Origin of the sequence: Fervidobacterium islandicum (assembly GCF_000767275.3) — a bacterium.
Taxonomy (GTDB): Bacteria; Thermotogota; Thermotogae; order Thermotogales; family Fervidobacteriaceae; genus Fervidobacterium; species Fervidobacterium islandicum.
Genome location: NZ_CP014334.2, coordinates 57,672 through 115,342 on the forward strand (window position 1 = coordinate 57,672; position 57,671 = coordinate 115,342).

General features: G+C 42.9%; 55 protein-coding genes (2 of these 55 cut by a window edge). 46 read left to right on the top strand and 9 right to left on the bottom strand.

The window, feature by feature from the left end; all coding sequences use genetic code 11:
- The 25 genes from NA23_RS00240 to NA23_RS00360 all read left to right on the top strand — a co-directional run.
- Nucleotides 1–98 carry the final stretch of a peptidyl-prolyl cis-trans isomerase gene (locus tag NA23_RS00240; RefSeq protein WP_033191538.1) on the top strand. 886 nt of this gene lie to the left of the window's left edge, so only the last 98 of its 984 coding nucleotides appear in the window; its start codon lies off the left edge, out of view; the stop codon is at nucleotides 96–98.
- A gap of 44 nt (nucleotides 99–142) precedes the next feature.
- On the top strand, nucleotides 143–1,216 hold the full coding sequence (locus NA23_RS00245) for a potassium channel family protein (RefSeq protein ID WP_052107123.1): 1,074 nt from the start codon (nucleotides 143–145) through the stop codon (nucleotides 1,214–1,216).
- A 33-nt stretch (nucleotides 1,217–1,249) separates the two neighbouring features.
- Nucleotides 1,250–2,323 (top strand): S-methyl-5-thioribose-1-phosphate isomerase, encoded by a 1,074-nt coding sequence (mtnA, locus tag NA23_RS00250; protein WP_033191537.1) that lies wholly within the window; start codon nucleotides 1,250–1,252, stop codon nucleotides 2,321–2,323.
- A 43-nt stretch (nucleotides 2,324–2,366) separates the two neighbouring features.
- On the top strand, nucleotides 2,367–3,647 hold the full coding sequence (gene serS, locus NA23_RS00255) for a serine--tRNA ligase (protein WP_033191536.1): 1,281 nt from the start codon (nucleotides 2,367–2,369) through the stop codon (nucleotides 3,645–3,647).
- A gap of 35 nt (nucleotides 3,648–3,682) precedes the next feature.
- Nucleotides 3,683–5,572, top strand: a complete 1,890-nt coding sequence (dxs, locus tag NA23_RS00260; protein ID WP_052107122.1) for a 1-deoxy-D-xylulose-5-phosphate synthase — start codon at nucleotides 3,683–3,685, stop codon at nucleotides 5,570–5,572.
- A complete protein-coding gene (locus tag NA23_RS00265) occupies nucleotides 5,569–5,898 on the top strand; it encodes an Asp23/Gls24 family envelope stress response protein (protein WP_033191535.1) in 330 nt (109 codons plus the stop codon). The genes dxs and NA23_RS00265 overlap by 4 nt, the downstream gene beginning before the upstream one ends.
- Before the next feature lie 17 nt (nucleotides 5,899–5,915).
- Complete coding sequence (locus NA23_RS00270) at nucleotides 5,916–7,529, top strand: DAK2 domain-containing protein (RefSeq protein WP_407918646.1); 1,614 nt, start codon at nucleotides 5,916–5,918, stop codon at nucleotides 7,527–7,529.
- 39 nt (nucleotides 7,530–7,568) lie between these two features.
- The gene (locus NA23_RS00275; protein ID WP_033191534.1) at nucleotides 7,569–8,018 is read left to right on the top strand and encodes a SoxR reducing system RseC family protein; all 450 of its coding nucleotides are present in this window, start codon (nucleotides 7,569–7,571) and stop codon (nucleotides 8,016–8,018) included.
- Nucleotides 8,019–8,060: 42 nt separating this feature from the next.
- Complete coding sequence (locus NA23_RS00280; protein WP_033191533.1) at nucleotides 8,061–8,846, top strand: alpha/beta hydrolase; 786 nt, start codon at nucleotides 8,061–8,063, stop codon at nucleotides 8,844–8,846.
- Between the two features lie 18 nt (nucleotides 8,847–8,864).
- Nucleotides 8,865–9,398, top strand: a complete 534-nt coding sequence (gene fliW, locus NA23_RS00285) for a flagellar assembly protein FliW (protein WP_052107121.1) — start codon at nucleotides 8,865–8,867, stop codon at nucleotides 9,396–9,398.
- Nucleotides 9,398–9,643: a carbon storage regulator CsrA gene (gene csrA / locus NA23_RS00290; RefSeq protein WP_033191532.1), complete on the top strand. Its 246-nt coding sequence runs from the start codon at nucleotides 9,398–9,400 to the stop codon at nucleotides 9,641–9,643. Before fliW ends, csrA begins: the two co-directional genes overlap by 1 nt.
- Complete coding sequence (gene gatC / locus NA23_RS00295) at nucleotides 9,627–9,911, top strand: Asp-tRNA(Asn)/Glu-tRNA(Gln) amidotransferase subunit GatC (RefSeq protein WP_033191531.1); 285 nt, start codon at nucleotides 9,627–9,629, stop codon at nucleotides 9,909–9,911. Before csrA ends, gatC begins: the two co-directional genes overlap by 17 nt.
- Nucleotides 9,853–10,266 carry a YraN family protein gene (locus tag NA23_RS00300; protein ID WP_052107120.1) on the top strand — a complete coding sequence of 138 codons (414 nt, stop codon included), beginning with the start codon at nucleotides 9,853–9,855 and terminating at the stop codon, nucleotides 10,264–10,266. The genes gatC and NA23_RS00300 overlap by 59 nt, the downstream gene beginning before the upstream one ends.
- Nucleotides 10,263–10,706 carry an SsrA-binding protein SmpB gene (gene smpB, locus NA23_RS00305; RefSeq protein ID WP_033191530.1) on the top strand — a complete coding sequence of 148 codons (444 nt, stop codon included), beginning with the start codon at nucleotides 10,263–10,265 and terminating at the stop codon, nucleotides 10,704–10,706. Before NA23_RS00300 ends, smpB begins: the two co-directional genes overlap by 4 nt.
- A gap of 29 nt (nucleotides 10,707–10,735) precedes the next feature.
- Nucleotides 10,736–11,485, top strand: a complete 750-nt coding sequence (gene deoC / locus NA23_RS00310) for a deoxyribose-phosphate aldolase (RefSeq protein WP_033191529.1) — start codon at nucleotides 10,736–10,738, stop codon at nucleotides 11,483–11,485.
- A gap of 77 nt (nucleotides 11,486–11,562) precedes the next feature.
- Complete coding sequence (glgD, locus tag NA23_RS00315) at nucleotides 11,563–12,678, top strand: glucose-1-phosphate adenylyltransferase subunit GlgD (RefSeq protein WP_033191528.1); 1,116 nt, start codon at nucleotides 11,563–11,565, stop codon at nucleotides 12,676–12,678.
- Nucleotides 12,679–12,719: 41 nt separating this feature from the next.
- Nucleotides 12,720–13,967, top strand: coding sequence for a glucose-1-phosphate adenylyltransferase (locus NA23_RS00320; protein WP_033191527.1), 1,248 nt, complete (start codon nucleotides 12,720–12,722; stop codon nucleotides 13,965–13,967).
- A 34-nt stretch (nucleotides 13,968–14,001) separates the two neighbouring features.
- The gene (locus NA23_RS00325) at nucleotides 14,002–14,988 is read left to right on the top strand and encodes a DUF4899 domain-containing protein (RefSeq protein WP_033191526.1); all 987 of its coding nucleotides are present in this window, start codon (nucleotides 14,002–14,004) and stop codon (nucleotides 14,986–14,988) included.
- A 48-nt stretch (nucleotides 14,989–15,036) separates the two neighbouring features.
- Nucleotides 15,037–16,017: a 2-C-methyl-D-erythritol 2,4-cyclodiphosphate synthase gene (locus NA23_RS00330; protein ID WP_033191525.1), complete on the top strand. Its 981-nt coding sequence runs from the start codon at nucleotides 15,037–15,039 to the stop codon at nucleotides 16,015–16,017.
- A 40-nt stretch (nucleotides 16,018–16,057) separates the two neighbouring features.
- Entirely contained in the window at nucleotides 16,058–16,612 is a 555-nt protein-coding gene (gene frr, locus NA23_RS00335) for a ribosome recycling factor (protein ID WP_033191524.1), read from the top strand.
- On the top strand, nucleotides 16,612–17,328 hold the full coding sequence (gene uppS, locus NA23_RS00340; RefSeq protein WP_033191523.1) for a polyprenyl diphosphate synthase: 717 nt from the start codon (nucleotides 16,612–16,614) through the stop codon (nucleotides 17,326–17,328). The genes frr and uppS overlap by 1 nt, the downstream gene beginning before the upstream one ends.
- Before the next feature lies 1 nt (nucleotide 17,329).
- Nucleotides 17,330–18,190 (top strand): phosphatidate cytidylyltransferase, encoded by an 861-nt coding sequence (locus NA23_RS00345; RefSeq protein WP_203225719.1) that lies wholly within the window; start codon nucleotides 17,330–17,332, stop codon nucleotides 18,188–18,190.
- Between the two features lie 37 nt (nucleotides 18,191–18,227).
- Entirely contained in the window at nucleotides 18,228–20,831 is a 2,604-nt protein-coding gene (alaS, locus tag NA23_RS00350; RefSeq protein ID WP_033191522.1) for an alanine--tRNA ligase, read from the top strand.
- Nucleotides 20,831–21,844, top strand: coding sequence for a rod shape-determining protein (gene mreB / locus NA23_RS00355; protein WP_033191521.1), 1,014 nt, complete (start codon nucleotides 20,831–20,833; stop codon nucleotides 21,842–21,844). The genes alaS and mreB overlap by 1 nt, the downstream gene beginning before the upstream one ends.
- A gap of 86 nt (nucleotides 21,845–21,930) precedes the next feature.
- Nucleotides 21,931–22,482, top strand: coding sequence for a hypothetical protein (locus NA23_RS00360; RefSeq protein WP_249477084.1), 552 nt, complete (start codon nucleotides 21,931–21,933; stop codon nucleotides 22,480–22,482).
- A gap of 48 nt (nucleotides 22,483–22,530) precedes the next feature.
- Here the strand turns inward: NA23_RS00360 and NA23_RS00365 are convergent, their stop codons facing one another.
- Nucleotides 22,531–23,460, bottom strand: coding sequence for a DDE-type integrase/transposase/recombinase (locus NA23_RS00365; RefSeq protein WP_249477086.1), 930 nt, complete (start codon nucleotides 23,458–23,460; stop codon nucleotides 22,531–22,533).
- Between the two features lie 128 nt (nucleotides 23,461–23,588).
- On the opposite strand from NA23_RS00365, the gene NA23_RS00370 reads away from it, so the two are divergent.
- The 3 genes from NA23_RS00370 (at nucleotide 23,589) to NA23_RS00380 (ending at nucleotide 27,381) form a co-directional block, all read left to right on the top strand.
- Entirely contained in the window at nucleotides 23,589–24,188 is a 600-nt protein-coding gene (locus NA23_RS00370; protein ID WP_033191519.1) for a diguanylate cyclase domain-containing protein, read from the top strand.
- Nucleotides 24,189–24,229: 41 nt separating this feature from the next.
- Nucleotides 24,230–25,501, top strand: a complete 1,272-nt coding sequence (gene murA / locus NA23_RS00375; protein WP_033191518.1) for a UDP-N-acetylglucosamine 1-carboxyvinyltransferase — start codon at nucleotides 24,230–24,232, stop codon at nucleotides 25,499–25,501.
- Nucleotides 25,502–25,605: 104 nt separating this feature from the next.
- Nucleotides 25,606–27,381: a nucleoside-diphosphate sugar epimerase/dehydratase gene (locus NA23_RS00380; RefSeq protein WP_249477089.1), complete on the top strand. Its 1,776-nt coding sequence runs from the start codon at nucleotides 25,606–25,608 to the stop codon at nucleotides 27,379–27,381.
- Nucleotides 27,382–27,417: 36 nt separating this feature from the next.
- On the opposite strand, the gene NA23_RS00385 is transcribed toward NA23_RS00380, so the two are convergent.
- Nucleotides 27,418–28,299, bottom strand: coding sequence for an Hsp33 family molecular chaperone HslO (locus tag NA23_RS00385; protein ID WP_033191517.1), 882 nt, complete (start codon nucleotides 28,297–28,299; stop codon nucleotides 27,418–27,420).
- A gap of 180 nt (nucleotides 28,300–28,479) precedes the next feature.
- On the opposite strand from NA23_RS00385, the gene NA23_RS00390 reads away from it, so the two are divergent.
- The 6 genes from NA23_RS00390 (at nucleotide 28,480) to NA23_RS00415 (ending at nucleotide 35,937) form a co-directional block, all read left to right on the top strand.
- Nucleotides 28,480–29,088 carry a hypothetical protein gene (locus NA23_RS00390; protein WP_084383992.1) on the top strand — a complete coding sequence of 203 codons (609 nt, stop codon included), beginning with the start codon at nucleotides 28,480–28,482 and terminating at the stop codon, nucleotides 29,086–29,088.
- On the top strand, nucleotides 29,069–30,586 hold the full coding sequence (locus NA23_RS00395) for a capsule assembly Wzi family protein (protein WP_033191516.1): 1,518 nt from the start codon (nucleotides 29,069–29,071) through the stop codon (nucleotides 30,584–30,586). The genes NA23_RS00390 and NA23_RS00395 overlap by 20 nt, the downstream gene beginning before the upstream one ends.
- 201 nt (nucleotides 30,587–30,787) lie before the next feature.
- Complete coding sequence (locus NA23_RS00400; protein WP_033191515.1) at nucleotides 30,788–31,510, top strand: response regulator transcription factor; 723 nt, start codon at nucleotides 30,788–30,790, stop codon at nucleotides 31,508–31,510.
- Between the two features lie 4 nt (nucleotides 31,511–31,514).
- Nucleotides 31,515–32,807, top strand: a complete 1,293-nt coding sequence (locus tag NA23_RS00405) for a sensor histidine kinase (protein ID WP_033191514.1) — start codon at nucleotides 31,515–31,517, stop codon at nucleotides 32,805–32,807.
- A 51-nt stretch (nucleotides 32,808–32,858) separates the two neighbouring features.
- On the top strand, nucleotides 32,859–34,163 hold the full coding sequence (locus tag NA23_RS00410; RefSeq protein WP_033191513.1) for a pyrimidine-nucleoside phosphorylase: 1,305 nt from the start codon (nucleotides 32,859–32,861) through the stop codon (nucleotides 34,161–34,163).
- Between the two features lie 196 nt (nucleotides 34,164–34,359).
- Nucleotides 34,360–35,937, top strand: a complete 1,578-nt coding sequence (locus NA23_RS00415) for a phosphodiester glycosidase family protein (RefSeq protein ID WP_033191512.1) — start codon at nucleotides 34,360–34,362, stop codon at nucleotides 35,935–35,937.
- 30 nt (nucleotides 35,938–35,967) lie between these two features.
- On the opposite strand, the gene NA23_RS00420 is transcribed toward NA23_RS00415, so the two are convergent.
- The 7 genes from NA23_RS00420 to NA23_RS00450 all read right to left on the bottom strand — a co-directional run bounded on the left by NA23_RS00420 (nucleotide 35,968) and on the right by NA23_RS00450 (nucleotide 43,485).
- Complete coding sequence (locus NA23_RS00420; RefSeq protein WP_052107119.1) at nucleotides 35,968–36,450, bottom strand: RNase H family protein; 483 nt, start codon at nucleotides 36,448–36,450, stop codon at nucleotides 35,968–35,970.
- Nucleotides 36,447–37,505 carry an AI-2E family transporter gene (locus NA23_RS00425; protein ID WP_052107118.1) on the bottom strand — a complete coding sequence of 353 codons (1,059 nt, stop codon included), beginning with the start codon at nucleotides 37,503–37,505 and terminating at the stop codon, nucleotides 36,447–36,449. Before NA23_RS00425 ends, NA23_RS00420 begins: the two co-directional genes overlap by 4 nt.
- Nucleotides 37,489–37,902: a methylglyoxal synthase gene (locus tag NA23_RS00430; protein WP_033191511.1), complete on the bottom strand. Its 414-nt coding sequence runs from the start codon at nucleotides 37,900–37,902 to the stop codon at nucleotides 37,489–37,491. The genes NA23_RS00425 and NA23_RS00430 overlap by 17 nt, the downstream gene beginning before the upstream one ends.
- 20 nt (nucleotides 37,903–37,922) lie before the next feature.
- Entirely contained in the window at nucleotides 37,923–38,861 is a 939-nt protein-coding gene (locus NA23_RS00435) for a radical SAM protein (protein ID WP_033192538.1), read from the bottom strand.
- A 71-nt stretch (nucleotides 38,862–38,932) separates the two neighbouring features.
- Nucleotides 38,933–39,727, bottom strand: coding sequence for an NAD(P)/FAD-dependent oxidoreductase (locus NA23_RS00440; RefSeq protein ID WP_033191510.1), 795 nt, complete (start codon nucleotides 39,725–39,727; stop codon nucleotides 38,933–38,935).
- 103 nt (nucleotides 39,728–39,830) lie between these two features.
- Entirely contained in the window at nucleotides 39,831–42,026 is a 2,196-nt protein-coding gene (locus tag NA23_RS00445) for a fibronectin type III domain-containing protein (RefSeq protein ID WP_033191509.1), read from the bottom strand.
- A gap of 160 nt (nucleotides 42,027–42,186) precedes the next feature.
- Complete coding sequence (locus tag NA23_RS00450; protein WP_033191508.1) at nucleotides 42,187–43,485, bottom strand: nucleotide sugar dehydrogenase; 1,299 nt, start codon at nucleotides 43,483–43,485, stop codon at nucleotides 42,187–42,189.
- Nucleotides 43,486–43,821: 336 nt separating this feature from the next.
- Here NA23_RS00450 and rplU point away from each other — a divergent pair, with 336 nt between their 5' ends.
- From rplU to NA23_RS00510, 12 genes are all read left to right on the top strand, one after another.
- A complete protein-coding gene (gene rplU / locus NA23_RS00455; RefSeq protein WP_033191507.1) occupies nucleotides 43,822–44,139 on the top strand; it encodes a 50S ribosomal protein L21 in 318 nt (105 codons plus the stop codon).
- A 13-nt stretch (nucleotides 44,140–44,152) separates the two neighbouring features.
- Entirely contained in the window at nucleotides 44,153–44,464 is a 312-nt protein-coding gene (locus NA23_RS00460) for a ribosomal-processing cysteine protease Prp (protein ID WP_033191506.1), read from the top strand.
- The gene (rpmA, locus tag NA23_RS00465) at nucleotides 44,454–44,720 is read left to right on the top strand and encodes a 50S ribosomal protein L27 (protein WP_033191505.1); all 267 of its coding nucleotides are present in this window, start codon (nucleotides 44,454–44,456) and stop codon (nucleotides 44,718–44,720) included. The genes NA23_RS00460 and rpmA overlap by 11 nt, the downstream gene beginning before the upstream one ends.
- A 40-nt stretch (nucleotides 44,721–44,760) precedes the next feature.
- A complete protein-coding gene (locus tag NA23_RS00470) occupies nucleotides 44,761–45,288 on the top strand; it encodes an ECF transporter S component (protein ID WP_033191504.1) in 528 nt (175 codons plus the stop codon).
- 44 nt (nucleotides 45,289–45,332) lie between these two features.
- Nucleotides 45,333–45,776: a 50S ribosomal protein L13 gene (rplM, locus tag NA23_RS00475; protein WP_033191503.1), complete on the top strand. Its 444-nt coding sequence runs from the start codon at nucleotides 45,333–45,335 to the stop codon at nucleotides 45,774–45,776.
- 15 nt (nucleotides 45,777–45,791) lie between these two features.
- The gene (gene rpsI, locus NA23_RS00480; protein WP_014450727.1) at nucleotides 45,792–46,190 is read left to right on the top strand and encodes a 30S ribosomal protein S9; all 399 of its coding nucleotides are present in this window, start codon (nucleotides 45,792–45,794) and stop codon (nucleotides 46,188–46,190) included.
- 157 nt (nucleotides 46,191–46,347) lie between these two features.
- Nucleotides 46,348–48,066, top strand: coding sequence for a DNA primase (gene dnaG / locus NA23_RS00485; RefSeq protein WP_033191502.1), 1,719 nt, complete (start codon nucleotides 46,348–46,350; stop codon nucleotides 48,064–48,066).
- Nucleotides 48,067–48,105: 39 nt separating this feature from the next.
- Entirely contained in the window at nucleotides 48,106–49,221 is a 1,116-nt protein-coding gene (gene rpoD, locus NA23_RS00490; protein WP_033191501.1) for an RNA polymerase sigma factor RpoD, read from the top strand.
- A 23-nt stretch (nucleotides 49,222–49,244) separates the two neighbouring features.
- Complete coding sequence (locus tag NA23_RS00495) at nucleotides 49,245–51,890, top strand: ABC transporter permease (protein WP_052107117.1); 2,646 nt, start codon at nucleotides 49,245–49,247, stop codon at nucleotides 51,888–51,890.
- A gap of 87 nt (nucleotides 51,891–51,977) precedes the next feature.
- Complete coding sequence (locus NA23_RS00500; protein ID WP_033191500.1) at nucleotides 51,978–55,199, top strand: polysaccharide biosynthesis/export family protein; 3,222 nt, start codon at nucleotides 51,978–51,980, stop codon at nucleotides 55,197–55,199.
- A gap of 45 nt (nucleotides 55,200–55,244) precedes the next feature.
- The gene (locus NA23_RS00505) at nucleotides 55,245–57,266 is read left to right on the top strand and encodes a GumC family protein (RefSeq protein ID WP_033191499.1); all 2,022 of its coding nucleotides are present in this window, start codon (nucleotides 55,245–55,247) and stop codon (nucleotides 57,264–57,266) included.
- 132 nt (nucleotides 57,267–57,398) lie between these two features.
- A protein-coding gene (locus tag NA23_RS00510) for a sugar transferase (protein ID WP_014450733.1) crosses the window boundary here: on the top strand, nucleotides 57,399–57,671 show its start. It continues 963 nt past the right edge of the window; only the first 273 of its 1,236 coding nucleotides appear in the window; it begins with the start codon at nucleotides 57,399–57,401; the stop codon falls past the right edge of the window.

A 57,671-nucleotide genomic window follows, 5' to 3' on the forward strand; every position in this document is an offset into this window, starting at 1 on the left:
AACAAGAGGAAGCCACAAAGAAGGTTCTGGCTGATTTCGATGAGTTCAAGAAGACCTCGAAAGTAGAAATCAGGTACAAGAGCAATTTGATAAAGTAAAGCAAAACAGGCGAAAGTGCTCCAGATAGAAAGGCAAGAAAGCAATGCCGAACAAATCGAAGAAGCACAAGAAACACTTGAACAAGACTTTTCAGTTCCTAGAGCGTAACATCGTCCAACGATTGAAAAAGGCACTGCTCAGTATAACGGCCGTTTTCGTTGTTGGAACTTTATATTACTGGATTTTTGAAGGTTTTTCCTTTATTGATGCGCTTTTTTTCGTGGGCATCACCATATCGACAGTTGGATACGGGATACACAAAGAACTCTCGGTTTTTGGAAAGTTCTTCACATTGGCACTTATACTTGCTGGCTTGTCCATAGTCTTGTACAACGTATCCTATGTCACAGCACTGCTTGTGGAAGGTGATTTACTTCGCTTATTGAGGCAGCGGAGAGTAGAAAGAAAGGTGTCAAGGATGAAAGATCATATCATCGTTGTTGGAGTGGGGAAAATTGGTACGGAAGTTATAACCCAACTTCGCAGACTCAATGAACCCGTTGTGGCAATTGATAGCGTCATATCTGAGGAAGAATTAAAAAAGAAGCTACCTGCGAACGCGAGTGAAGTTGTGTTTGTAAGAGGTGATGCCACAAACGAGGATACCTTGCTGCGTGCCGGCATAAAACAAGCACGGGCGCTTATAACCACATTGCCCAGCGATGCGCTGAACGTCTTTGTTTCGTTAACTGCAAAGAACTTGAACCATGATATATACATCATTTCGAACATCAGTGACTTATCTAATCTCACCAAATTTATCTATGCAGGTGTTGACCATCCGATAGCCACGGCGGAAATAGCGGGTCTGAAGATGGTAGAAGCTATAGGTTTTCTGAGGAAAAAAGAGAACATAGTTGACGTACTCAACATCTTAGATCGAACGTTCCAGGTGGAGATACTCGATATTACTAATACAAAACTTTCAGGCAAGAAGATTTCAGAGCTCAGACTTAAAGAAAAGTACAACGTTTATATAGTAGCCATAATTAGAGGCGACGAGTTTATATTGGGACCTTCAAAAGACGAAGTCTTAACAAAAGAGAGCAAGATTGTTCTCTTCGGTGAAGAGAGCGGACTGGCTAAGTTCAGAGATGACTTCTTGAACGGGAAATGACCTATGAAAATATAAAGTGGGAGGGAGCACGTGATGAAGTCAAAAGCTCAAACAAAAGTTTTAAAAACCATGACTCTGGAATGGACAGGTGACGCCTTGATACTCATTGACCAGCGAAGACTTCCCTTTGAAGAAGTCTACGTGACCTGTGCAGACTACCGTGCCGTTGCACTTGCGATAAAAGAAATGGTTGTTCGAGGAGCTCCCGCAATAGGTGCAACCGCGGCGTTCGGGTATGTTTTGGGAGCAAAGGAAATAACAAGAAAGACTTACAACTACGAACAGGCCATGATGCAACTTAAAAACGTAAAAGAGACACTGGCAAGAACAAGACCAACTGCTGTCAATCTCTTCTGGGCACTCGACAGGATGGAACGCAGAGCTGTTGAGCATGGGAAATTTGAAGGACTCGTTAAGGCGTTGGAAGAAGAGGCTCTTAAGATAGCAATTGAAGACATAGAAACGAACAAAGCCATAGGCAGGCATGGTGCTCAACTTCTTGAGGATGGCTTTACGGTGCTAACTCACTGCAACGCAGGTGCACTTGCAACGGTAGATTACGGTACAGCACTTGGCGTCTTGAGAGCGGCAAAAGAACAGGGAAAGCGCATAAAAGTTTACGCTGATGAGACAAGACCGTACTTGCAGGGCGCAAGACTGACCGCTTGGGAACTCATGAAGGATGGATTCGAAGTTACGGTGATCAGTGATAACATGGCGGGCTGGGTTATGAAACAAGGAAAAATCAACGCAGTTATCGTCGGTGCCGACAGGATCGCTGCGAATGGTGATGTTGCGAATAAGATAGGAACTTACATGGTAGCGGTGCTCGCGAAAAGACACGGCATACCGTTCTACGTCGCAGCTCCAACAAGCACGATCGATATGTCTATAAGAAGTGGTGCAGAGATACCAATCGAAGAAAGATCACACGAGGAAGTTGCTACCTGCGGTGGAAAGAGGATAGTACCGAACAACGTCAACATATACAACCCGGCATTTGATGTTACCGACAACGAACTCGTGACAGCGATCATAACGGAAAAAGGCGTTGTCTATCCCCCATTCGAGGAGAACTTGAAAAAGCTCTTTGAAGAAAGCAAATGAGGATTGTCCTGCTTGTTATTATAAAACTGAGGAGTGTGAAGATATGATAGACCTTAAATTATTGAGGAAAAATCCAGAGATATTCTACGAAGCACTGAAAAAACGTAATTACTCTACAGAAATCTTGGATAAAATCGTTGAGCTTGACAGAGAGTGGAGAAACTACGTCAACATAGTAAATAACTTGAAGGCAAAGAGAAACGAACTCTCCAAAATGGTTGCAAAACTCAAGGCAGAAGGCAAGAGCGAAGAGGCGAATGAGGTAATCACAGAGAGCAAAAAACTCGGTGATGAAATCGCTCAGTACGAAGCGAAAGAGAAAGAGCTTGAAGATCAGATGTACAACCTTGCACTGTACATACCTAACGTTCCCCACGAAAGCGTTCCGGTTGGCAGAGATGAGACCGAAAACGTTGAAGTTCGAAGATGGGGCGAACCGAGGAAATTCGATTTTGAACCAAAAGCGCACTGGGATCTCGGACCGGAACTGGGCATGCTCGATTTCGATAGGGGTGCCAAGTTGAGTGGTTCAAGGTTCACTGTGATGTTTGGAGAAATAGCGAAACTCGAGCGCGCACTTGCACAGTTCATGCTGGACACTCATACACAAAACGGTTATATCGAAGTCAACGTACCACATCTGGTGAAAAGAGAAACGATAACGGCAACGGGCCAGCTTCCCAAGTTTGCCGAAGAACTTTACACCTGTGAAAAGGATGATTTGTTCCTCATCCCAACGGCCGAGGTTTCTCTTGCGGCACTCCACATCGACGAAATACTTGAGGAAAATCAACTCCCGATAAGGTACACCGCATTTACACCGTGCTACAGGCGTGAAGCTGGAAGCTACGGAAAAGACGTACGCGGATTGATTAGACAGCATCAATTTGAAAAGGTTGAACTTGTATGGTATACCACTCCAGAACGGTCCTTCGAAGACTTAGAACAGCTTACACGCGATGCGGAAAAGATCCTGCAGCTATTGGGCTTACCTTACAGGGTTGTTGCACTCTGCACGGGTGATTTGGGATTTGCTGCAGCTAAGACTTACGACATAGAAGTTTGGTTGCCATCCTACAACGCGTACAAGGAAATATCTTCTTGCAGTAACGATACAGATTTCCAAGCAAGAAGAGGCAACATGCGCTACAGAACGAAAGATGGAAAATTGAACTACGTCCATACACTCAACGGTTCAGGACTTGCAATTGGAAGAACTCTTGTTGCAATAATGGAAAACTACCAAAATCCAGATGGTACAATCACCGTTCCTGAAGTTCTCAGGCCTTACATGAAGACCGATGTAATACGACCGATGAAATAATTCGAAGCGGATGATAGATAACGGGAGAGAAGAAAATGTTAGCTTTCAACGGTCGTTTCAGTGAGGACAGAACACTTATAGAAAGAATCAGAAAGATGAATTACGATGATTTGTACAACTTCGCTGAAGAAATCAGGAAATACATGATAGATGTGACCTCCGTTAACGGGGGTCACTTAGCTTCGAATTTGGGTACTGTGGAGCTAACTCTTGCACTCTACAGGATCTTTGATCCTTACGAGGACTACATAATTTGGGATACAGGTCATCAGACCTACACCCATAAATTACTCACAGGTAGATGGGATGCGTTCAAAACGCTCCGGACATTTGGTGGGATATCTGGTTTCACGAACATATTCGAATCGCCAGTGGACAGGTTTGGTGCAGGACATGTAGGCACTTCGATAGCAGCGGCACTTGGTATTGAAAAAGCTCTGAAACTGCAGAATAAAAACGCCAACGTTGTAGTTATCATAGGTGACGGGGCACTTACAAGTGGGCAAGCACTTGAAGCCCTGAACCAAATAAAGTCCCAGAATTCGAGGATAAAAATCATCCTCAACAGCAACGGAATGAGCATATCGAAAAACGTAGGTGGCTTGTCACAGCTGCTTGAAGCTTTAAGAACGAGTAAAATATACGTGAGTATAAAAGAAAAGCTCAAAAAAGGGCTCAACGAGGCGGTTGAGTTCGAACTGAAAAAGATTAAAGAAGCGCTGAAAGTCGCACTCATAGGCGACGACTTTTTCGAATCACTCGGTGTAAAGCACTTTGGTCCCATCGATGGACACGATTTAAAATCGCTCGAAGAAGCATTAAAACAGGTGAAAGATTATCCCTATCCGACTGTACTTTCTGTATTTACGATAAAAGGCAAAGGTTACCATTATTCCGAACAAAATCCAACGAAATACCACGGTGTGGATAAATTTGATCCCGATTCTGGCACATTCGAAAAGCCGGAAGGGGCGTATTCGTACAGCGAAGTTTTTGGCACGACGCTGATGAAAATAGCCTTAGAAGATGATAAGGTTGTTGCACTAACAGCCGCCATGCCAGATGGAACAGGGTTAAGCAAATTTGCTAAACAATTTCCGGAACGATTCGTTGACTTAGGGATAACCGAACAATCTGTAGTAACCTACGCAGGTGGTTTGGCTGCTATGGGCTTCAAGCCTGTTGTAGCTATATATTCGACGTTTCTACAAAGAGCGTACGACCAGATCATTCATGACATCGCGCTACAGGATTTGGACGTGGTATTTGCAATTGACAGGGCTGGATTAGTTGGAACCGACGGACCGACGCATCACGGTGTCTTTGACATAGCCTATTTGAAACCTATTCCAAACATCAAGGTATTGACACCTCTTGACGGGAAAGACCTTGCTTGTATGTTGTGGACTGTTTTAAAAGGAAAAGACAAATACAAAGGACCTATCGCTATAAGGTACCCTCGGGACGTGGAATTTGGCAAATTAGACGAAATTTATGGTAAAATAGAAATCAGAAGTCCATTCAAATGGGAAGTTCTCGTGGAAGGTAAAGAGGTGGCCTTGCTGGCAGTTGGCGTTCTTGCCAAAAAATATACAGATATGGCAAAAACAAACGGTTGGACGTTGATTGGGGTAAGAAGTGTAAAACCTATGGACAAAGATATGCTTGAAAGGACTTTTCAAAGTCATAAATACATTTTTACCATAGAGGAAGGTACGGTACTTGGAGGATTTGGAGAGACTATTGCTTTTGAATACCTGCAGAAGTATTCAGACAAGTACGAGTGCCAAGTTGAAATCATTGGAATACAAGACGAATTCATCCCTCACGGAACGCGCGAAGAACTCATAAGATACATGGGACTCGACAGCGACAATGTAGAGCAAAGAATTAAAAAAACAGTTTCGAAAGGAGTGAGATTATGAAATTCCCAACAGAATACGGGGAAGTTGAAATCACAGTAAATGCCATAAGGAAGCTTGTGTACCTTGCGGTCCTCGAAACCTACGGACCAATAAGTATAGGTTCTGACAACTGGTTTTCAAGGTGGTTTTCATCTGAAGAAGGCAAGATAAAAGTTGAAGAGGACGAATATGGCCATTTGAAAATCGACATATTCGTCGAGGTGGAATTCGGTACAAAAGTCACAGAAGTTGCCAAAAACATCGAAGAAAATGTTGTTCACAAACTCAGTGCCTTTGCAAACTGCGAGAACCCTGAAGTTAACGTGCACGTCATAGGTGTGCGCTGAAATGGGGTGGTAACTTGTTGACAACAATAAATGGGACGGATATGAAAGGCATCTTCATGAAGGGTGCCGAAAATTTGCTTGCACACAGAGACGAAATAAACGCTTTAAACGTCTTCCCGGTTCCTGACGGTGATACGGGCTCAAACATGAGCTCAACGATGCTTGAAGCCTGCAAATACCTTGAAAACCTCACCGATGAAAAATTGAGCAACGTGCTCGATGCGATAAAACGGGGCACGCTAATGGGGGCAAGGGGAAACTCTGGCGTTATCCTTTCTCAAATATTCAGAGGTTTTTGCGATACCTTGATGAAAAAGAGCAAACTTACGGTTGCTGACTTTGTCAAAGGCATAAAAGGAGCGAAAGAGACCGCTTACAAAGCGGTGTTAAGACCTGTTGAGGGAACCATCCTTACGGTTGTGCGGGTCCTTGATGAGCATTCCAAAGAACTTTCAAATCTTGAAAGCTTTGAAGCACTCTTTGAGAAAATGGAAGAAATTGCGCTCGATACAGTGAAAAAGACGCCTTCTTTGTTGCCAAAGTTGAAAGAAGCGAACGTTGTTGATGCCGGAGCGAAGGGTTTGTACTACATCATCCAGGGATTCAAAATGTACGTACTCGGTGATACGACAATAAACCTCCAAGGTGTCGAAACGAGACCTTCCGAAGAAATTACAATAGCTTACGAAGAGCTGAAGTACCAGTACTGTACCGAATTGATTGTCAGAGCGAGGAAACCGATAACTAACGGTACGCAAAAACAGCTGGAGAATTACCTCAACTCTATGGGAGATTCAGTTGTATTCTTTGTTCAAGACGACATAATAAAACTTCACGTACACACGAACAACCCAGGTCAAGTAATCGAGGAATTCTTAAAACACGGGGAACTGCTCAAGGTCAAAATCGACAACATGAAAGAACAGCATGAACATGTTGTTGGTGAGCAGTACGCAAAAAAAGAAAGAAAAAAGATAGCCTACGTTGCAGTCTCACCTGGCGATGGAATCTCTAAAGTGCTTAGAGACCTTGGCGTAGATGAAATCGTCTCAGGCGGCCAATCGATGAACCCGAGTATGGCCGATATACTCGATGCTGTAAGACGCGCGAACGCTGAGAACGTCATCGTCTTCCCAAATAACTCGAATATCATACTAGCTGCTGAACAAGCTGCGAAAGTAGCAGAGCAGGAAGGATTAAAGGTGCATGTTGTAAAAACAATAAATGTTCAGCAGAGCGTTGCAGCAATGATCTACAGGATGGGCGAGGAAATTGACGAGATACTAAAGAGTATAGAAGAAACCATAAAAAATACAATTGCCATATCGATTACCGTCGCCGTGAGGGATTCAAAGTACGCAGGCGAAAAGATCAAGAAAGACGAGTACCTTGGTTTCTTGAACAAAGAACTCGTATCGCACCACAAGAACTTAGTGAACGTACTTGATAAACTATACCAAAAATGTAAACTCGAAGAACGTGAAATTCTAACCGTCTTCGTAGGTTCGAGTGCAACTCCAATCGAACAGAATATCGTTGAAAAATACACCAAGAAAAAATACCCAAACGTCCAAATAGAGTTCATAGAGGGAGGTCAACCGCATTACCCGTTCCTGATGATGGTTGAGTGAATTTGGTGATTAGGCGATGGTCGATAAGAGGTGGAAAACGTGAGAGAAGTGATGACAGTTACAAGCGTTGATGAGAATTACATATACGTTTCATTGTCTGTAGATCCCGGTACATGTGCTTCATGTGCGCTGAGTGGTGCTTGCTCTATCAAAAGCGAAAGTGCAAAAAAGGGCGTCTTTAAGATTTCAAAAAAGAACATAAATGAAAACCTGCTCCCCGTAATGCCTGGCGATATCGTTGTTGTCGATTTCAAATACAACACGGCAATTCTATCCATGATAGTTTACGGAATCCCACTAACAGGATTCATATTCGGAGCGCTGCTTGGATATCTATTGAAACTTTCCGACATTCTTTCATTCGTGCTAGCTTTAGTGTTCGCTGGTATTGGAACCGTAATAACGAGGTTGTATGACAAGAAGTATAAAATAGAAATCGTCGATGTAAAGAGGAACACGTCAGGTATAAACCTCGGTCATATTTCTTGACATGATCTTTATTGAGCTTTTTTGGCGATGGGGGGAATAGAAATGGTATACCACTTCAAAAAGGGGTCCGGTAATAACGGGTGGGTCGTTATAGTACACGGTCTTGGTGAGCACATTGGAAGATATGAAAGGCTCATTCAATTGCTTGCAGAGAACGATTATGGAGTCATAGGATTTGACTTGCCAGGCCATGGTAAAAGTTCAGGCAAACGCGGTCACACATCCATCGAAGAGGTCATAGACTTGATCGATGAAGTCACGAAGTCTGTTAATTCTTTTGTACTCTTTGGTCATAGCCTTGGTGGACTTATCGCCGTGCGTTACACAGAGGAAAGACCTACGAAAGTCTCAAAACTCATCGTTTCATCGCCAGCGCTTTACCTTGAGCCGAAACCGAATCAGGTGATGATGTTAAAGTTGTTCTCGTTCTTGGCACCTTCGATGACGGTGAAGAACGGAATTGATCCCAATTTACTTTCCAGAAACAAAGATGCTGTTCACAAATACATTACGGATCCCCTTGTCCACGACAGAATATCCATTAGGCTTGGCAAAAGTATGTTGCAAAACGTTCAATTAGCCCATGAGCGTGCTTCGAGGATCAAGTGCCCTGTGGCCATACTGGTAGGCACCGACGATAAAGTAACGCCACCGCACGGTGCACGCAACTTCTACGAGCAGCTTGATACAAAAAAAGTGATTGAAGAATTCGAAGGGGGCTACCACGAACTCTTTGAGGACCCTGAGTACGGGGAGCAATTCCACAAAAAAATCTTATATTACATAAAAGATTGGGAGAGCAAATTGGAAAAGGAAGAACCAGTTTAAACCGAAAGGATGAGGTAAATGGGAGCTTACAAAACAAGATTCGGTGAGCTAGAAATAAAAGACGATGAAGTGATAAACTTTCCGAACGGAATTCCCGGTTTTGAGCAGCTTAGAAGATTCATAATCTTGAACACTCCGGAAACACAGCCTATCCAGTGGCTTGTGAGTCTGGAGGATGAGAACGTAGCGTTCCCACTGATAGATCCCTGGCTCGTTATGGAAAGTTACGAAGTGGACCTATCTAAACAGGATCTTGATCTGCTCCAAGTTGAAGATCCATCGGACTTGGTTGTATGGAGCATAGTTACTATCCCCATCGGTAAACCTGAGGAAGCCACTGTGAATTTGAAAGCTCCCGTTGTGGTAAACGTAAAAAAGGGGATAGGGGTTCAAGTCATACTCGAAAAATACGAACTGAAACATCCGATAACCAAGTCAAAAACAACAGAAAATCAAACAAACGATGACGCGACTTCTTTACAGAACGTTCAAGAAGTCAAAGAAGTTGCAGATGAAGAAAAGGTGCATGAAAGAAAAGAGAGTGGTGCTTGATGTTGGTATTATCGAGAAAAGTTGGGGAAAGCATAATAATAGGTGATAACATACAAGTGAAAGTGTTGAAAGTCGAAGGTGGTGCGGTTAAGATTGGGATAATTGCACCAGCGAACGTGAGGATCTACCGCGAAGAAATTTACAAAACAATAGCCCAGAGCAACAAAATGGCTACCAATGCTGCATTTCAATTAGACAACGTACTTAAACTGAAGGAGGTTATCGGCGGTGATAAAGATAGATGATAAACTCATCGAACACCTTTCAAAACTTTCGCGCCTGACGTTTGACGAATCGGAAAAATTAAAATCGGACTTACAGAAGATTATAGACTATTTCGAGATCTTGTCCGAAGTTGATACAGAAAGTATCGAACCGATGTACACGCCTATCGAAGAGCCTTGCAAACTCAGGGAAACAGGACCGCGAGTGAACGAAAATGTTGAAGGCATTATTGAGAACTTTCCTGAAAAAGAAGGAAGACTCATCAAAGTTCCAAGCATCTACGGATGATGCAAAGAACAACCAGAAAAGTTGGAAGATAGCTGAGCAAATCGCGGCTGAGTATCTAAAGCGCAAAGGTTATAAAATAATCGAAAGAAACTACCGCACCCCTTACGGGGAAATAGATATAATTGCAAAGCTTGGCTCATCGTTCGTATTTGTTGAAGTAAAATCGGGCACGGGGTTTCGCATAAACCCTTCAGAGCGTGTTGACAAAATAAAGTACGAAAAAATATACCGCAGTGCCGAGTACTATCTGAAAGGGAAGCGATACACAAGAGCGCAGATAGATGTTGTTGAAGTTATAGATAACGGAATAATAGAAATAAAGCATTACAAAAACGTAGGGTGGGATTTTGCATGAAGATAATAGCAACCAACAAAAAGGCATATACAGATTACATCATAGATGAAACGTACGAAGCGGGCATAGTCCTTGTAGGGACGGAAGTAAAGTCCCTTAGAGAGCACGGTGCAAGCTTCAAAGACTCGTTTTGCAGGATAAAAGATGGGGAGATCTACCTGTTGAACTTGCACATACCGCCTTATCGATACGGTAACATCTACAACCACGACCCAGAAAGGCCAAGGAAATTACTTTTGCATAGAAAACAGATAGACAGAATCTGGGGAAAAATCCGTCAAGAAGGGTACACGGTCGTTCCAACAAAGATTTACTTCAACGACCGTGGGATCGTCAAAGTTGAGATAGCAGTTGCGAAAGGTAAAAAGAGCCACGATAAACGCGAGGAGATAAAGAAGAAAGAAATCGATAGAAGGATAAAGGAATACTTGAAAAGGTAATACCAAAAATACGAAAAGGAGTGAGAGATATGGATATAACAAAAGCTGTTTTGGAAAAACTTGAAGAGTTCAAGAAAAACTACAAACCTGAGACGGTTGAGATAGATTTGAAAAAGATATCGCTAAATGAGTACATCGACCACACAAACCTAAAACCTACCGCTACAACGTCTGAAATAGAATTGCTCTGCAAAGAAGCTATAGACTACAAATTTAAAGGCGTTTGCGTCAATCCCTCCTTTGTCCCATTTGTTGTGCAGAAGCTCAAGGGTAGTTCGGTTCTAACCGTAACCGTTATAGGTTTCCCCCTGGGAGCTACGAGTACATACTCCAAGGTGGAAGAAACGAAATGGGCTGTGGAAAACGGGGCACAGGAAGTGGACATGGTGATACACATAGGTAAACTCAAAGAGGGTGACTACGAATACGTGTACAACGACATAAGATCCGTTGTTGAGGCAGCAAAGGTGCCCGTTAAAGTCATTATCGAAACGTGCTTTTTAACGGATGAAGAAAAAGTCGCTGCTTGCGTACTCTCCAAACTTGCAGGGGCGACTTTCGTGAAGACATCTACGGGTTTTGGTACCGGCGGTGCCAAATTCGAAGACGTTCAGCTCATGCGTTGGGCAGTTGACGGAGAGATTCAAGTCAAAGCTTCTGGCGGTGTGCGAACCTACGAAGATGCTATCAAAATGCTTTCGGCAGGTGCAACAAGAATTGGGACAAGCTCAGGAGTAGCGATAGTAACGAACAAGGCAACTGGACAAGGGGGATATTGATAGCCGAGATAGGTGTTTAGGTGTTTTTTGGTCTTTTCGTATGTTGGTCTGGTGTGACCGATTTTGGGGGTGAGCCTATGAAAGTATTGGGGTTAATCTTAGCTGGCGGAAAGAGTGAGGCTTTGGGAAAACTGGTGTACAAGAGGGCAAGTGCGGCAGTCCCTGTTTTTGGAAAATACCGTGCGATAGATTTCACGTTAAGCAATATGGTGAATTCAGGTATATACAAAGTAGGAGTTCTAACACAGTACAACCCGAGGAGTTTGATGGACCACCTGGGTTCTGGAAAAGAGTGGGACCTTGACAGAAAACACGGAGGTCTTTACATACTCCAACCGTACATAGGCATGACGGGAGAATACTGGTACAGAGGTACGGCGGATGCGATCTTCCAAAACACAACGATGCTCCGAAGAGGCGATGAAGATTACGTTCTGATAGGTTCAGGCGACCACATATACAAAATGCTCTACAACGACATGTTCAGTTACCACTTTGCGAAAGGTGCGGATATCACACTCTTAGTAAAAGAACTGGATGATACATACGATATAACCCAGTATGGAACGGTTGTAACAGAACCTGACGGTAGGATTGTGGAAATAAAAGAGAAAGTTCAAAATCCACCGACTAAAAAAGCCTTCCTGGGTGTGTACTTTATCAACAAGTACCTGTTGATGGAATTACTCTATGATGCAGTCCCGGCAGGGAAGTATGACTTGCTTCTCGATGTTGTTATACCAAACCTTTCAAAACTGCGAGTCTACGCGTACGAATTCAACGGCTACTGGAGGAACGTAAAAAAAGGCATAAATGAATACTACAAGATGAACATGGAGGTTCTGAACAGCCGAGCACTGCGCGAGGAACTTTTCGTAAAATATGGAAAAGTTTACACAAAACTGAAAGACTATCCACCTGCCAAGTACACCAATACAGCAAAAGTAAGTAACTCAATGATAGCCGATGGTTGCATTATTTCGGGTAACGTTAAGAACTCCGTACTCTTCAGAGGAGTTGTTGTAAAGGCTGGCGCAAGGGTTGAGAACTCCATCGTGATGCAAGACACAGTGATTGAAGAGGGTGCGGTTGTTAAAAACGCGATAATAGACAAGAACTGTGTTATTAGAGCAGAACAGATGCTTGTTGGCGACTTTGAACCTGTTGTGCTTGAAAAGTGGATGGTTGTTTAGTGTGGCGTAGCGTTTTAACTGTCTAATTTGGGGGTGTGCGTATGACAAATGTTGTAGCATTAATACTCGCCGGTGGACAAGGCACAAGACTGGGAGTACTGACAGAGAAAATACCGAAACCTGCGGTTCAATTCGGAGGGAAATACAGAATAATAGATTTTACACTCAGTAACTGCGTTAATTCCGGAATTTACAGGGTGGGTGTCCTTGCTCAGTACAGGCCACACCTTTTAAACAAGCACATTGGCATAGGAAAACCTTGGGATTTGGACAGAAAGGGTGGCGGGGTGACTATACTCCAGCCATATTCAACACTGACAGAGAGCGTCTGGTACAAAGGAACAGCGGACGCGGTTTATCAGAACATAGAATTTGTTGACGAATTCTCGCCCGAATACGTTGTCGTTCTTTCAGGTGACCATATATACTCAATGGATTACAGTGAGTTCGTTTACTACCACGTCTCAAAGGGTGCACTTGCAACGATAGCGTGTATGGAAGTGCCTATATCAGAAGCACATAGATTTGGTATAATGGTAACTGATATAGATTACAAAATCGTTGATTTCCAGGAAAAGCCAAAGCAACCGAAATCCAACCTTGCTTCGCTTGGCATTTACGTGTTCAGTTGGGAGTTCATAAAGCAGGCACTTATTGAAGACGCGAAAGATGAATCGAGTGAGCACGATTTTGGTAAGAACGTAATTCCGAAGATACTGTCAACCGGGCGTGTCTACGCCTTCCCATTTGAGGGCTACTGGCAAGATGTTGGAACGATAATGTCTTACTGGGAGACAAACTTAGAGCTTGTAAGGCCTATCCCGCCGTTCAACATCCATGATCCGAATTGGAGAATCTATACAAGGTCTGAGGAGATGCAACCAGCGTACATATCCCCAACTGGAGAAGTGAGGAACTCTATTGTCAGTGAGGGTTGCGAGATATACGGGCTGGTCGAGAACAGCATCCTTTCTCAAGGTGTAACAGTCGGTGAAAATAGTGTTATCAGAAACAGCGTGATAATGACAAAAGTCGAGATTGGCGATAATGTCATAATAGAGGATGCAATCATCGCCGAAAACACGATCATCAAAAATGGTTGCAAAATAGGGATTGGTGAATTTGCCGAAAGCAAGTACGACAAAAAGGTCTACAATTCCCACATAACCGTTGTCGGAATGGACACAGTAATCGAAGAAGACTGCGAATTCGGTAAAAATGTCGTTATCGGCAACGACAGGCTCATTCCAAAGGGCACGAAGATAGAGAGTGGAGGTTACTTCTTCTGATAACTAGTCCTAGCTACAAAGAGGAGGAATTTACGTGGACCTTTATTTCATAAAAGTGCGGGCGAGAAGCAAAGGAACAGCTGAAGAGATAGTTGGATACTTCTTTGGCAAAACCAACGGTGCACCAGACTTCGACTTTCTGGTCGTTCCTTTGCGCTATTCTGAAGTGGTGGATAATATAACCTTAGATGAAGACCTGAGGGAATTCAAAGAAAAAATTGACAAGGCAAAGCAAAAAGTAAAGGAAATACCGGGCGTCTACGACGTCACAATAGCATTTATCGCTTACCTTAACAACATGATGAATCGTCGCGGTAAGATACCTTTGGGCATAGAATTTTCAACGGCTATAAAGGAGAACGACACCGAAGTTCTTAGAGTTATCATCTCAGACCTACTCGAGGAATGGAGCCCGAAGATGGAGGTCTTTGTCAAAGCCCAGGGGCTGCTCTTGGAAGAATATTCCGCGTACACGTTTCTTTCGATGCAAGAAGATTTTTCCGATGAAAATGTTGCGAAAGTTTACACACGTCCGGATGTTGCAGACTTACCGGAGGTCTTTCCTGTCATTGACCCCATTAACGGTACCTCGATTGTCCAATTTGACGTAGGTGACAAAATTCCAGTCGTTATTTTAAACCCTGGCAAGTACGAAAAGCAGATACGTGAAAAATTCCCCAATTTTGACAAGGACAAGTTATCAATAGAGGCAACTATCTTAAGCAAGGAACTGGTTCGGGTAAAAGGTGGAAACTTGTACCTGGTAAAAGTGGAACTTGACGAAGGATTGATAGCAAAAGGTTTAGTAAGTCCTGCTCTGAAAATACTAAGTGATGAGGCATACTTTGAAAAAAGAAGAAGACAGCGCGTAGTAGAACAGAAAGAACCCACAGAAAAATACCCGAAGACCATCAAAGTTGAAATCCCATCAACAACGGGATCCGAACTTCTTATATCTCTCATGACCACACTTTTAATAACGGGGGCTTTACTCATAATTATTTACCTCTTTGCCAAATAATGAAAAATAGGCAAATGCTGAGCAATAAGCAAAATCAGGGGTGGTATCTTGCAGACAACTACTGTGAACGAGAAGAACATCGGCAAGGTAGTAGAACTCGTTTACGAAGAAAAGCAAGAGTTCTATGATGAACTTTTTGGTAAGAATGCATTGAAGTACATAAAAGAAGCATTTGAGTACGATATACCACCTTTCATAAAGAAGAACTGCATAGTTTTAGAAGATCAAAAAGGCGTAAGAGCTGTACTTTTGTACGCAACCAAAGCAGAATTTCGACACGGATACCAAAGGTGGTTCAGTGTTCTTGGACTAAAGATAATTCCTGTTGGAGCCAAGATGATCTACATCATAGAAAGAATATTGATGGATTTTTCCATCGATGATTTGTACGTTGTTTCATTGGCTGGAGAGTTTAAAGAACAGCTTTTATACAGGTTCATAAAATCAAGCAGGTATAAGAAAATCATTGTTGATACGCTGAATTCCGATTTATACGAGCGGTTCAGCTTTGGAGAAGAAAAGCCAATACATGCAAAACTGAAAAGGTTCTCGAAATTTTGTGACTACCACACATTAACCGGTATAGGTTGGGACACTCATCCGCTTGTCCAAGGCAGAAAATTAATACTCGGTGGAGTTCAAATAGATTCTCAACTTGGCCTTCACGGTCATTCCGATGCAGATGTGCTTTGCCATGCGCTTATCGACAGCCTACTTGGAGTGACTTTGAAAAAGGATATAGGTGCTGTATTCCCAGAAAACGACGAAAACAAAGGTCGGAGCAGTTTAGAGATGCTGGAATTAGTCGTGCAGACCGTTAACAAAAGCGGTTTCTTCCCATCATCTGCAGATTGTGTTATAATTTCACCGATTAAGTTGAAAGATTACAGGGAAAAGATATCGAATAGGCTCGAAAACGTCCTGGGTTGCCCGGTTTCGATAAAATTCAAAACTGGTAATGGTGTATACCCTGAATCCGAGATGAAGGGAATAACGGCAATGTGTGTAACAAATGTGGACAAGGTGTGAATCTTGAAAATCTTTAAATAAAGAACTGGAGGTGTTAGGGATGGTGAACAGCTTTCTGAAACAAGCGGAAGAAAAGATGAAAAAATCTGTCGAGAAAATCGCCGAAGAACTCAAACATTTGAGGACAGGAAGGGCCACACCAGCTGTCCTTGAAGAAATAAAAGTCGACTACTACGGCGTTCCAACTCCCGTTCTCCAAGTTGCTCAGGTAACAACTGAAGAAAGACAGCTCATAGTCAAACCTTGGGAAAGGAACCTATTATCGGCAATAGAAAAAGCAATACTTGCCAGCGACCTTGGACTTACCCCAGTGAACGATGGGAACGTTGTAAGAATCAACTTCCCAACGCCGACAACAGAGCAAAGACAGAAATGGGTTAAGAAGGCAAAAGAAATCGTAGAAGAAGGAAAAATAGCGGTCAGGAACATCAGACGTGACATATTGAAGGAAGTAAAAGATGCAAAGAAGGATGGGAAGATTTCCGAAGATGATGAAAAAAGACTTGAAAAAGAAATACAAAATGTCACTGACAAATACATAGCAGAACTCGATAAACTATTCGAGAAGAAAGAAAAGGAGATAATGGAATTTTGATGGTAAGCGAAAACCAAAGCCAAGTTCGGTCTTTAGCCCACATCGCATTCATAATGGACGGAAATGGAAGATGGGCAAAAAAACAAGGCAAGCCACGCACATACGGGCATTACGTTGGTGCATATAAAATAGAGGATGTTGTCCGATGGTGCGCCGAACGTGGCGTAAAGTACGCCACTTTCTACGCATTTTCAACAGAAAACTGGAAACGTCCGCCAGAAGAGGTCAATTTTATCCTTGGCTTGCTTGTTGAAAAAGTAGGCGAGTTCTACGAACGCATGGCGAAAGAGCATGTCAGACTGCGTTTCATAGGTAGAATCAACGAATTACCAGAACCGGTAAAAGAAAAGTGTATTGAGTACGAAGAAAAGACAAAACAGTTTGAGAGAATACAGGCAATACTTGCTTTGAACTACGGTGGTCGGGCGGAAATGGTGGATGCTGTGAAGAAGATAGTAGCAGCTGGAATTAATCCTGAGGATATAACCGACGAGACCATTAGACAGCACCTTTACGCACCGGACATCCCTGACCCAGACCTTATAGTCAGAACTTCTGGTGAAATGAGACTCAGCAACTTTTTGATATGGCAGGGTGCGTACAGCGAGCTATACTTTAGCGACCTACTATGGCCAGAATTCACTGAACAGGAACTTGACAAAGCGATCGAATCTTACAAGCGTCGTGAAAGACGCTTTGGGGGGATAAAGGGTTAATATGCAAGACCAAGGCACAGGCAAAAATTCAGTTGGGGATAACTCACTGAAGAGAGAAACTATCCAACGGGTAATAAGTGCTTTTATAGTTGTTCCTTTTGTCGTATTTTGTTTTGTCTCCTATCCCAGCTTAGTTGGACTTGTTGCAACTATCGTCTTGATCAGCTCTGGTGAGTTTTTTTTCACAACGTTGAAAAAACATGATCCGTGGCTATCAATAATCTACACAGCATTGGTAACAACTTACCCAGTTCTTTACGGTGCCGCGTTCCCCAACAACCCGATGGAACTGTTAGCCGTTGTCTTCATAGTGGGTTCAGTATTTGCACTCAGTAGGGTGAAAAACAGAGAGATAATAACAGAAGTGTACTTTGCTTACTCGGTGGCATTGCTTTACATAAGCTTCTTACTTTCGTTCTTTATCCCATTGTACGCGAAGTACGGTGCAGCGATGTCTTTGCTTACGCTCACACTTTCCTGGTCTTACGACAGCTTTGCTTACGCATTTGGTATGACGATGGGCAAGCACAAATTCGGCAGCTATTACAGCCCCAACAAAAGCTGGGAAGGTTTCTACGGTGGTATATTTGGAACGTTCGTCTACATATTGATATACCAATTTGTTACAAACACTGTCCTTAAGTCGAATATACATATGAATCCACTACTGGCACTTGCTTTGGCCGTTATAACCGGTGTCTTTGACACGTTCGGTGACATTTTTGAATCGTCGATAAAAAGGCACTACGGAGTTAAGCATATGGGAAATCTCATGCCAGGCCACGGTGGCATGCTCGATAGAATCGATGGATTGTTGTTCATAACACCTGTTATTTACATTGTTCTTAACCTATTCTACTAATTTTGCAAAATAGTCTGGAGCGGAGGTGCTAAGGTTAATGAAATACATGACCAGTGATGAAATAAGAGAAGCGTTTTTATCTTTTTTTGAGAGCAAGGGGCACAAACGATTGCCGAGTGCTTCGCTTATACCTGATGACCCGCAACTCATGTTTACCGTTGCAGGTATGGTGCCTTTTAAACCCATCTTTTGGGGTAAGGTTGAGCCTGTGTACACACGGGTTACAACCTGCCAAAAATGTGTTCGAACGAACGACATAGAGAACGTTGGTAGAACACCGAGGCACCACACCTTTTTTGAAATGCTCGGTAACTTTTCCTTCGGCGACTACTTCAAAAAAGAAGCGATCGAATGGGCTTGGGAATTTGTCACAAAAGTACTTGAAATGCCAGAAGAAAAACTGTGGGTAACGATTTACGAGTACGATGATGAAGCCTTTGAGATCTGGAGAGCCATCGGTATCCCTGAGCACAAGATAATTAGAATGGGAAAAGAAGACAACTTCTGGGGTCCAGCTGGTCCAACAGGTCCGTGTGGTCCGTGTTCTGAAATCCATTACGACACAGGCCTTGAAGTACCGGTCAAGGATGGGGGTATTCCAACCCCAGCCAACACCGATGGCAGATTCATCGAGATTTGGAATTTAGTTTTTACCGAATTCTATCAAGACGAAGAAGGCAAATTGCACCCACTTCCAAGAAAGAACATAGACACCGGAGCAGGTCTTGAAAGAATATCAGCGATGATGCAAGGAGTGCTCTGGAACTTCGATACAGACCTCTTTGCACCGATCATCGAAAGAATCCAAAACGTGCTCAGTGTCAAATACAAAGAAGATCCAAAAAAGGACGTTTCGATAAGAGTTATCGCCGACCACGTACGAGCGGTCACGTTCATGATAGCCGATGGAGTCCTTCCGTCTAACGAGGGAAGAGGCTACGTTTTAAGACGCGTGCTGAGACGAGCTTTAAGACACGGGGTATTGCTTGGTGCAAAAGAGCCATTCCTCTACAAGATAGTTGAAAGCGTTGTTCAGAAGATGGGCCATATCTATCCCGAGATCTTAGAAAAACGCAGCTTTGTTGAAAACATAGTCAAAGCAGAAGAACTTAAGTTCATCTCCAACCTCTCAAGAGGTCTCGAACTTGTCCAGAAGATCATTGAAACAAAGGGCAAGATAACCGCGGAGGATGCATTCAAACTGTATGACACGTACGGATTCCCGATAGACATACTGCGCGACATAGCCCAAGAAAACAACTACGAACTCGACGAAAAAGGCTTTGAAGCATATCTTGAGCAGCAACGCGAAAGGTCAAGAAAAGCGCAGGGCGAAGTCGAATTCGCACAAAAAACCGGATACGAAACACTCGACGTAGAGACCGTATTTGTAGGTTACGACACAATGGAATCTGAAGGTACCGTGCTGAAGATCAAAAAAGATGGTGAATTCGTTGATAACGTAGAATCTTCAGAACCGATCCTGTGCGAAATTGTCTTGGACGTCACGCCGTTCTATGCGGAAAAGGGTGGCCAAGTTTCAGATAAAGGAACAATTACATGGGAGCATGGAAAATTCGAAGTTGAGTACGTCTACAACCCAGTAGAAGGTATAATTGTTCACAGAGGAAAACTAACAGGAAAACTCAGCGTTGGAACGAAAGTACTTTCAAAAGTCGCCCCAATTAGAAAATGGACGATGAAAAACCACACAGCCACACACTTACTCCATGCTGCACTGAGAAGAGTACTGGGCAACCATGTGCGCCAAGCTGGTTCACTTGTAGAACCCGAAAGACTGAGATTTGACTTCACCCACTACCAAGCACTCACGAAAGAGCAGATACAGGAAATAGAAAACCTAGTAAACGAAGTCATACTCAGCGCGATTCCTGTTGTTACCGAAGTAAAGAGCTACGATGAAGCGGTCAAAGAAGGTGCAATTGCGCTCTTTGAGGAAAAGTACGGAGATTACGTAAGGGTTGTAAAAGTTGGTGACTTCAGCGAAGAACTCTGTGGTGGAACCCATGTCAAGAACACTGGCGAAATCGGTTTGTTCAAAATAGTGTCAGAAAGCGCAGTAAGTGCAGGTGTTAGAAGGATAGAAGCGATAACGGGCTTCAATTCACTTGCATACGTACGCAGGCAAGATGAGATATTGGACAGCCTCAAAGAAAAACTCGAAGCCCCAGTTAGTGAACTTCTTTTGAAAGTTGAAAGACTCATAGAAGAGAAAAAGACACTAGAGCGCGAACTTGCAAACTTGAAAAAACGCCTTGTTAACCCAGATGCTATCGCGAGCAACGTAAAAACTTGGAACAACGTGAACTACGTGGCTAGTACTCTTGAAGAGATCGACCCTGAGGTTTTGAAAGAGCTTACAGACGAAGTTTCTGAAAAAATCAAAGGTTTGGTGTTACTCATCTCCAAACTCGGTGAAAAGGTCGTCTTCACTGTAAAAGTTCCAAAAGAGCTGACCACTGAGTACCATGCTGGAAACATCGCGAAAGTCGTGGCCAAAATCCTCGGTGGTGGTGGAGGCGGAAGTCCGACGTTCGCACAAGCAGGAGGAAAGATTGCTCAGAACATCCCGGAAGCAATAGAAACATTTGAAAAGATAATAAGAAAGGAAGTGCAGTGATGTTTGCTAGGTCGGATCTGGGAATAGACCTTGGAACGGCTAACACACTTGTCTACGTACGTGGCAAGGGTATAGTAATTAACGAACCATCCGTCATCGCAATCAACGTCGAGACAAACGAAATAATAAAGGTCGGAGCCGAAGCCAAGAAGATGCTTGGCAAAACACCGTCTTACATCCAAGCGATAAGGCCACTAAAAGACGGCGTCATCGCAGACTACGACGTAGCACTTGCCATGCTTACGTACTTCATAAACAAAGCGCAGGAAAAGTTCTCATTCTTCCGCCCAAGAGTAGTCATAGGCGTTCCGTACGGTGTGACCGAAGTCGAAAGCCGTGCACTGCTCACAGCTGGAAAAGAAGCGGGAGCCAAGAAAGTCTTCCTCATAGAAGAACCTATGGCCAGTGCATTGGGTGCCGGGCTTCCGGTTGAAGAACCTCAGGGTAGCATGATAATAGATATCGGTGGTGGAACGACCGAAGCTGCGGTTATTTCGCTTGGTTCCATAGTCACCGCTACATCGACAAGAATTGCTGGTGATGAATTTGACGAAGCGATAATACAGTACGTTAGGGAAATATACAGGGTCACGATAGGCGAGAGAACGGCCGAACGAGTGAAGATAGAGATCGGAAACGTGTACCCACTCAAAGAATTCGACGAGCTCCAGACTGAAATTGTTGGAATTGAATTGTCGTCAGGGCTACCGAAGAGACTGATACTGACTGGAGGCGAGATCAGAGAAGCGATTCGTCCAACGGCTATGCAGATAGTTGAAACAGCGAAGCTAACACTTGAAAAGACGCCTCCAGAACTTGTTGCAGATATCACCGAAAGAGGAATCGTTATTTCTGGTGGTGGTTCCTTACTTAGGGGCATGGCTGAACTTTTGTCAAAAGAGACGGGCATAAAGGTCTATCAAGCAGACGACCCGCTTAGCTGTGTGGCAAAAGGTGCAGGGTTGGTACTTGACAAAATCGACATACTGGCGAGGCTGAAGAGTGTAGAATGAAAATCAACTATGTGTCTTTAGTTTTCATCATCTTATTGACAATCTTTTTTCTTGATGTATTCACAAACAACAGCATATCACGTTCATTGCATTCAATACTCTCGGCGATTGCATCACCGCTTTTCAGTGCAAAGGCCTTTCTTGAAGATTATTTTGAAAAATACATAATTATTCAGAACATAAAACTCTTTTCCGATGTAAAACCGGACGAGTTTGTAGTACTAAGCGAAGATTTAAAAGGATACTACGTTCGAAATCTCAGGAAAAAGGGATTGATTTTAAACGAAAAGGGCCAGCTCGTTGGTTTTGTCGAAAAGACAGGAGACGTAGGATACGTTTCAAAGTGGTGGGAATCGGAATTCCCTGTAACCGTCCAGGCAACAGACTTAACAGTTATCGGATACTACAAAGATTATAAAATCACAATTCCGGATCCAAACATATCGACAGAAAAACTACAAGGTAAAGTCTACATGTCCGAATATCTTCCATACGGTAAACTCTTAAAAAACTATGACCTAAATCTAGGCTACTACGAAAACGGAAGATTCGAAATAAACATTCCTAAGGTTTCAAAGAAGGTTATCTTACTTGAAAACTACGAGACAGATATAGCTAATCCAGAAAATTCGGAATAAATGAAATTTGAAACAACTCAGTTTGAACCTTACAACAGGGGGATGCTGTTAACTTGTAGTGATGGAAGACAATAGAACACAGATAACACGCGCAATATCATTCTTGTTCAGTTTCAAGAGATTTCTCACTACACAAAAGCTGTTCACGTACATTGGAAGATTGTCAATATTCTTAAATCCACGCTTGGCTCGTACAAAGTCTTGGAATAACGAAAATTTAGATTCACATTGATTGTTCTGCCCAAGTCTCACAACTATATGGTTGATATTCTTGTATAGTATCTTCACTGCACCATACGCACCAAGTCCATCTGTAATTAGTTCGATTGTTCTTTCGTTGTTACCAAAGAACTTCTCTAACAATATCTTCACTTGACCCATATCGCGATATTTGGATACATGCCAAGCAACAATAAGATTCGAATCGTGCTCAACTAAGAACCAAACGTAGTACTTTTTGGATTTAAACAAAACGACAGTTTCATCACCATGGACTTTGAAAGCATCTACAGGAACGAGGATGGAAAAGAAACAAGACAACTTAAGGATCCACTTGTAGATAGCGACATGAGAGACTTTGATATTAAGTGAGTCTCTGATGGAACGCAAGGACACAGCTTTGAAATAAAGGACGAAGGCTTTAAGGACAATAAAGATAGGGAAACGGAAGAACTTGAAAGAGTCGAAAGGAAGAGGGACAAATTGAGGTAAGTTAGTTGGGATTTCGTCTCTGGTATGGCAAGAACGGCAACGGAACTTAACGAAGGCTTTTTTGATTTTGTGGATTTGCATAGTTTTTCCACAGACAGGGCATTTAGGATAAGGGAAAGAGAAGAGCTTGTGTTTTTTTGAATGAACAAGTCTGAAAGTGCGCTTACAGTCTTTGCAAAAGTATTGTTGGTTACCGTACTTATCATGACCGTTTTTGTAGATGTTGGTAGAGCCGCATTTGGGGCAAGAGACTACAGAATTTTGCATAGTGGAGTACCTCCTTTTTGTGAGAATTGATGGTGGGGGGTGTTCCACTAATAAGAAGATAATACGGTTTTTGGAAATTTTCAATACTTTTAGTTAACAGCATGCACCTTACAACAGGGGGGAGCAACATGGAAAACACAAGAAACAGGGACTACAACGAACTTACAAAAGAAGAGCTCATCCAAAAAGTACGTGAATTAGAAGACGAAGTCTCAAGACTTAAAATGCGCGAATCTGAACTTGAGATGCTCTTGAACGAGTACTCTTCAATAATGAAGAAACAATTCGAAGTCTTCGACGATTTCATCAAAGATGTGGGAACAAGACGTATGATAGACCCTCTGACAAGGGTCTACTCACATGAGCACATTTTAAAACTCATATCCTACTACCACCAGAAGGCGTTCGAAGAAAGCTTCGGATACTCGCTACTAACAATCACTATAAATAACTTCGACAAACTTGAGCAAATGGAAAAAGAACGCGTTTTACTGAGCATAGGAAAGTTACTAAAAGAGCTTGTCAGAGTGCCGCTTGATAGCGTTGGACGGTCCGCTGAAGACCAGTTCATAGTCTTGCTAACTGAGATTACGAAAGATAACGCACTAAAAGTGAAAGAGCGCATAGAGAATGCGCTCGCATTGCACAACATCGACGCTGCTGTAAAGTTTGCAGCATATCCTGACGATTCGACAAATCTTGAAGAGCTCGTAAAGATGGTTCAATAAGCTCAGTAGTTCATATTAGATTTAGAAAGGAGACTTGCCCAATGGGTTCAATAATCGTCGAGAGGTCGCAGTTAACAGGTGAAGTGGAAATTTCCGGGGCGAAAAATTCAGCACTTCCTCTGTTAGCTGTCGCACTATTAACAGAAGAAGAAGTCACTCTTCATAAAGTACCGGTCCTTTCAGATGTTGAAACAATGATAGATATCTTAAGAACCACAGGAAAAAAAGTGGTTTTTGAAAAAGACAAAAACACCGTTCACATATCTGGTCCAATAGTCCAAACGCACGTGCCTTATGATTTAGTAAGGAAAATGAGAGCATCGTTCAACGTCCTTGGTCCCATCGCCGCACTCATGGGTGAGGCGAGCACTCCACTTCCTGGTGGTTGTGCAATAGGTGTGCGACCTGTGGATTTCCACATCGAAGGTCTTAAAAGACTGGGTTTTGATATTACGTACGATCACGGTGAAATACTTGCCAAAAGAGGTACAAAACAAGATGGAGTAACCGTTTATCTACCATTCCCAAGTGTCGGTGCCACCGAGCACATAATGAGCACAGCGTCGATACTGCCCGGTACCACAATAATTGAAAACGCCGCGATGGAACCGGAGATAGTGGATTTGCAGAACTTACTTAACAAAATGGGTGCGAAGGTTTCAGGAGCCGGGACAAGTAGGATAGTTGTTGAAGGTGTCAAGAACTTACACGGTTGCGAGCACACGGTCATACCAGACAGAATTGAGGCGGGTACATACGCTATTGCTCTGCTTGCCACACGTGGAGAAGGGTTGATCAAAAACGTCAATCCAGAACATCTTGATGCACTCTGGTTTGTCCTTGAGAGAACTGGTGCGGTCGTGAAAAAGGGTCCAGACTACGTTGAAGTGAGGTCATGGAACCGTTGGAAAGGATGTGACATCAACGTACTGCCTTACCCAGGCTTTCCGACAGACCTACAACCGCAAATAATCGTATATCTTGCACTTGCAGATGGTTCGAGCACCGTTACGGAAAACGTGTTCAAAACACGCTTTGCACACGTTGGCGAACTTGTCAGAATGGGAGCAGACATGAGAATAAAAGACAACACGGTCTTTATAAACGGTGTTCCCAAGCTGGAAGGAACAACCGTTATGGGCACAGACCTAAGGGCAACCGCAGCACTTGTGATTGCAGGTCTTGCAGCGGAAGGAACAACCGAAGTTACACAAGTTGAACACATATTCCGAGGCTATGAAAACGTTATTGAGAAATTCGCGAAACTCGGAGCAAAGATTAAGTACGTCCCCGGAGGTGCACCTGAAATTTGAGAATGGAGCAGCCAGAAAAATCAGGTACTGGAGCTGAAATTAGGCGATCAAATCATCCGAAGCGTCCCCACTTTCTAAAAATCTCAAGGAACTTTTGGCTCTTTTTGATAGATACTGCCCTACTTTTTCTTTCAGGTGCTGTTGCGCTCTTTGTCAGATTCGGGTTCGATTTCGCAGAGATGCGCAAGTACGCATCTGGTGTTCTGTTATTGATCCTATTCACATCGCTTTCCAACCTGTTGAACGGCACTTACCAAATCGTTTGGCGCTACGCTCAGCCGGTCGAATTCTTAAAGCTTCTCAGAGGGCTTTTCATAGGTTACGCTTCCACTGTGTTGTTCATCCACTTCACGAGGATTGCCGTGCTACCAAGGTCCGTTGGTATGCTTACATTCCTTGGTGGGTACTTTTTGCTCTTCAGCGCAAGGACCACGTACCAATTCTTGTTGAGCATTCGAAAGGCATCCGGCAAGCGGATTGCGATAGTTGGTGCAGGTGACGCCGGTGTTATTTTACTCAACGAAATCAAGCGCACCAGCTATGGACACGTACTTGCCTTTTTTGACGACGACCCTTCAAAATTGCACAAGACGATAGCCAACGTGAAAGTAGTGGGTACCATAGAGCAAATAGACAAATTCATCGATAAACTTGAACTCGATGAAATACTGATAGCGATTCCTTCAGCATCAAAAGAACTCATAGCGCGAATTTCAGACAAAGTTGTTGGGAAAGGTGTGACGTTGAAGACCTTCCCTCCGATATCTCAACTTTTGGACAGAGAACCGACGATTGAGGACCTGAGGGAGATCTCCATCCAAGACATCATCGGAAGAGAGCCTGTTACGGTTGACCTGCGTTCAATAAGTGGTTATATATCAGGCAAAACAGTCTTAGTTACAGGTGCTGGCGGAAGCATCGGTTCGGAAATCGCAAGGCAGGTTTCTAACTTCTCACCAAAAGGTTTAATTCTTCTGGGGCGTGGTGAAAACAGTATATACGAAATATACAACGAACTCAAAGAAAAAGCCCAAAATCTTGACTTAATCCCCGTAATAGCCGACGTAACAGATGAAAAATTGATGGACCAAGTCTTTTCAAACCACAAACCAGACATCGTCTTCCATTCTGCTGCCCACAAACATGTGTTCTTCATGCAGACGAACCTTTACGAAGCACTTAGAGTCAACACATTAGGAACGATAAACCTAGCGAAACTTGCGTGTATACACAACGTTGAACGGTTCGTCTTCATCTCGACGGACAAAGCGGTCCATCCTACATCGTACATGGGCCTGAGCAAACGGATTGCGGAACTTTACCTTCTTACCATTCCCAAAACGTGCACTACACGTATTTCAATCGTACGGTTTGGGAACGTCATAGGTAGTCGCGGAAGCGTGCTTTGGAAATTCAAAAAGCAAATCGAAAAAGGCGGTCCTTTGACCATAACTGATCCAAGGATGAAGCGCTACTGGATGAGCATCCCAGAAGCTGTCTCCTTGGTCATACAATCCGGTGCCTTTTCAAACAGCAGGGAACTCTACGTACTGGACATGGGTGAACAGATCCCCGTTGAGAAAGTAGCAAAAACGCTGGCGAAACTCATGGGAAAACCGGACATACCGGTTGTCTACACAGGAGCAGTGCCCGGAGAAAAGTTTGAAGAAGAACTATTTTACGAATTCGAAATCCCGGAACCAACCGACCATCCCAAGATCTCTCGTGTCAGATACACCGAAATCTCACTAACATCCGACCAGATAGAAACAATAGTTAAACAAGCGATGGAACTCTTCGTTATTGGAAAGGAAAAAGAGGCAGTTGAATTACTAAAGACAATCTTGGATGCGGTAGTACAAAGCGAACAGCAAAAATAAAAAATCGGCAGGGTTCAACCCTGCCGATTCAATCTTTTAACTCTCTTGGCTTTCTATTTTCTTCTTTTCCTCGATCGCCATCTTAATCTCATCTGGCCCGAATGTATAAGTTGTTGAACACCACTTACACGTCACTTCCGCTTTACCTTCCCCGAGCATCTCATCCAAATCGCTGAGGTCTAAAACCTTGAGAGACTCAAAAGCCTTTTCCCTACTACAAAGGCACTGAAACACAACGTTCATCTCTTCAAGCAACAACTTCTCCGTTCCAAGCACGTATTTAGCGATCTCTTCTAAACTCTTTTCTCCTAAGAAATTCGTAATCGCAAAACTGTTGAGCCTTCCTTCGATACCGGATATTACGTGTTCTGGTATACTTCTATCCAAGATCTGAACAGCCAATCCACCTGCCTTTGCGACACCTTCCTTGTCCATCAACACACCAAGAGCGAATGCAGATGGAATTTGCTCGGATTTTGTATAATAATACGCAACATCTTCCGCTATCTCACCGGAAACAATGGGTACTTTTGAAACAAATGGCGTCTTAAGCCCCACATCCCTCACAACAGTGAGGTCTCCGCCACCGATAGCACTCTTCACATCGAACTTTCCAAATTCGTTCCTTTCCAACTCAAACGACGTATTCGTTATATACCCCCTAACCGTCCCTTTCCAGGTCGATTGTGCAACAACATTTCCTGCCGGTCCGTTGCCACTGATAACGAACGTGATAGTCTCTCTTTCTCCAAGCCACGGGATGACCAACATCGAAGCGCTTATCAACCTTCCAAGCACCACAGTGGGAAGGTACGATAGCTTGTGTCTTTCCCTCAACTCCTGAACAACATCCTTTGAATCGGTGACTGAAAACCTAATCATTCCGTCGTACGCAGTCCCGTAGATCAACCTTGCCATCCTTTCGCCTCCCCTTGGACTTCCTATTTTCTAAAACAAGTTTAGCAATTTCCATCGAAAATAGCAAGTGTTGATAAACTCTTATCATAGAACCGAAAAAAACTGGCACCTTTTCAGAAAGCGTGTGGTATAATTCAATCAGAGCGAAAAAGCTCACTGTCCCAGAATGGGGGGTATAATATGCCGGTGGTAGATGCTGTCAAAATCGAAGAGTTGATATCTAAAGTTCCCGGTGTAAAAGCGGTTAAAGTTGTGGGAGACGGAGCAGGATTGCACGAAATTCACGTGATCACGACGAGCGATAAAAGTCCAAAACAGCTTGTCAGGGACATTGAAACCGTTGTCCTTGCAAGCACAGGCATCAGGCTCGACAGAAAAATCATCTCGATAGCCCAGGTCGAATCGGATGTGAAGACACAAAAAGTCCTTCCTTACCAAATTTCAAACCTAAAGGTCGAGCACGTAGACGAGCGAAACATCCGCGTAACGGTCACGATAGAACACGGTGAAGAGGAGTTCTACGGCGAGTACAGTGGTCCTAAGACATCGCGAAACATCCCGAGGGTTATCGGCAACGCCGTTCTCAACGCCCTTTCGGAAATTCACGATTTTGCACTCTCATTCGACGATATCGCCGAGGTCTACTTTGTTGGGAAAAGATACCTTCTTGTTCACATCACAAAGCAGTACAATAATGTAGAAGAAGGCATAATCGGAACAGCCGTCATTGAAGGAAACTACGAAAGAGCTGTAGCGGAGGCGGTACTCGATGCGTTTAGGAGGATTTAAGAAGATATTACTTGTTCTGCTTTTCAACGTCTTTGTCTGCACCTCATTTGCACACTTGGTTATCCCAGCGATACCGGAAGTCTATTTCACAGGGGCTTATCCCCTTCCAGAGAGTTGGTTGAGCAATCAGTTGATACCTAACAACACCGTGAAGCTGGAGCTCAACTTTTCATTGTACACAGCCAGTTGGCCTACGACAGTAACAACGAAATACAGTGGCTGGTGGGGTGTTCCCGCAAACCCTGCTGAAAACATCTTCTATCTTCCAGAAGAGATACCGCCGTTCGTAAATTTAGTACTTGACTACAAATTGGACAACTTCTCACTATATTTGGAGTTACCTTTTGAAAAAGAATACCGGAACAAACTCGTGACCTTATCAGAGCACACGAATCTACCTTTTAGCCTGTTCAATCCGCTTGATATGTCGAAGCTCTCAGTTGATTTGAATTTCCCGCGCATAGGTTACATATACCTCGCCAGCGACAATCTCTACTTATCAGTTGGCAGATTTCCACTCAAGTGGGGCGATGCGAAATACCCGGTCCATATCTCACCAACAACGTACCAGGACAACATAACGTTTGCGCTGAGATTCCCTGGAACGACCTACACATTCCACGCAATAACTTCGTATCCTCTGTTGTCACCGCAAGAATACGCTGTCCAATCGAATTATTCAGACCAACATACCGCTGGCAGGTATTTCAATGAACCATCGAAATGGATAATTGCTCACCGATTTGATTTTTACAACGCGTTTGGAGATGCAAATCTAAGGGTTGGGTTTGGCGAGCTCAACGTTGTCGGTGGTAAATACCTGGACCTAACCGACTTCAGCCCGATACTCATCTACCACAACACGTACGGTGAAGGCTACAGCAACGTGACGGGCAGTGTGGATTTTTCTCTCAAATGGAAATTTCTTAGTTTATACGGCGAATATGTTCTTGACGATATAGTTGGTCCAACAGAAGTTGGATATGGTTACAAGCCTGGTGCATCCGCTTACGACATCGGTGCAGAGGTGGATTTTGGTAACGTCTTGTTGTGGGTGGAGTATGCCGAAACATCGGAGTGGATGTACGTAACAAACTATCTGCCGTATCTCAGAATTAGCGTGCGGCATTTTGATCTGGAAAACAACCCATCCGGGCGACTCATGTTCGACTATCCGCTTGGCTTTATCTACGGTCCCGATGCCAAGATGCTATCGTTTGGTTTAAAGGGAAACTTTTTAGGTGTAGATTTAGAAGCTGTGTACAACATGTTGACAAAAGGACTTGTAGATGACAACGGTACAATACGTTGGAAATGGTTCTGGGATGGCTGGCCAGGAAATGTTGCAGAACCGGGCGCAACAACACCACAGCGCGCAGGTGAAGAAAACTACAACATCCTTTCATTGAAAGTGTCCTGGAATAATCTCACATTCTTCTACAAAACCGTTGATTTAAATAACTACTTCCTTTCTGTGAACTACAAAACAACGTTCTAAGAGTTACCATTTTTTCAGTTTTAATACTCATGATGAGCCCCATCACTTCGGATGGGGCGTTTCTTTATTTAGTTCATGTTAGTCCTTGTAACATTGTAACATTTAAACTATGCTCAATGATATAAAAAAACTCTTTACAAAAGGTAAACGTTTGTGGTATAATCTTAAAGAAATTCAATATCATTTTAAGGAGGGAAAAGCATGGCAAAAAAGACGATTATGGTTATCGACGACCAGCCAGAGATTCTCGAATTGGTGAGCTTCACTTTACAAAAAGAGGGATACGAGGTCATCCCTGTTGAGGATGCAGAAAAGGCGTTGCAGGAACTTAAAGACAAAGATGTGGACATGTTCATTGTTGATATCATGCTTCCAAACATGGACGGTTTTGAGTTCGTAAGGCACATCCGCGCCTCTGAAAAGCACAAATTGACACCGGTAATATTCCTCAGTGCGAAAGGCGAAGAGTTTGACAAGGTTCTCGGATTGGAACTTGGTGCTGATGACTACATCGTTAAGCCGTTCAGCATCAGAGAATTACTTGCAAGAATCAGAGCGGTCTTCAGAAGAATGCAGCTTGGAAACGTTGTAAAAGAAGAAAAGCCAAAGAAGATAGTTGCGAAAGACCTTGAAATCGACATCGACAAGTACGAAGTCAGGGTAAAAGGAAAGAAAGTTAGCCTGACACCACTTGAATTTGACCTGCTCAGATTCCTTGCCGAGAACGAAGGTAAGGTCTTCTCCAGGGACGTTCTCCTTGACAAACTCTGGGGCTACGATTATTTTGGTGATACAAGAACCGTTGACGTGCACATCAGAAGATTGAGAACGAAGATCGAAGAGGATCCATCAAACCCAAGGTACGTTGTAACGGTACGCGGAAAAGGATACAAATTTAGAGATCCTGGAAAGGAAGAACAATAATTAGATGACAATAGTTACGATTATTAGTATCGTCCTTGCGATTACATTTGCTGTCTTGTACGCTCTGGCAAGGAAAAACGAAAAAACATACGCAAAATACATGGACAAAATCGCTTTAAGTATAGGAGAGGAGGCAGGTACTCCTCCCCTATACATTTACGAGCGCGTTAGGAAAAAATTGGAAGAGCTGGAAAAGAAGATCACGGAAACAGAACGCGAGAGGCGGAACATATTTACTATTCTCAACAACATAACGGACCCGATAATAATCGTTCGCGGTGACGGTGTCGTGACATTTGCCAACATAGCCGCTCGCGATATCACACGTCCAGGCATCGAAGGTCGAAGGGTTTACGACATCATCGAAAACTACCATCTGCTGGAACTGTTCGAAAGGGCGCTCGCAACAGGCGAGATTCAGAGTGCGGATGTCTCTTTAGTTGTCGATGCTGAAACACGTTATTACGATGCAAAGGTCGTACCAATAAAATTCGACGAAGAGAGCGAACGTTACATCATCGTATTGCACGATACAACGAAAGAAAAACAACTCGATAAATTGAGAAGGGAATTTATCTCAAACGTTTCCCACGAACTCAGAACACCGCTCACCTCTATCCATGGTTATGCAGAAGCGCTCCTTGAAGACGACCTATCAAACAAAGAACTCGTTAAAAAATTCCTAAAGGTCATCGAAAGCGAATCCGCACGTATGACAAGGCTCATAAACGACCTGCTTGACCTTGAGAAACTTGAGTCCGGTGACACGAAATTCAATTTTGCACCTATTGAAATGTGCGAGGTGATGGACAGAGTTTACAGCATCGTTGAACCACTTGCACACGACTACGGTGTGGAACTGGAGATGGAGTGCGATGAGCCGAAAGTCGTCTACGGTGATTTCGACAGGCTCGTCCAAATGGCTCTGAACCTCGTTGACAATGCTGTGAAATACACATCCATAAAAGAATCCGGTGAGAAGAAAGTTGTTGTAAGGTGCTACGAAAAAGAGGACAAAATCGTCTTTGAAGTCAGAGATACGGGACCTGGTATCCCAGAAGATGCGCAAAGAAGACTCTTCGAAAGGTTCTACCGCGTCGACAAAGCCAGAAGCAGAAAAGTTGGTGGCACCGGTCTTGGACTTTCTATCGTAAAAACAATCGCAGAGCGCCATAACGCAACCATCACATTTGAAAGCAAAGTCGGAGAGGGTACAACGTTCAGAGTGTTTTTCAACAAATACAAAGAACAAGAAAACCAGGTAGAAACAGCAGGCAATCAAAAGCAGGGAAGATGAAATAACATCAAACGTCGTAATCAAAATTTGGAGATTTTGGAGGCGTAGATGATGCGAGCGTACGATATAATACTCAAAAAGAGAAATGGTGGAAAGCTCTCGAAAGAAGAGATAGAATTCATGGTTAGCGGATACGTAAAAGGTGATGTTCCAGACTACCAGATGGCCGCATTCCTAATGGCCATTTACTTTCGTCATATGGACCCAGAGGAACGTGCGATACTAACAGAGGTAATGGCGAATTCCGGTGACCGGATAGATTTGTCTTCGATACCTGGGATCAAGATAGACAAACACTCGACTGGCGGTGTCGGAGACAAAACGACGCTAGTAGTAGGGCCTATTGTTGCCTCACTCGGTGTGCCCGTTGCGAAGATGTCCGGTAGGGCACTCGGCCACACAGGTGGCACGATAGACAAACTCGAGTCGATACCTGGCTTTCGCACAGCGCTTTCCGAAGAGGAATTCTTCGAAAACGTACGGAAGATAGGTATCGCAATCGTAGGCCAGACGGCAAACCTTGTCCCTGCCGACAAGAAGATATACGCACTCCGAGATGCAACGGCGACCGTTGATGAGGTATCTTTAATAGCATCGAGCATAATGAGTAAAAAGCTAGCTGGTGGAGCAGACGGCTACGTGCTCGATGTGAAAGTTGGTAGCGGTGCGTTCATGAAAACTTTAGAGCAAGCAACGGAACTCGCCGAAGCCATGGTTGGAATTGCGAAAGCACACGGTAAAAAAGCGGTTGCTGTTCTTACAAACATGGATGTCCCACTTGGAAAAATGGTGGGGAACTCACTGGAAGTATTGGAAGCAATCGAGACGTTGAAAGGCAACGGTCCTGATGATTTTACCGAGCTTTGCTTGAATTTGGCTGCATGGATGTGTCATCTTGCAGAAAAAGGCACATTTGAAGAATGTCTAAAAATGGCGCAAGAAGCACTGGAGAGCGGAAGGGCACTTGAAAAATTTAGACAACTTGTTGAACATCAAGGAGGCAATCCGGAAGTAGTCGACAGGCCCACCGAAGTATTACCGATGACGGATAGAACCGTAGAATTCACCGCACCGCAGAATGGATACATAACGGCCATAGATACAGAAAAAATAGGCATCGCCTCAAACTACCTCGGTGCTGGTAGAAAGACGAAAGAAGACACAATCGACTACCGTGTTGGTATTGAAATACTTAAAAAGCTTGGCGATTACGTGGAAAAAGGTGAACCTATTGCAAAACTCTACATCTCAGAAAAAATTGATGTAGATTCTGCGCTTAAACTACTTTTGGAAAGCTACGAATTCAGCAGCGAAAAACCCGAGCACAAACCGATAATCCTCGGAATCGTGCAGTGATGTGCTTAGCATTGTCTAATCGTTCAGAATACTACGCAATATTGATAATTCATGGGCGGGTGGAATAATACATCCGCCCATTTTCATTCTTTCATCTTGTTGTTTTACCGGTTCTTGAAATAGTGGTTTAAACATGGTATAATAATTCAGCAAGTTATCAATTTAGAAAAATAAAGCCCAAGGGGTGTTTGCTTCCGTGCTTTCAAAATACTCGAAGCTCTTGAAATTCATTTCTATCATTTTTCTAACTTTGGCAACCTTTTTGGCTGCCCAAATTTTTTTAATCAACAACAAAGTCTTCGAACCTTCGAATGGCTACTTCACGGAATCGCAACTCCGAGACATGGGGTTTAACATCGTAAAAAACGAAAGAGTCTACCTTATTTACAACAAGAAACTCATCATCGGTTCCGACGGTGATTTTCTTGTCGATTTCGACCAGTATGTACCAAAAACTTACATATTGTCGAATAATGTGGTGCAGGTAAAGGCGGATTTCATTGCAAACTTCCTTAAATTGACCAAAATCAACGACGTGTATTACGACAAGCCATTTACAATAACAAGTATCAGCTATGAAGACGACGTCCTAACTATCACTCTTTCTGTGAGCGCAAGAAAAGAATTTCTCAGTGCGTCGCTTTCCAACAACGTCCTGTCACTTAAACTCTCACCTGCACAGGGTGATGTAAAGGTCCCTTCCGGTGTATCGATTTCTAAGACGAATCACACCATTTCATTGGGAGTTGCAAAGGCGATATCGAGTTACAAAGTAACGTACTCGGGGAACAACATAGTCGTTGAGATGGAACCTGTCATTAAAAGGATAGATTACATCCAGCGTACAGAGACCTTTGCTGGAAGAACATTCACGGTCAACTACATCATCGCAGACCCAAGGTACACCAACATAGCACCTTTACTGCCGTCAAAGGGCATAGGTTCTACGGCGACCTTGGCGACAATTCTATCTCAAAACGGTTATTCAAACGGTGTGAATGCGAATTACTTCGACCCGTCAACAGCATTGCCGATAGATATAGTCATTGCGAACGGGAAAGTCCTCTCGCACAGGTACGGATTAAGGCCGATGTTTATCCAGACAGTTGATGGTAAAGCATTCATTAAGAAGGCATATGTCGACATCACGATAAGGATTGGGGGAACTTTGCTCTTGGTTAAGGGTGTTAATACCACATCATTAAGCGAAGTCAACCTCTACACCTCCGAATTCGCACTCAGGATACCAAACGACAGGACAAAAACTTACATCGTTGTGAGAAGCGGAAAGGTATCGTCTATAGGGTATGTTGCAAGTGTACCTGCAAATTCAGAGGTTATCATGCTCAGCAACGATGTAAAGAATAAGTTCTTGCCCGGTCTGTCCGTTGGTCAGAGTGTCTCTATTGAACTTTACACGGACGAGGGTTACCAGATCAAGAACGCTGTTGGTGCTGGTCCTTTGCTCTTGCAGGACGGCAACATTATTCCCGATGCGGCTGAAGAGAAGCTCCGTTACGGTGGAGGTATACCAACAACACGTGCCGATAGAACGATAATAGCTATAAAGGATGGCAAAGTGCATCTAATAACGATAGAAGGCAAAAACGGTTCTGGAATGAACTTCGATGAGGCTGCCCAGTTCCTGAAATCCAAAGGTTACGAATCTGCGATGATGCTCGACGGCGGTAGCTCAACCTCGATGGTCTACGCGGGAAAATACGTAACAAGCGGCACACCTCGAAACATACCTGTAGCACTTGGGGTGAAATAGATTAAATAATAAGCTAAAAAGCTGCCCCACTCAGGGCAGCTTTGATTTTAAAATTTGGATTTCTCTTAAGAACTCATCAAGGTGCGGTGCGAACGTCCAACCTTCAAGTACCTTCTTAGCCAACTTATCCGCAAAATTGTTCAAATGGTTACCTTTATGTGCTTGAACCTTCACAAATTCAATATCTATGTATCTTTTATAACGTTCAATGAAAGTCTTGTACAACCTTGTTAGCTCAGTTTTCGTCCTCCACTCACCACCGATCCAGAACGCAAGTCCGGAATAATCGTGGAATATCCGCAATTTCTTTATACCTTCCTTCCAAGCGTAAAAAATTGCATACATCACAGCATAAATCTCACCGGAAACATTTCTGTGTGCTGCCAATTCTTCTGATTCGATACTAAAGGCAAATTCTTCAATCTTATTACCGCAAACAAACACAACACCACTTCCAATGATACCGTCTTTGTAACTCCCATCTGTGTAGACATCGCAGCTTATCTTGTTCATTTTTTACCACCCTGTTGCGTTTGGTAACTTGACTTTCTATTTCTCAGTGGCAGCACGTAGAACTTCCAATATTCTCGTATAAAAAGCAGAATTGGAAGTGCAATCAACACACCGGCAAACCCCAGCACACTTCCGAAAACAAATATCGAAAGCAGTATTACAAACCAGTGGAGCTTCAAATTGTTCCCCTGTATCCTCGGCCCATAGACCCAAGATTCCGTCTGATTCACAACAACAAGCAGAACTGTGAGCCAAATCATGCCCTTAACGCCTTGCGAAGTGAACGCCAAAAGGTACATCGGCACAGCCGTGATCAGCAATCCGACAAATGGGAAAAACCCGCCTATGAAAGACAAAATCCCCAAAGTCATTGCGTACGGCACACCGATGACGTAAAGCCCTATCGTCGTAAGTGTCGCGCTCAGAAAAGAAACAAGCACTTGTCCGCGCAAGTACCTTTTCACTGCACCGAAGAAATGAAGGATGAACTGTTCTCCGTACCCTGGATCGTCGACAAACAACAAATTGAGCCTTTCTTTGAAATAGAACCTGATGCTCTCTATACCCGCCATCGTAACGATGAGCAGCACGATCATAGTGAAAAGCGATGGCAAGACGTTTGCAACGTACTTCAACAACTGTGTAAGGAACGAAGAGATGTTGGTTTTAAACTCGTTCAAATAATTAAGCACCCAGGGTGGCAGGGCTAAATTAAACTGTGCTGACTGTGCACTCTGGAGCACAGAACTGATTTGATTCACAACTATCGGGAAGAACGAACCAATTGCGTACGCAAAAATCAACACGACAATCACGTAAGCAACTACGGCAAGATAGCGCTGCCTTGTCTTTTTCAGCACATAGTCATATGGCACGCTCAGAATCACTGAAAAATAATAGCCCAATATGAGCGCACCAACGACAAAAGGCACCTTCCAAGCAAGGAAGATGAAAAAAACAAAATAAACCAAAACTAGCCACGTATCCCTGAAAACTGACCGTTCAGGATTCCCGACACTCTCTCCAACCTTTGATTTCTCATTCTTTTCCTTCATCCTCATTGGACTCCTTAACAATTTTCTTTTCAATTTCCAGCACAAGTGCTTCCGCGGTGGCGAGGTTTGTTGCAAGCGGAACATTGTGCACATCGCACACCCTCAAAAGAGCGCTCACATCAGGTTCGTGCGGCTGAGCGGTGAGTGGGTCTCTTAAGAAAATCACAAAATCGATTTCTCCGTTAACAATCATCGCACCAATCTGCAAATCGCCACCGTACGGACCTGAGTGGAACTTGTTCACCTTCAGCCCGATTTTCTCCTCAATCACCTTTCCCGTAGTGCTTGTAGCGAAAAGTTCGCACCTTTCGAAAACGTTTTTCCACTCCTTAACAAACATCGCCAAGTCTAGCTTCTTCTTATCGTGCGCAATAAGTGCTACTCGGATTTTTGCCATACACATCGCTCCCATTACCCTCAATTTTCATTGACAAAAACGTACGAATTCTCCAACTTGCGTTGCGCAGCCAAATGCCGCTGGACGTACTGACCGCAGTTGCTCCCTATCTTGTTTTCTTCCAGCTCCCCAACACTGATGATTACCTCGTATCCATTCTTTTCCAATTCCTCAACGAATTTCCTGTGTTTCAACACAAGCCCGCGTTCATCGACATCCGAGTTCAACCCATTCTCAACAGCCCTGTATGTTGGGTTAACTGGCGTTATCTTTATCAAAAACTTCTCCGGAGCGAAGTGCCTCATTATAACCGACGCATCTGCTTCATTCTCCTGGGCTAGTGCGAAGTTCAGCGTTACCTTTCTATCGCCTTCTTGCACAAATCGTTCACCGTACTCTGCGATCTTTTCAAATCCCCATTTCTTAATCGGGATTATCTTGTCTCGTTGCTCTTGACTTGTACTGTGGATAGAGAACTGCATCTGGAATTTTCCTATGTAGTATTTGTTCTTAATCTCCAGTAGCCTTTCAAACCAATTCTCCCTTCCAATCGGTGCAACGGTACTTATCGAAGGCATCAGCCCGGGTGCCTCGAGTAGTTGTGGTAGTTTTTCGACTGCGCCAAGCACGTGGTCGTTCAGTGCAGGCTCCCCAACGCGCGCGAACTGGATTTTGAACTTTTCAACTGGAACATGCGTGCTGAATCGTTTATTAACTAAAAACAAAATCTGCGCTAAAATTTCTTCTTCCGTCAACTTCCTTCTGTAGTACCCTCCTGCATCGCACATCGCACAGCCAACAGGGCATCCATCCATTGTAGAGACGATCAAGACCCACTTTTTCTCCCTGGGTATAGGAGGCTGGACGGACTCAACAAACTCTATCAGGGCACCGTTTTTACTCTCGGCAAGGTAAACCATAGCGATATCTTCCTTACCGTAGCTGGCAACTATCTTCAAATCGTTCAGAACATGCTGAACATCAGAAAGTATCATACCCTCAAAACACCTCCAGCCAAGCGTTTTATCTTTTATCTAATCAGCTGTTCAACAATCTCCATCGCACACCTAATTCCATCGCCGATAGCAATCGATGACTGCCGGATATCTGGATGCGCCGCATCACCGATCACATGCACAGGCATAGACTTTGCTGTTACCTTGGGCATTTTTCCTTCTCTACCGATGGCGATTAAGAAAGCATCTACAACGTACGAACCGGTTTTTGTATAGATGTACACGTTTTTATCATTGTGCTCAACGAAGGCTACTGGTTCTTTGAGTTTGATCACAATACCCCTTTGCATTGCGTACTCAACCAACCTGCTAACAGCTTTCAACCTATCACTTCTCACAAAAACAATTGGTTCCATTCCGTCTTCCTTTGCATGAATCGCGTAGTCCAGTGCAACGTCTCCCCCACCGTAAATCGCTACACTGCCGATATCTTTAGGAAGCTCTACATATTCATAGAACGTCTTTGGACCTTCCAGCTGCTCAATTCTTTTCGCCTCTGTACCTGTTGCGATAACTGCGATATCGCACTGGTATTTCCCATTTATCCCTGCAAGCTTGTATTCATCAACGCTTAAAATCTCATCTTTAACAACTTCTATTTTGTACTCCTCAACGTACCACTTCAACCGATTTGCAAATTCAATGCCGGATATAAATCCAACGGGTGGAAAATTCTCAACTCGCCACGCGTTCCTTATCAGACCACCGATCTCTTCTTTCTCATAGATTGTAACATCAACACCGTATCTTTTCAACAAAACTGCGCAAGCAACACCCGCAGGACCACCACCGATTATTCCCACCTTCACATTGAACCACTCCTGTTTTAAGCTCGTTTAAAAAAACCGTGGCGGAAAGCCACGGTTCTTCCAATCGCTGTTTGCCAAAAACAGCGTTCTGGCCATTTAGTGACTACTGACCTTTCACGTCAAAATTCCAGGTCTTACTCTTTGTCTCACCACCGTGCTTATCTTTCGCTACAACGTACCAGTAATACCTTCCAAGAGTATTGATTTGTACAACCACCGATTTATTGGTTGTCGTATAAGGTGTGACCGACGAGAAATCATCGCTGGTATTTATATAAACCTCGTACGTTAGACTATCTCCGTCAGGATCCGAACAATCCCAGCTCAGAGTAACCGTTGTGGGCACACCTGAAACGGGAACCTGACTGCCATCAGCTGGGTTTGGATTTAGTGGTATGTTAGGTGCCTCGTTGGGCTTTGTTTTGAGACTCCATGTGGTGCTGTAGGCGTAGTTACCGAACGAATCTTTCACTTCCACCCTCCAGTAGTACGTTGTAGCAGGTGCAACTGAACTGATCGTATGGAAGATCTCATCATCTGTCTTACCAGTCACCGTGGCAACCAGTTCCATGTTATCGGCTTTACCAAAGTACACTAAGTACACAAGCCTATCCGGTGCGGTTTCTTTATCTGTGCTAGCCCTCCATCTGAGTGTGATGTTGTTAAACGAAATCCCATTCGCTCCATTCGACGGCGACGACAGTACAGGTGCTGTTGGTGGCCTATCCTCGGCTGTTATCGTGAAGCTCCAGACTGGCCCTTCCACCGGTGGGTTATAACCATCGCTTACAACCACTTTCCAATAGTACGTCTTCCCAAAATCAAAAAGTCTGGACGTGCTGTAGGTTTTTGTTGTCAAATTACTGGCTTCAAGCTTCAAATTGTCAGGGCTCTCACCTATGTACAATTCAAATTTCAGGGCATCACCATCGGGATCCGAACAATCCCAAGAAAAACGCTCGATCCTATTTGGAAGATTGCGCGCACCGTTAGCCGGATAGGGCGATGTAGGAACACTTGGCGGAGTATTTCTGTAGGTCTCAAACGTAAACCTGTCACTTTCCGTTCTGCCCCCGTGCCTATCTTTCGCTGCAACGTACCACGTGTAAGTTTTTCCAACATCGAGCAGACTATTTACATCGATTGTATAACTATTTGAAAGCACAGCACTTCTTTTGTGCACTATCTGCGAACCTGAAACCAGAACGAACTCGTAATCCACGTCATCTTCGTCTGGGTCTGTAGCGTTTGTCCACGTAAAGGTGATCTGCTTAGCACTGACGAAATTCACCCTTGCACTATTTGCCGGATTGGTTAACTCAGGCTTGGTTGGTGGGGTATTAACCTTCGTTGTGAACTGAAAACTCTCGGTTCGTGTTTCACCGTACTTATCCACAGCCGTTATACTTAGCGTATACACCGTATCAGGATTCAAACCTGTGACTAAGAACTCCGTGAGTGTTGAATTAGATAGGAGTGCCTGACCACTGCTGCTGCCAGTCCTAAGCGTCACCGTATAGCGAAGGTCTTCGTAATCTTTGTCGTAGCCCTGCCACTTCAAGAGCAGGTTGTTGAACTTCACATTTAGTTCCCCGTTCCTTGGGTTGATCAGCTCAATTCTCTCGGGTGCTTCGTTTGCTTTTGTTTTGAAAGTAGCTTCAGAAAGACCGCTCTTAGCACCCCACGGATCAATTGCCTCAACGGTCCAGCGGTAATTTGTCAGCTGTTTCAAGTCCTTAACAACAGCCGAATTTGTTGCGCTGGTCGTCTCGTAAACAGGTGCATCTTTTCCAACCTCAAAAACCCTTACAACAAATGTCAACGTATCATCGTCTGGATCGTTGGCATTCCAAGTCAGAGCAAGTGCGCCGAATGGATGTCCTTCGGTCTTGTCAGGTTTCAATCCATACACACTCGGTAGAGAATTCTTCTTTGTGGTGAAGTACCACATCGAACTTGCTCCGGAATCGTTGCCTTTGCGCCTAACGTACCACTTGTACTTCGTGTCGGGTTTGAGCCTTCCTTTTGGAACCACAACCGAAATGTTTTGCCCTCCGTTCACCACTTGCCTAAAAACCTCGGCGTTTGTATCTGCTTCTTTGACGATCACTTCGTACTCTCCGTCACTCGGTGTACCAAAAAGCAGCGTGGTATTATTGAACGGGACGCTCTGCGCGTTGTTCTTAGGTTCCAACAATTCGGGACCACTCTTTTGAGGTGTTACACAAGCACTTAAGAAGACCAAAATAAGGACGTAGGAGCATAAAAGCAAAGTTGAAGTTTTGAACTTACCAAACATTCCAAAACCCCCTTTTAGTTATTTTTTCTACTGTTCTTACCGTTATTATATCACAAAACCAAAAATTATCATACCACCACCAATAGCTTGCAAAACAAAACACCCCGACGGACGTCGGGGTACTGAACAAATTGTCTATTTTTGAAAAATTCAAGAGAACTCAGAGCAAAATCACATTTTCGTACTTTCCTTTCGTTACGTTCTTTGTATCGAACACAAACGGTACGTGCTTTGCGACAAATTCGTAATCGATGCCTATTGTATGCCCGGAAGTTACTATCGCTCCGTCCATCATTCTTAAATTTTCCTCAGTTAACTCAATTCTCTTGTAGTACTTTCCGTTGTGTGTGAATTCCGGAACGAACGGGTCGTAGTAGAAGACATTTGCTTTCTTTTTCTCAAGAATTTCAATAACCTTCAATGCCGGGCTTTCCCTCAAATCGTCTATATTCCCCTTGTACGTCACACCAAGCAGCAGAATGTTTCTTCCGTTCAAACATTGCTTCCTTTCGTTGAGGATATCTGTAAGCCTGTCAACCACATAGTACGGCATACCGTCGGAAATCTCGCCTGCTACCTCAACGAGCATCATGTGCAGGTCGTACTCTTTCGCCTTGTACACCAGATAGAACGGGTCAATTGGTATACAGTGCCCACCTATCCCAGGTCCTGGGTAGAACGGCATGTAACCGAACGGCTTCGTCGCTGCTGCATCGATAACCTCCCAGATATTTATCCTCATCTTTTCGGCAACTTTTGTCATCTCCTGAACGAGCGCGATATTCACGAGCCTGAACGTGTTTTCCAAAATCTTCGTCATCTCCGCAGCCCTTGGCGAGGATACAGGAAAGACGCCTGCTTCAAGCACGTTCTCATACAGCGCAACAGCATGCTTTGTACATTCCGGTGTGACCCCACCGACCACTTTCGGCGTATTCCTTGTCTTGTACCTCGGATTACCTGGGTCAACCCTCTCTGGGCTGAACGCCAAATAGAAATCCTGCCCCACCTTTAGTCCTGTTTCCTGCAAAATAGGGAGCACCACCTCTTCTGTTGTGCCAGGATATGTTGTACTTTCGAGCACCACCAACTGCCCTTTCCTTAAGCGCCTTTTTATCTCATTCGCACTGTTGGTTATATAACTCAAATCCGGCTGCTTGAACTTATCAAGCGGTGTTGGGACACATATACTGATCACATCGCAATTTCTAAGTTCATCGAAATCCGTCGTTGCACGCAATCTTCTGGCCTGAACAAGTTCTCTCAACTCGTTGTTATCCACATCCCCTATGTAGTTCTCTCCTCTATTGATCATATCAACGCGCTTTTGCTGGATATCAAATCCGATAACCTTGTACCCAGCTCGTGCCTTTTCAACAGCCAAAGGCAGTCCCACGTACCCCATCCCGATCACGCCAACTACCGCTTCCTTGCTCAGTATCTTCTCGTACAAACTCATCTCCATCCCCTCCAACACACCATTCTCTGATTTTCCCAAAATTGCGTCTCCACAAAATTCATTCACTGAATGAATTTTACCATATCTCTTATCGTCCGTCAATCGGAAAACTTTAATCGCGTGGCTGAACGCTTGGACTACTTGGCAACATCCCTGTAAGCATATATTAACGAAAAATTTTCTTGAAAAAATAAACTCGATGGTAAAATAATACACGTACGCAAAACGCACATGCAAAACGGGCACTTAAAACGCGTCGCAAACGGTTGGGGATCCCCCGCACGTCTCCAACCTACGTTGTTTTAGTGCCTGTAAAACTGGTAGGAGGTGAACTTTGTGTACGCGATAGTGGAAAGCGGAGGAAAGCAGTACAAAGTGGAGGCAGGTCAGCTACTGCACACAGAAAAACTCAACGTGGCCCCAGGCGAAACGGTAGAACTCGACAAGGTCGTCATGGTCAGAACCGACGACGGTAAGGTCCTCGTTGGACAACCATACCTCACAAACGTGAAGGTCACAGGTACAGTTGTTGAACACGCAAGGGCAAGAAAAGTCCTCGTTGGTCAATTCATCCCGAGAAAGGGCCACAAGACGATCAAAGGTCACAGACAGTGGTACACCACTATCAAGATCGAAAAGATAGAAGTAAAGTAATATAAGTGCTGAAATGATAGTGTGCAAATTCACTGTAAGAAACGGATTCTACGATTCTTTCACAATCACAGGACACGCACTGTACGCAAAAAAGGGAAAAGACATAGTCTGTGCAGCGGTCAGTACGGTCTCTCAACACACAGCAAGGGCTCTGAACATAAACGCTGCAAAAGTAGAAATTGAAGAAGGTTACCTGAACGTTACGGATATTCCTAAAGACGAAATCTCACAAAGATTCGTTGAAGAACTGAAGACAACACTTGAAGATATCGCGAGTCAGTATCCAAGATACGTAAGAGTGGAGGTGAACGATGATGCGCATTAATATACAACTGTTCGCAAAAGCCAGCGGCGCAGGTAGAAACGGAAGGGATAGCAATCCAAAGTACTTGGGATTCAAGAAATACGACGGTGAAAAAGTTATCGCAGGCAACATCATACTCAGACAAAGAGGCACAAAATTCTGGCCAGGTCAGAACGTCGGTATGGGTAGAGACTTCACACTCTTTGCCCTCAAAGACGGAGTAGTGAAGATAATAGAAAGGAACAACAGAAGGTACGTCACAGTTGTTGAAGAATAATCTGATAGCAGCGTTTTTGCGCAACCAGGGGGGGAACCTGATGAAGAAGAATTCTGCAGTTAGAATAGCAACGATCGGAATAATGTCAGCACTTGCAACAGGCCTGATGTTTTTGGAATTTCCCATATTTCCATCTGTCAATTTCCTAAAATTCGATCCAAGCGACATACTCCCATTACTTGCAGGATTCATCTTCGGACCAATTGACGGGATATTGGTGCTGCTGATAAAAGACATACTCTTCTTCTTACTAAAATCCGGCGACATCGTGGGCATTGCGATGAATTTTGCAGCAGGTGCATCTTTCTTACTACCAGCTATCTACATATACCGAATCAGGAAGAACAGAGCGTTTGAAATAATCGGCTACGTCGTCGGTGTGGTCGTAGTTGCAGGCGTCATGACCGTACTCAACATGATTGTTGTACCGTTGTACTGGAAGATCCCGTTGCAAGAAACTTTGAAGTATCTTCCGATAATCGCTGCTTTTAATGCGATAAAGTTTTCAATCGATGCGGTTGTAACAAGCTTAATCAGAGAACGAATAGCGAGAATTTTTGAAAATTAAAATATTCGAAACGATTAGAAGGAAAGCGAAGGGAGGAAAGTGAAATGGCAAGGCCATTACCCATACAGAAAACCACATTTCCAAAAGTAGAAAGAAAATGGTATCTTGTCGATGCCGCAGACAAGCCACTTGGCAGGCTTGCAACCAGAATTGCCCTTTTGCTCCAGGGCAAGAACGAACCAACATGGTCCCCGCACTACGACAACGGTAATTTTGTTGTTGTAATAAATGCAGAAAAAGTAAAACTCACAGGTAAGAAACTCAAACAGAAAGTCTATTACCACCACTCAGGATACCCTGGAGGACTTAAGTCACAGACTGCAGAACAGATTCTCCAAAAGCATCCAGAGAGACTCATCGAACTTGCGGTCAAGAGAATGCTTCCAAAAACAACCCTTGGTAGACACCAATTCAAGAGATTGAAAGTTTACGTTGGTGAAACACACCCACATGAAGCGCAAAAACCTGAGAAGGTAGAACTTCTCTGATAGGGAGGGAAATAAATGGCTGAAATCTACATGGGCACAGGTAGGAGGAAGACTTCAACTGCCAGAGTTTACCTCAGACCAGGAACAGGAAAGATAGAGATAAACGATAAAGTCTACAACGATTTCAATGAATACTTTGAAAATAAAGTTTGGACAATGCACGCAATCGAACCACTCAAGGTAACAGGTCTTGAAGGTACATTCGACATCCAAATCAGGGTCGAAGGTGGCGGTAAGAACGGACAAGCCGGAGCTGTCAGACTCGGTTTGGCAAGGGCACTTGTTGCATTCAACCCAGACCTTAGAAAGACACTCAGAGACAAAGGATTCCTCACAAGAGACCCAAGAATGGTCGAAAGAAAGAAATACGGTCTCAAAAAAGCAAGAAGAGCTCCACAGTTCTCCAAGCGTTAATTTGGAAATCTCAAATCTTACTTACATTTCGCAATTAACGACCTACAAGATTACAAATCAGGTGGCGGATGGTACGTTCCATCTGCTACCTTTATTTTCATGATTTTTGTATTTCCACTTTTTCTTTCCCCGCTTCAAGAAAGGGGCGGTGAGTGGTATGATACCAAGAGACATAATTGAAAGAATTAGGGAGAAGAACGACATTGTTGAAGTTATTTCGGAATATGTAAACCTTCAAAAAGTGGGTTCAAATTACCGAGGGCTTTGTCCATTTCATCTTGAGACCACCCCTTCGTTTTACGTAAGCCCACAAAAAAAGATATTCCACTGTTTCGGTTGCGGTGCCTCAGGTGATGTTATCAAGTTCGTCCAAGAGATTGAAAACATTTCGTATGTTGAAGCGGTTCGAAAGCTTGGTGAACGTGTAGGTATAACTGTTTCGTATACGGAAGAAGACGAGGTCAGAACCAAATACTACACATTCTACAAAGAACTCCACCAGCTTTACAAATCCAAATTGAATCAGAATCAAATTGCAATTGAATATCTAAAAAAACGTGGTTACGATGCACGGGAGATTTCCTTGTATGAATTCGGCTTTTCTCCTGTCGATTCAAAATTTCCACAGCAGGTTGCACAAAGATTAGGACTGAGCAAAGATGAGCTTGAAAAATTCGGTTTTTCAAACTCAGACCCATTTGCCGGCAGACTCATCATACCTATCGCCGATGATTTTGGTCGGGTCATCGCATTCGGTGGTAGACTCATAGGGGAAGGCGTTCCAAAATACCTAAATTCACAAGACACGTTAGTTTTCAAAAAATCTTCCACACTCTTTTTGTTCAGCTTTGCGAAAGAATACATAAAGCAAGTAGATTACGTGATTATCTGTGAAGGATACTTTGATGCTTTGGCATTTCACAGGGCTGGTATAAAGAACGCGGTGGCAACACTCGGGACAGCGTTGACAAAATCACACGTATACAAGCTCAAAAAACTTACAACAAACATCGTCCTTGCTTTTGATTCAGACAGTGCCGGAATTAAAGCGGCATTGAGAAGCTTAGAAATGCTCATATCTGAAGGATTCAACGTTGCTGTTGCGAAATTTCAACAAGCAAAAGATGCCGATGAAACATACTCGAAGTTTGGAATGGAAGGTCTTGTCAAAGTTCTTGACAGCAGCATCGGAGCGGAGCAATTTGTTGTTGAAAGCGTGGCGAAACAGTACGATTTATCCAACCCGAGCGGGTTCAACACATTCATCAGAGCCCTTAGAAACTGGGAACGTTTGTTTTCTTCCAATCCCAAAAGCTTGGAAAAATTCTACGAGCATGCGAGTACAACGGCGGGTGTGATGAAGGAAGAATTGAAAAACTTACTCGCATCTCAACAATTGCAAAATCAAGGTGATAAGTACAGTCAGTACAATCAACCATCTAGAAGCTATCAGCAACAAAACGTCCAACTTCCCAAAACACCTGTCAAAAAAGTTCCAACAACCGAAGATTACCTTGTTTACATGTATTTCAACTACCCAGAATTATTCAAACAAATTGATTTTACACCAGATTTACTCGAGGGAAAAGCAAGAGAGTTCTTTTTAATTGCAAAAGATTTGAACGTTTCGTTAGATTCGTTGTCTAAACATATGGGAGAATATGTTAAAGAGGTATTTGACAAAATCGATTTCGAAGTTGACGATAAGATAGTAGAATACATAAAGAAAGACCTCGAACTCAGACGCATCGACAAACGCATTGCAGAAATCGATGCCCTCGTTTTAAAAGTTACATCCGATGAGGAAAAGCGCATACTCTTAAAAGCTAGGACAGAATTAGTCCGGCAGAAGATGAAGATAAAAAATCAGAAATAAAAATAAAATTCCTCAAAACAGTGAGGAGGTGTTTTTTGTATGTCAAAGACAGCGGTAAAAGACAACACAGAATTACAGAAAAAGCTCGAGAAACTCATCGAACTCGGCAAAAGAAAAGGCTACATCACATACGACGATATCGACCGCACATTCCCACCAGGGGAAAGCGAAGAAGTTGATGGAAATTTGGATCTTGTTTACGAAACACTTGAAAAAAACAAAATAGAAATTAGAGATACAACCGATTTTACCAACATGGAAGAAGAATTGAAAAGTTACTTAAGCGAAGGTCCTGAGGTATTCGACAGCACGGAGCCCAAAGATTTAATCAAAATGTACCTGCGCGACATTGGAAAAATCAGATTGCTTACGCCATCGGAAGAACGCAGACTTGCTCAAAGAGCCCAAATGGGTGACAAAAAAGCAAAAGAAGAACTCATCATCTCCAACCTTAGGCTCGTTGTCAGCATGGCTAAAAGATATCTGGGTAAGGGGCTTTCTTTCCTCGACCTTATCCAAGAAGGTAGCTTGGGATTAATAAAAGCTGTTGAAAAATTCGACTGGTCGAAAGGTTACAAATTCTCCACATACGCAACCTGGTGGATCAGACAGGCGATAACAAGGGCGATAGCTGACCAAGCAAGGACAATCAGGGTGCCTGTCCACATGGTTGAAACAATAAACAAGATACAAAAAATCAAAAGAGAATACATGCAAGAGCACGGAGAAGAACCACCATTGGAATACATCGCCGAACAAGTTGGGAAACCGGTTGAAAAAATAGAAGAAATCTTGCAGGCAACACCCGAGACACTCTCTTTGGAAACTCCAGTAGGTGAAGAAGAAGACTCTTCAATGGCCGATTTTGTCGCCGACGAATCCGTTGGGTCGCCTAAAAAAGAGGCGATAAGAACACTCATGAAAGAAGAAATCGATAAATTATTGGAAACACTCAACGACAGAGAGAAGATGGTCTTAAAGATGAGATACGGTATACTCGATGGAAAACCCAAGACGCTCGAAGAAGTCGGTCAATACTTCGGTGTCACCCGTGAGAGGATAAGACAAATAGAAGTCAAGGCACTCAGAAAACTCAGACATCCATCACGTAGCAGATACTTAAGATTACTCCAGAAACTTGCCGAAGAAGATTAAAAAAGAGATTAAGGATTGAGACTATGCTACGACAAATCTACGACACAATAGTAAAAATCTCCTTCAGAAACTTCATCAAACACTGGAAAGTCGGTTTACTTGCAATCCTTGGTACGATGGTGGCCACCATGCTCCTTGTTGGTGGCCTTTCTCTTAATGATTCTGTTTCTGCTTATCTGCATCAAAAGCTCACGAAAAACTTTGGAGATGTGGATTTAATAATCAAAGATAAAGCGGACACGATATTCCTTCCAAAAGCTGTTAACGCAGAATCTGTCGAGTTGTTGCTTAAGCAATACCCCCAAGTAACAAAATACGTTCCTGTCAAAATCGCCCAAGTAACTGCCAAAATAAAAGGAAAATACGTTGACCTATTTGCAATAGCGATTAACGAGAATTTCGAAAAATTCCTTGGACAGAATGTTCAACCATTCACCATCAGTGAAGATACTGCAAAGGCGTTTGGAATTAATATTGGAGATGAGATAGAGATAATCACGGCGAAAACATCTTTCAACATCAAAATTGGAGCCTTTGGTAGAGGTACACTCAATTTCAGAGGAGAAACAGCATCAGCAAATGGGACAATCTTTTTACCCGAAAGTTATTTTGAAGAATACAGTGTTTACCCATTGAAAGACCCGAACGTCTATTTTGTCTCTACGAATTTGCCTGTCGAACAACACGAAACATTTGCTAAAGAATTGGAAGAAAAAGAAGGTTCAATCCGCGTCATCGCTGGCAAATACAGGCTATCAAATTCCCCGTTGAATAAGATTATCGGCTACCTGTTCATTGGATTTTCCGGGTTCACAGTTATCTCAAGCTTTCTTTTCGTCTCCTCGTTTTTTGGCATCATTGTTGAAGAGCGCAAACGCTCACTCGGTGTGCTAAGGGCGTTAGGTTACACAAGCCTTCGAATGTTCTCGGTGCTTTTTGTTGAGGGATTGCTTTACCTGATATCTTCGGAAATCGTCGGTGCAGTCGCTGGAATATTCTTTGGTAGATACCTACTTGACAAAATCAACTCATTTGGAAGAGAAGACCAGCTCTTCGCATTTGTCCAGGATAGAATACCTTTCAACATATCATTCTCAACCATTGTCCTTGGTATTCTCATCGCTATGATTGTCCCGGTTATAATCCTCATCTACCGTAGCATGGAATTTTCCCAAATCACCCCATCCGAACTGTATGGTGATAGACCCATTGAAAAAAAGAAAAAGAAAGGGAAAGTAAAGAGAGTTTTCGTAGCAATTGTAGGAATTCTCCTTTTCCTCTTCCTTTTGCGCACATCGTATATCTATGCGCTTTTGGGATTACTTTCCATCGTTCCTCTTTTTTACCGCAATTCCTTAGTTACTTTCGTATACGGACTTTCCATCCTTGCTTCCATCTACCCCGTTGTAGGTTCTGGTGGAGCGAAGGATCTACTTATCCGCGCAGGTTTCGTACTTATTGGGAGTATATACTCTATCTTTGCTTTCATCCCATACGCCAAAACCTTCTTCGAAAGATTTAAAAATGTATCTGTGGTTTTGGCATTATCTTATATTGACAAACATAAAATGCGCAACTTTGCGATGTTTGTGATATACGCTGTCACCCTTATTTTAATCCTTGTAAGTGCAATTGTTCCAACGAGCATTTCTGAATACATAAACGAAAGGAAAGAAGAAGGCGCGTTTGGATACAACTTCATCATTGTTGAAAACCCAATTAAAACATTTTTTGGTTCTTACAAATACCTCAACGATGAAGAATTCGTCTCCAAATTCGAAGCACTCGTCCCAATTCAACTTGTCCAAGCATCGTTCCCAGAAGACAAGAAAAAATACACGATCATCGTCTCAGACGAACGGATATTCGAATACTTGAAACTCCCAAATGAAAAGCTCATGAAGGAAATCAAAAGGCAAGATTGGTCGAAAGTACCAGACAAAACATTGTATCTATCAAACAAAATTCTCAAAACCCCTGGTATAGAAGTCACAATGGTTTTAAAAGGTGTGCTTCCAGGTATTTCACCAAAAATCGTTGAAACACTTTATGTTAAAGATATCTACGACCCACAGGAAACTTTGCTGCCCTTGGACGGTGTTCTCATTTGGAGAAACAAAAAATTCTTCGGTGCCATAAGTGGCTATGCAGGTGTTATTAAAGATCCACAAAAGGCACTTGAAGCCCAAGAATTTGTCGCAAGAAAACTCGATGGTGCATTTTATATAACCGGTGAAATCGAAAAACTGTACGCTTCAACAAACAACCTTGTTGACTTATCCTTGCAACTTTTCCAACTCGGGTTTATCGCCGGTTTTGCCGGTCTGGCGATAATTACCTTTAGAAACGTTTATGCGCGTAAAAAAGAGATCGGTATGCTCAGAGCCATAGGGGCAGACAGCAAAGTGGTTTATCGAATGTTCATCTACGAAGCACTGGCTATAGTATTCATCGCAACTATTGTTGCAATTCTCGCAAGCATGTTCGTTATCAAAGACCTCGTTGCGTTTGTACAGCCCTTACTCACTTCGTTCAAGATAGTGATACCTTTATGGAAGGTATTTGTAACACTGGCTGGTGTTTTTGGAATTACAATAATATTTGTGTCACTTCCCGCAAGCATATCGCAGAAGATTCCACCTTCAGAGGCGTTAAGGGTGTTTGATTGAAAAATTCTTTGGAAGTTTGTTTGGACATGGTATAATCTAATGGTATAGTAGTTTAAAATTAAACATAAAAAGGGGTGTACACAAGGCATGAAAAAAGTCTTCATTGGTACAATCTTACTGCTCACACTAACTACTATTTTTGCCTACACCGTTCGAGTAGGAGATACTATTGCCATCGAAGTTTTCGATCAACCGCAATTCAGCAGGACGGTTAAAGTTGCTTTTGATGGCACGATTCCTTATCCATACGCCGGAAACGTGAAAGTTGTGGGACTTACTACAGACCAAATCAAATCGATAATCGAACAAACAGTGAGGAGGTTTATAAAAGCCCCAGTTGTTACCGTTTACGTTGTCGATTACGCACCTATGTACGTATATCTCCAAGGCGCTATCAACCGTACATTTGATATCTCCAACTACAAAGAAGTTACTTTAACCCAGCTATTCTCACTTTTGGGTTTGTCCATGTCATCTGATATAGACTTTGAAAACATTCAGCTGAGACGTTCAGGCAAAACTCAAACACTGAATATGCTTTCGTATTTTTACGATGGGACTATCACAAACGACCCAAAACTCCAAGAAGGTGATGTAATTTACTTCCCGCCGTTGAAATATAGCCAGACTATCCAAGTCAGCGGTGCTTACACTTACCTCGGCAGATATGAACCTGGTATGACATTAAAAATGTTACTTTTACGCCTAGGAACGCTTGATAAAGAAAAAGCGGTCCTCGAAAGTTCATACCTTACGATTTCAGGAAAGACAATAGTTGTAAACCTCGAGGATGTTATTAGTGGAAAAATCGATTACCCAATTTTGTCTGGTTCATCACTATACATCCCAAAGCGTGAAGAACGATTCATTTACGTTGTTGGCTTTGTGCCTTCTCCTGGTCCAAAAACTTTCCTTTCAACAGAACCTCTAACTCTTGCATACGCACTTGCCAAATCTGGTGGCATCTCTCCAGATAACGAAAAATGGATAGAAAAAATCACAATAACAACCCCTGATGGGAAAACACGAGAATACAAACCAGATATCATTAAATCATCAGAAAATCTCCTGTTGCAAACGGGTTCTATCGTGAACGTTGTAAAGTACCCAGAATTTAAAGTATACCTAACAGGAGATTTCTCTACAGGTGTGATTGTCTTTGAACCAACTGAACCAAAGACACTTAAAACATTACTTACGAAAGTAGGTGGCTTAAAGACAGACCAGCTCAAATGGATAGAATGGATAAAGATAAATAACAAACTTGTGGACCTGGCAAAGCTCGATGATTACACACTTTCAAACAACGACAGTGTCGAAATCAAGAAATACCCAGAATTCAGAGTGTATGTCACAGGTGATTACAAACCGGGCATAGTATCATTCGAACCAGATGAACCAAAGACACTCGAAGGGCTGTTGACAAAACTTGGTGGAATACCAGTAAATGAACAAAAATGGATAGAGAGTGTAACGATAAATGGACAACCAGCTGACATATCGAAAGCTGCAAGCTATATGTTGAACAATGGTGATAAGGTAGAGATAAGAAGGTATGCAGAATTCTACGTCTATGTCCAAGGATATGCAAATGCAAAAGGAAAAATCGTATTTGAACCACAGGAACCAAAGACACTAAAAACCCTTATTAACAAAATCGGACTTTCATCTCCAGATGTGGAAAATGAAGGTCAAGCAATAATTAATAACGCCACGACTGTTGCACTCAAAGATGTTGTTTATTCTAATAAAGATATTCCACTTTCACTCGGTGATACCGTTCTTATTTCATACGAACCGTTCCTAGTTTACGTAACAGGTTCTGGCATGCCCGGTGTTGTTCAATTGTCTTACTATGAGCCAAAAACTCTTAGCTACATCTTCAAAAAGCTTGTTAACACGCCAGAAAACATCGAACAGGTTACACTTGTACGCAATGGCAAAGAAACTGTCTATTCATCAAACGACTTACTCTACGGCCTCAAAGACTCAGTAATTGAAAGAAACGACACTGTCGTCTTCAAACAAGCAGACGTCAACGCCGTCTACCTTATTGGCGATATATCTTCGTATGTTACGTTCGCACTTAACGAACCAATAACAATCCAAAGGATCCTTGCTAAGGTTGGCTTGAGTGATTTTAGAAGAATCGAAAGCATAACCCTTGATGGAACAAATGTGAATTTCACATCCGATATATCAATACCAAAAGGTGCAATTCTTAACGTCCAACTCAAGAAGCCAGTCTTTGTAACGGCAATGGGATATATCAGAAACACCGGCAGAGTGCAATTTGATTACTACGAAACACCTGATTTAAAAACACTCTTTGCCAAACTCGGTGGATTCATAGTTGGACCGGAAAATTACTATGCGTCTGACAAAGTACTCGTAATACGTGAAGGAAAATTAATAGGACAGTTCGATGCGGAAAATATCTTCAAAGGCATAGAAAACGCGGAACTTAAAGATGGCGACTTCGTCTATGTAACCCAAAAAGACCCGAACCAAGTCTATGTCTTTGGTAAAGGCGTTCCAAACGGATTATTCAAATTCACACAAGGTGAAGAATTCGACCTTAGAACGCTTATCGGCAAGCTGGGCGGAATTAAAGAAGGTGTTAGCAGAAAACTGACAATCGTCAGTGGCGAAGAGGTCGAAAGCATCAAATGGGATGAATATACAAACTTCAAACTTACAAGCAATAGTATCATTCTCTTCGATGTAGACAAAGAAAACTATGTCTACATCATTCGCCAAGATGGAAGACCAGATATGATATACACAGACAAACCAACAACCCTTTACGAAATACTCACAAAAGTAGGAATCGACAAAAATTACAGAAAAATTGAGCTCACACGCGGAACAGAGAAACAAACACTTGAACTCAAAGACCTTGCTCAAGCAAGAGGATACAATGTCTATCCGGGTGATGTAGTCAAGGTACTCGATGTTCCACAAAACTTTGCTTATGTGCTCGGCGAAGTCAACAAACCGGGCATAATCCAGCTCACAGAAGGCACAACCGTACTCCAGGCGGTAATCCAAGCAGGATACTTCACCGCAAAAGCGGCACCTTCGACCGTTTGGGTCTACAAAGGCGGAGTTGAAGGTAAACCGATACAAGTAGACCTCTCCGCCACAGTTTCTGGAGGAGTAATCAAGTTTAACCCTGTTGTTGAGAATGGGGATATCATATTTGTACCGTCTGATCCTTGGAGAAGTGCTCTCGATTGGTTGCCTGTTATTAAGAGCTTATTGGAATTTTACACGTACACAACTAATTTGTTCGGCGGCAGCAAGTGATGAAAAACCAAATGATTTATAAATGGACAAAGGAGGAAACCTAATATGGAAGCAAGAGAGCTGCAACAAGATGTCATTAACGATGAAATAACACTGAGCGATATAATCCAAATACTCAAAAGACGAAAATGGCTTTTAATTGCAACATTTGTTATCACGGTTGCACTAACTCTTGTCTACTTATTTTTCATTGCAGCACCTACATACGAAATAACTGCAACGATAAAGCTTCCAAAATCTTCGAAAATGAGCCTTTCTGGTGCGGCGGAACTCGTACTGGGAGGTTCAACAACCTCTCCAGCTGTTGATGAGCAGATAGAGATAATCAAGAGTAGAAAAGTTCTTGGGAATGTTGTAAAAGAGCTAAACTTACTGGATTACTTCAAAAAAAAGGCAAAGAATCCTGAAAAAGTTGAATTAACAGAAAACCAGGTTATTAAGATGCTCGCTAAAGACATAGTAACTGCAACATCTAAGAAGAATACATCACTTATCAGTCTTACAGTCGCCCTTGACGACAAAGAACTTGGTTACAAAATCGCACAATCGGTTATAAAGAACTACATCGAAGTTGCAAAAGAACTCAACAAGGATGAAAATTCGTACCTGTATGATTTTGTAAGGCAGCAACTACCTATAGTTGAAAAAGAACTTGCCGAAGTAGAAGCCAAGCTTCAGGAATTCCAAAAGACAAAATCGCTCATGCCAACGAAAGAAATAGAACAGTTGATCCAAAGCTATAGTGACATAACAAAACAAATTGTTGACACACAGCTTGCAATTCAATCGGCAGAGGCTCAAATAGCGGAGCTAAACAAAAGGATTTCGGAAGTAAAAGGACTGGCAAAAGCACAGTCATACACACCAACCAGTGGCCAACTTGAAGAATTAAAAAAGGAACTATCTCAACTTGAAATTCAACGCAGTTCTTTACTTTTGAAATACACAGAAGAAGCAGAACCTGTGAAAGATGTTGAAAAACAAATAGAAGTTATTAAGAAGATGATAAATGACGAGCTAAACAGAATAACATCAGCAAAAGTTGAAGCTCAAGACCCTGTGCTCAGTGAACTTTACGCTTCGCTTTCAAAAGCAATCACAGAAAAAGAAAGCCTAAAAGCTGCGCTCCAAGGACTTCAAAAGACAAAAAATGACCTTGACAACCAACTTTCAAAGTACCCAGAAATCCAACGTGAATATGTTGCCTTGCAAAGAGATTTCACTGTCAAACAACAGACATATACAGCTCTTAAAGCCAAGGAGGAAGAACTCCGCCTTTCAACTGCTGGAATGAACTTCGACGTACCTGTTGTTATCGATGAACCATACATTCCAGAAAAACCCGCCAAGCCAAATAAAAAACTAATGCTTGCTGTTAGCGGGGTTCTTGGTATTTTTCTTGGTATTCTTGTTGCCTTTTTACGAGAAGCAACAGACCAAAGAATTCTCGATAAATACCAACTTACCGCCATCACTGGAGTTATACCAACCGAATTCAAACTACCAATTGATAGTGCAAAGAACACTGAAGCAATGAAAGAGTTGTACGTAAAACTCTTTGGCAATAACTTTTCACATGAAGAATCAAATAAAACTGCCAAAATGATCCATATCACATCGGTAGGAAGAATAACTGAGAAAAACAGCATCAGCTACGAGCTTTCAAAATTTTTCTCCGCACTCGGTAAGAGAACCTTAATTATAGATACCACCGGTGATTTTAGTGATCTCATCGATAAATCAAAAGCACTATCTTTTGCTCAATTCATTTCACAAAGCGACTTAGCTCAGTACAAGGACACGCTGTCTTTTGTTATCAAGAGCAAAGATGACGAACCTTATGCATTTTTCAATGAAACCTTCTTAGAGAAGGTCAATTTACTTAAGGATACAATGGATGCAATAATGATAATTACACCAGACTCTGATTCTGCTGAAGCAAAGTATTTCGAAGATATCGCAAACAGTTCTGTTGTTGTTATAAAACCAAGCATTTCAGAAAAACCAAAGTTGCTCTTTGGTAGTTTATTCAAAAACGTCCACTTCGTTTGGATTGACAAGAAATAGAAAAATTTTTGAAATTCGGGAGAAAAATTAATGATTAAAAATGGTAGTAAAATATAACTGATGAACGGAATATCATCAAAGAAAGTCTAAATTAATGAAAAGAGTTAAATCATTGGAATTGGGGGGGCTTTCTTGAGCCTGCAGTTTATAGCAAATTACGTCATTTTAGCAACATCTGGGTTACTTGTGACCAAAAACTACTATATGTCCCTTTTATACCCATTTTTAATTATCACAACTTTGTATGCTTTTAAATTCTATGAATACTCAGACGACTTAAACGAGGCGCTCTCAAGAAGTATTTTTGGAATTACTATTGGTTCGCTCTTTCTTTTCGCATTCTGTAAGCTCTTTGATATACAATTTTTCACAAAAAAACTTATGCTTATATTACTTATCTTCATT

Excerpts from the sequence above, each read along its gene's own strand:
- fliW (WP_052107121.1), top strand. The coding sequence starts at position 8,865 with ATGGGAGCTTACAAAACAAGATTCGGTGAGCTAGAAATAAAAGACGAT.
- rpmA (WP_033191505.1), top strand. The coding sequence starts at position 44,454 with ATGCGCATTAATATACAACTGTTCGCAAAAGCCAGCGGCGCAGGTAGA.
- NA23_RS00365 (WP_249477086.1), bottom strand. The coding sequence starts at position 23,460 with ATGCAAAATTCTGTAGTCTCTTGCCCCAAATGCGGCTCTACCAACATC.
- alaS (WP_033191522.1), top strand. The coding sequence starts at position 18,228 with ATGAAATACATGACCAGTGATGAAATAAGAGAAGCGTTTTTATCTTTT.
- NA23_RS00245 (WP_052107123.1), top strand. The coding sequence starts at position 143 with ATGCCGAACAAATCGAAGAAGCACAAGAAACACTTGAACAAGACTTTT.
- uppS (WP_033191523.1), top strand. The coding sequence starts at position 16,612 with ATGGTAAGCGAAAACCAAAGCCAAGTTCGGTCTTTAGCCCACATCGCA.
- NA23_RS00420 (WP_052107119.1), bottom strand. The coding sequence starts at position 36,450 with ATGAACAAGATAAGCTGCGATGTCTACACAGATGGGAGTTACAAAGAC.
- NA23_RS00395 (WP_033191516.1), top strand. The coding sequence starts at position 29,069 with ATGCGTTTAGGAGGATTTAAGAAGATATTACTTGTTCTGCTTTTCAAC.
- mreB (WP_033191521.1), top strand. The coding sequence starts at position 20,831 with ATGTTTGCTAGGTCGGATCTGGGAATAGACCTTGGAACGGCTAACACA.
- NA23_RS00390 (WP_084383992.1), top strand. The coding sequence starts at position 28,480 with ATGCCGGTGGTAGATGCTGTCAAAATCGAAGAGTTGATATCTAAAGTT.
- NA23_RS00320 (WP_033191527.1), top strand. The coding sequence starts at position 12,720 with ATGACAAATGTTGTAGCATTAATACTCGCCGGTGGACAAGGCACAAGA.
- NA23_RS00430 (WP_033191511.1), bottom strand. The coding sequence starts at position 37,902 with ATGGCAAAAATCCGAGTAGCACTTATTGCGCACGATAAGAAGAAGCTA.
- NA23_RS00500 (WP_033191500.1), top strand. The coding sequence starts at position 51,978 with ATGAAAAAAGTCTTCATTGGTACAATCTTACTGCTCACACTAACTACT.
- mtnA (WP_033191537.1), top strand. The coding sequence starts at position 1,250 with ATGAAGTCAAAAGCTCAAACAAAAGTTTTAAAAACCATGACTCTGGAA.
- NA23_RS00370 (WP_033191519.1), top strand. The coding sequence starts at position 23,589 with ATGGAAAACACAAGAAACAGGGACTACAACGAACTTACAAAAGAAGAG.
- rpsI (WP_014450727.1), top strand. The coding sequence starts at position 45,792 with ATGGCTGAAATCTACATGGGCACAGGTAGGAGGAAGACTTCAACTGCC.
- NA23_RS00385 (WP_033191517.1), bottom strand. The coding sequence starts at position 28,299 with ATGGCAAGGTTGATCTACGGGACTGCGTACGACGGAATGATTAGGTTT.
- dnaG (WP_033191502.1), top strand. The coding sequence starts at position 46,348 with ATGATACCAAGAGACATAATTGAAAGAATTAGGGAGAAGAACGACATT.
- NA23_RS00460 (WP_033191506.1), top strand. The coding sequence starts at position 44,153 with ATGATAGTGTGCAAATTCACTGTAAGAAACGGATTCTACGATTCTTTC.
- rpoD (WP_033191501.1), top strand. The coding sequence starts at position 48,106 with ATGTCAAAGACAGCGGTAAAAGACAACACAGAATTACAGAAAAAGCTC.
- NA23_RS00265 (WP_033191535.1), top strand. The coding sequence starts at position 5,569 with ATGAAATTCCCAACAGAATACGGGGAAGTTGAAATCACAGTAAATGCC.
- NA23_RS00450 (WP_033191508.1), bottom strand. The coding sequence starts at position 43,485 with ATGAGTTTGTACGAGAAGATACTGAGCAAGGAAGCGGTAGTTGGCGTG.
- NA23_RS00425 (WP_052107118.1), bottom strand. The coding sequence starts at position 37,505 with ATGAAGGAAAAGAATGAGAAATCAAAGGTTGGAGAGAGTGTCGGGAAT.
- NA23_RS00400 (WP_033191515.1), top strand. The coding sequence starts at position 30,788 with ATGGCAAAAAAGACGATTATGGTTATCGACGACCAGCCAGAGATTCTC.
- csrA (WP_033191532.1), top strand. The coding sequence starts at position 9,398 with ATGTTGGTATTATCGAGAAAAGTTGGGGAAAGCATAATAATAGGTGAT.
- deoC (WP_033191529.1), top strand. The coding sequence starts at position 10,736 with ATGGATATAACAAAAGCTGTTTTGGAAAAACTTGAAGAGTTCAAGAAA.
- NA23_RS00410 (WP_033191513.1), top strand. The coding sequence starts at position 32,859 with ATGCGAGCGTACGATATAATACTCAAAAAGAGAAATGGTGGAAAGCTC.
- NA23_RS00405 (WP_033191514.1), top strand. The coding sequence starts at position 31,515 with ATGACAATAGTTACGATTATTAGTATCGTCCTTGCGATTACATTTGCT.
- rplM (WP_033191503.1), top strand. The coding sequence starts at position 45,333 with ATGGCAAGGCCATTACCCATACAGAAAACCACATTTCCAAAAGTAGAA.
- NA23_RS00470 (WP_033191504.1), top strand. The coding sequence starts at position 44,761 with ATGAAGAAGAATTCTGCAGTTAGAATAGCAACGATCGGAATAATGTCA.
- NA23_RS00445 (WP_033191509.1), bottom strand. The coding sequence starts at position 42,026 with ATGTTTGGTAAGTTCAAAACTTCAACTTTGCTTTTATGCTCCTACGTC.
- glgD (WP_033191528.1), top strand. The coding sequence starts at position 11,563 with ATGAAAGTATTGGGGTTAATCTTAGCTGGCGGAAAGAGTGAGGCTTTG.
- dxs (WP_052107122.1), top strand. The coding sequence starts at position 3,683 with ATGTTAGCTTTCAACGGTCGTTTCAGTGAGGACAGAACACTTATAGAA.
- smpB (WP_033191530.1), top strand. The coding sequence starts at position 10,263 with ATGAAGATAATAGCAACCAACAAAAAGGCATATACAGATTACATCATA.
- frr (WP_033191524.1), top strand. The coding sequence starts at position 16,058 with ATGGTGAACAGCTTTCTGAAACAAGCGGAAGAAAAGATGAAAAAATCT.
- NA23_RS00280 (WP_033191533.1), top strand. The coding sequence starts at position 8,061 with ATGGTATACCACTTCAAAAAGGGGTCCGGTAATAACGGGTGGGTCGTT.
- NA23_RS00505 (WP_033191499.1), top strand. The coding sequence starts at position 55,245 with ATGGAAGCAAGAGAGCTGCAACAAGATGTCATTAACGATGAAATAACA.
- serS (WP_033191536.1), top strand. The coding sequence starts at position 2,367 with ATGATAGACCTTAAATTATTGAGGAAAAATCCAGAGATATTCTACGAA.
- NA23_RS00495 (WP_052107117.1), top strand. The coding sequence starts at position 49,245 with ATGCTACGACAAATCTACGACACAATAGTAAAAATCTCCTTCAGAAAC.
- murA (WP_033191518.1), top strand. The coding sequence starts at position 24,230 with ATGGGTTCAATAATCGTCGAGAGGTCGCAGTTAACAGGTGAAGTGGAA.
- NA23_RS00345 (WP_203225719.1), top strand. The coding sequence starts at position 17,330 with ATGCAAGACCAAGGCACAGGCAAAAATTCAGTTGGGGATAACTCACTG.